This is a genomic window from Dehalobacter sp., assembly GCF_030063005.1.
Lineage (GTDB): Bacteria > Bacillota > Desulfitobacteriia > Desulfitobacteriales > Syntrophobotulaceae > Dehalobacter > Dehalobacter restrictus.
In genome coordinates this window covers 1-57671 of sequence record NZ_JAPDHR010000031.1, presented here as the reverse complement: position 1 = coordinate 57671, position 57671 = coordinate 1, and the positions used below count along the sequence as shown (strand labels likewise).

Genomic DNA, 57671 nt, shown 5'->3' with positions numbered 1-57671 from the left:
GACCTGGAATACCGGGCACTCATACATGCAGCCACCGCAGCGCAGGCAGTGCGAAGCTTGGCTGAAATGTTCCTCCGCCATCATTTTGCTCCGGCCGTTATCAACAAAAATAACATAAAATTCTTTCGGTCCATGAGCGCCGTAAGTCGTAACCTTCTCGATATCCCCGGTCTTGCTCGGGCCGCTGATAATATTGACATAGCTCGGTGCTCCGTACTGGGCGTATCTCCACGTTACCTCAGCTGTCATCATAGCCTCGAGGAAAGATGGTACAAGTTTTTCGATCCCCACAATGACAATATGTACCGGCGGCGCACCCGTACAAAGCCGGACATTTCCTTCATTTTCAATAATGACAACCTGACCGGTATCGGCAGCAACCACATTGGCGCCGCTGATTCCAATATCGGCAGTGAAATATTTCTCTCTTAAGAATTCCCGTACGACCCCAACTTCCTGAGCAATATCGGGAGGCACTTCTTTTTTAAAGAAGTCGGAAAATATCTCGGCAACCTGTTCTCTGGGTACGTGGATTGCCGGAGACAGAATATGCATTGGGCGGTCATCCTTCAGCTGAAGAATGAATTCCCCAAGATCGGTTTCCCAAACCTCGTTTCCGGCTTTCTCCAGCCCGTGTCTGAGTTTAAGCTCTTCGCCCAGCATACTCTTGCCTTTCACGATCACCTTGCCTGTACCGACAATCTCATCGAGAATACGGAAAACTTCGTCCTTGTCTTTGGCAAAGAAAGCCTTGCCATGATTTCTTTCAATTGCTTCCATGGCTTGCTCCCTGAGCTCTCTGTTATGCTGCATCGAATATGCTTTAATTTCCCGGACTTCCTCGGCAAGCTTTTCCGTATGCGGATAGCGATCCATGGTTGAAGATACCGTCTCCCTGTAGGATTTTACAGCTCTGGTTATCGCCCGGTTAATATTAGGATCTTTACTTGCTTTATTCAAATTCTTGGTGTAGGCGCCAATTTCTTTATTCAAGTCAGTCATTAATCCTTAAACCCCCTAAATAAGAATTCAACCATATCATCCATGATCATCGGATGATTCTTATCGACACCGCTTTCCAGTGAAGATAAGCAGTACGGGCAGGATATCAAAGCCCGCTTTGCTCCAGTATCCGCCAATTCAACGACTCTGCGTTTAGAAATTGTTTTGGATATCTCGGGAAACAGCATTTTACTCGGACCTCCGCAGCAGGTTGTCCACTCTCTGCAGCGCAGCGGCTCAATATATTTTACACCGACTGCATCCAGAACATCTCTGATCTCCTGGGATATGCCAAGTTCCCTGGCCATCCGGCAGGAATCATGGATAACCACCGGATCCTTTTCATCAACAGCAGGAAGCAAATGCCTTTTTTCCCAGACCAATTCGATAAAAGTCTTCACCTGAATATCCGGAAAGTCAACCAGTTTGGGATAAATAAGCTTGAACATTTCCGCTGCATGCGGCGAAGTACAGACGACGACTTTTGCTTCGGTCTCTCTAATTCGTTCAGACAAGATCGCAGCATAGGACTTTAATTCTTGCCAAAAACCAAGTTCATCCAGCAAGGCACCGGTATACATATCTGCCCGAGGGTCATAACAAAGATCATAACCAAGCTTTTGCAAAATGATTGCAGCTTTATAATTTACAGAATAAAATCTTTCTTTGTCTTTGGCCAAGACAGAAGCATAGATCTTCTCCGCATTAATACCGGTCTTATTCACAATCTTTCTTGCTCCCATCAGCCAGGAGAAGAGGTTGCTGGACGAATCGACATAGATCAGTGTCTTGACAAGTGAATCAATATACGGCAAAAGCTGATATTCACTGCCTGTGTAAAACAGGATCTCACCTTTTTGGGGCAGCTTTAAATCTTTTACCCAGGAAGCTATCTCCTTTGGCTTCAGAGCCAGCGGGTTCTGATATTCAACAATATTATCTCTGATTAACGCCAAAACAGGCGGCAGTTTTTTCTTCTTAGGCAAAATCTCACAGCCCTTCTAATGAAATGGGTACATCAATTATTTAATACAAAAAAAAGATAATAGTAAATGCCCAGTAAAAATGTATTATGTATTCATAATTCGGGTAATACAATGATCTCTAACTTTAAAACATGTGAAGAAATAATACCCTGCATATTCTGGCCTTCACTCCCTTCTTATGATATGATAAGATAAAATTAATTTCCAGGCAAAACCAGAAAGAGGAGAATTCTATGGAAGAAAACATCACTCCGGCCAAACCCAGAAGAGGATTCTGGATAAAAATTATTCCGATTGTAATAATTATTGCGCTCATTGCTGCCATGATCGGCTTCAAAGGCTACATAATCGTTGAACCTGGCCACCGGGGCGTTATCGTCCAGCTTGGTAAAGTTATGCCGTACGTTTTAGACGAAGGGTTCCACATCATTGTACCATTTATCCAAGATGTTATTCCAGTTGAAGTCCGGCTTCAGAAAGACCAATCTGACCAAACTACCTCTTCCAAGGACCTTCAGGTCGTAAATACAACGATCGCTGTAAATTACCGGCTTAATCCGGGAAATGTCAACAAGCTCTTCCAGGATGTCGGCCTGGAATACAAAGAAAAAGTTATCGACCCGGCCGTTAGTGAATCGCTCAAGGCTGTAACCGCTCAGTATACCGCTGAAGAACTGATCTCTAAACGTTCGGAAGTCAGCGCCAAAGTCAAAGAGACGCTTGGTAAGAAGCTTGCAGTCTATTATATGGAACTGGATGACATCAATATCACCGAATTTGACTTCAGCGACCAATTCAATCAGGCTATTGAGGAAAAGCAGATTGCTGAACAGCAAGCCTTAAAAGCAAATCTTGATCTTCAGAGAATCCAAGTCGAAGCCCAACAGCAGATTGAACAGGCTAAGGCTGAAGCAGAAGCCCTGAAGCTGCAGAAGGATGTCATTACCCCTGAACTGGTAGAACTGCGTAAAATTGAAGCTCAGCTTGAAGCGATCAAGAAATGGGACGGCAAACTTCCGACCGTGACAGGCAGCGGCGCTGTTCCGTTTATCGATATCAGCAATCTGAACAAATAATTGTGATCGAATATTTAACTCTGTATATTTTAGATATTTAGGGATCTTAATGTCATTGTGTAAGGATGAAACAGCCCGCATTCTTTCAAAGGAATACGAGCTGTTTTTCTATTGAAAATCCGTTTGATTCCATAAAATAATTTTTCTTTTATCTGTCTCCATCCAGAAGGTTCCCAAGTCCTCCAAGGATACTCCCCTCGCCTTTCTGGGCCCCACCAAGCCTCGGCGCAGAAGCAATGATTCTGTCCGCGAGACGGCTGAACGGCAGAGACTGCAGCCAAACTTTGCCGGGACCGGAAACAGTTGCAAAGAATAGTCCTTCCCCGCCAAAGAAAGCAGTTTTGATGCCTCCGACAAATTGAATATCATAGCAAACGCTGCCGGTCATTCCGACGAGACAGCCGGTATCGACCCTGAGGGTTTCTCCCGGCCGAAGTTCCTTCTCGACAATTGTTCCGCCGGCATGCAGGAAAGCCAGGCCATCTCCCTCGAGTTTCTGCATGATAAATCCTTCACCGCCAAAGAATCCGGTTCCGAGTCTTTTGTTGAATTCGATGCCGATCGCTACCCCTTTTGCGGCACATAAAAAGGCATCCTTTTGGCAGATTACTTTACCGTTATACGCAGTTAGATCAACCGGGATGATTTTCCCGGGATAAGGGGCCGCAAAAGAAGCATGCGCTTTGCCTGCCCCACTGTTGGTAAATAGGGTCATAAAAAGGCTTTCTCCTGTTAGCAGCCTTTTCCCTGCTCCAAATAGCTTCCCGGTAAGTCCCCTATTTTCTCCCTGTCCGGATCCGTCCCCGAAGATGGTTTCCATCTGAATGCCCGGTTCCATAAACATTAAGGCTCCTGCTTCCGCAATCACACTTTCAGCCGGGTCCAATTCAATCTCAACAAACTGCATGTCATCCCCGTAGATCTTATATTCGATTTCGTGAGCTTTTCCCATGTTATCTCCTCTCTTCCCTGCTTATCTATTACCAATTGTTTTCCATATAAATTATTTTCCATATAAATTGCTAAAATCCTGCTTACTTTTTCTTTTAACAGAAAATCTTGACGATTTACAGGGAAATCTCAATGACATGGTTTTTCCCGTCGTCGCTTAACGCAATTGGAAAATGATCCTGGACTTTATCATCGACTTTAATTTTGGTAAACGTCATACTTTCACCAGTTTCGGCACCTGCCGGCTGCCGGCAGTTTACTGTAATCTGATACGTTGAATTTTTATGCCGGTAGGTCAGGGAGTATGACTCCCAGTTAGACGGGACACACGGGGTTAACGACAGTTTATCCCCTGCAATCTGCAACCCGAGAATACCCTCCAGTGCCGCCTGATACATCCATCCGGCAGCGCCGGTGTACCAAGTCCATCCGCCTCTTCCGACATTCGGCTGAACCGCATAGACATCGGCAGCAATTACATAGGGCTCTGCCTTATATTGACTGACTTCAATACCGGTACGGGCATGGTTGACGGGATTCAGCATTTGAAACAGCTCCATCGCCTTATCCCTGCTACCAAGTTTACTGAACGCCAAAATTGCCCAGGCAGCCGCATGTGTATATTGTCCGCCATTCTCTCTGACTCCGGGAATATAGGCTTTAATATACCCGGGGTTTTTATCTGTTTTATCAAACGGCGGTGTCAACAGTTTTAACAAGGCTGCCTCCTTATCCCACAGATATCTTTCTACCGCCAGCATGGCATCTGCTGCTCTGCTCTTTAAGGCACTGCCGGACAGTATAGACCAGGACTGGGCAATCGCATCAATTTGACACTCGGAGTTTGTGATTGAACCTACCGGAGACCCGTCATCATAATAAGCGCGCCTGTACCAGGAGCCGTCCCAGCCATGTTTCTCCATATTAACCTGCAGCTCATCGAGGATTCCGGTATATTTTTCAACTCTTTCGTTATCATCCTTTCTGGCACAAATCGGGATGAACCTTTTAAGAACTGCCAGGATAAACCAGCCAAGCCAGACACTTTCTCCATTTCCTTCCCTGCCAATCGCGCTAAATCCGTCATTCCAGTCCCCGGTCCCAATCAGAGGCAAACCGTGCCCGCCAAATCGCAGGCTGCGGTCTATCGCCCGTACACAGTGTTCATATACTGAACCACTCTGCTCTGAGGTCTCTGGAACGGCATAACGTTCGTCTTCGTTTTCCCCAAGTGCTTCAAGTTTTAGAAAGCTTGTTTTCTCTTCTAAAATACTGAAATCTTCGGTATGTTCCAGATAGTCTGCTGTTACGTAAGGCAGCCACAATAGGTCATCTGAGAATTTTGTCCTGATTCCTTTGCCGGTCTCCGAATGCCACCAGTGCTGTACATCTCCCTCCGGAAACTGTCTGGAGCTGTGCAGGATAATCTGCTTGCGTGTTATTTCCGGTTTGATGACGGCCAGGGGCATGACATCCTGAAGCTGATCCCTATAGCCGTAAGCCCCCCCTGTTTGATAGAATCCTGATCTGGCCCAAATCCTGCAGACAATGGTCTGATAGAGCAGCCAACGGTTTACCAGTAGATCAAAGGACGGCTCCGGAGTTGAGATCTGAATACGTGACAAAACATCATCCCAATAGTGGCTCACATCCTGAAATGCCTCTTCGATTCTGTCCGGACTGCGAAAAGCTTGAACCAAGGAAAGTGCCTTTTCTCTATTTTGTTCATCCCCAAGCAGAAAATAGACCGTTTTTTCTTCTCCGGGATCCAAGGTTACTTGAAGCTGCAGGACTGCACAAGGATCAATATTCGTACCCATCTTGCCTGAAAGACAAGACAATATCCCTTTCGGTTTTGTCAGGCTGCCGCCTACACCAAGAAATTCAATACGGTCTGATGTTGACGATAGATAATCCGCACCGAAACCGGTAATAAAGGCTGCTCTTCCGGCAAACTCTTCCTGGTAGACATTCTGGCAGAAGATGGTTTTATCGTGCAGCTCGGTGAGCAAATAAGGCATGTTTTGTTCCCTGTTTACCCCCAGCACCCATTCCAAATAATAATAGAGTGAGAGACGTTTCGGCAGCGTATTTTTATTGGTCAGCCTCAACGCTGTAATTTTCAGATTCTGTCCTAGCGGGATAAAGACCCTCGTCTCCTGGTTAATTCTGAAGCTGGAATGTTCAAAGACCGTGTACCCCTGACCATGCCTGATAAGATAAGGCTGACTGTCCCTGACTGGCTGCGGCAGAGGTGACCAGTAGTCTTGGGAATCTTCATCCTTGATAAAGACAGCCTCCCCGCTGACATCGAGCAGCGGATCGTTTGACCACGGGGATAGTTTATACTCCCTGCTGTTTTGGGACCAGGTATAGCTCGCCCCTGCTTCAGAAATGATTGTCCCAAATTTTTCATTCGCGATAACATTGACCCAGGGCAACGGGGTTGGCTGATTTTCCTCATTGATGATTACATATTCTTTTCCGTTGTCCGTAAATCCGCCATAGCCGTTAAAGAACTTAAGGCCTTCTGTCTTTTTACTCTCCAAGACAGTGCGGTGCGTTTTACTTACATTCTGTACAGGCAGGCTGTCTTTTTCTAACCGCCCGTTGGTAATACGGTTGCCTGCGATTTGTTCTATTGTGATTCTTTCGCCAGAAGTTTGTTCACCGGCAGCCGGCTCGTCTATGATCTTTTCACCAGCTCGCAGACACTTCATGATCTGGTGGTTTAAAGATCCGTTTTCGCCGGAAAATATGACGCTGGCGACGGTATGAAGCAAAACGTCATCCTCCGCGGAAAGCTGATCTTTTTTCAGAAGAAATACGCCTCCGGGTTTATTGACAAGTTTCCGAACATGGCTGATGCTGATTTTTTCCATAATAACTTCCTGGATCGCCTGGAAGTATCCCGTTTCGTCCTCATTGAAAATAACCAAGTCGATGTAGAGGCCTTTGATTTTCCAATATTCATGAATGGTCAGGATTTGATCCACCAGCTTGAGCTGGCTGCTGTCCTGAATCTTCAGCATGACAACCGGCAGGTCTCCTGATATGCCATGAGACCAGAGAGAGGTTTGTCCAAGCTGATTAGATGCTGCGGGGCTTTTCTGGATTGGGCAGCCATAGATGACCTGCCCGGCCAGACTGGAAATCATATTGGCTTCTCCAAAAGACAGTTGAAGGTTCGTTAATTCCATCAGATTTTGCGACCATGCCAATTCCTTGGCTTGCGTGATCACATAGCCACTGCGGTATTTCTGGGCAAGCTGAAGGACAGATTCCAGCTTATTGCCGTATCCGGTCAGGAAATAGACAGATACCGTTCTTCCCGGATCAATTCTCACCCTGGCCCGCAAACTTAAGATTGGATCAAGAACCGCTCCTACCGAATTGGACAAAGGCTGGTTAATATCCATGACCCTAGGGTCGGCCAACGTTCGTCCGCGTCCAATAAATTTGACTCTGTCTGTCTCATACTCGGTTTCCCCAAACATATTTCCTTCACTGAACAAGGTATGCATCATATAATGTTCAGCATTGTGCAAATGCCGCGGCCGCCGAAAAGCGACAAGGGTATTATTTTCATACTTTGTCTGGATAAACAGCTTGCTGAAGGCGGGATGAGCCATATCCGCCGAGATTTCATCCAAAGCAACTTCCACATAACTTGTCAGCTGGAGATCCCTGGAATAACTGCTTTGATTGGTCAGCGTGATTTTCCTGATCTCTACAGGATCCTCAGGGGCGACGAATACATCTGTCTGCGTGATGATATTTCCGTCTTTGCGGATATACTTGACCGTATTCGGGAAACAGGTTACCTTGTATTCCTCAGGCTGCGTCTGTACCGGTTTGGCTGTAGCCGACCAAAGATTTCCCGAATTAAGATTTTGGACATAGAAAAATGTTCCGTACCTGTCCATGGCGGGATCTTTGCGCCAGCGGGTCAGAAAAAGATGATTATACTGACTGTAGCCTGTACCGGAAAGCGTAAGCATGACGGCATATTCCCGGTTCGAAATGAAACTGCAGCGCGGAACCCGGGTATTCGGACTCAGGTAGACCACAGGTTTCTCTCCGAGTTTGCAGGAAATAGCGCGGACTTCCTTTTCCCCGGTTTCTTCGATGATCGGATTAAACGTATATTCTTTCAACGGAACCTGCTCCTGCAGCAGCATTTCAATCGATTTAATGACCGGTTCCCGGTGGAAGCGCTCCTGCATCCTGTTTGCTTCAAGGACATTCCCTAAGGCGATCAGGCTCATCCCCTGATGGTGAGACATATAGCTCTTGACGATGCTGGATTCCTCATTATACGGAACTCTGCTTTTGGTATAGTCAATCGCTTCAAACAGTCCGAATACACCGTTATAACCTTTATTTTTCATCAAATGGAGGTTTTCCATACTTGCTTTAAAATCAATCGGCAGCGCCATAAAAGTCGAATACGGGGATATGACCATATCCTTGGACAATCCTCTTTTCAGGCCTAAGCCCGGAACGCCAAAAGCTTTATATTGGTAATTATTCTGGATATCAAAACAGAAAAATCCCGATTCGGATATCCCCCACGGCATTTTGGCCTTTTCCGCATGCGCCTGTTGAATCTTTACCACAGAGCGATAGGATTCATCAAGGAGCGTTCCACGATAGTTCTTAAACAGAATAGAAGGCATTAAAAACTCAAACATGGTTCCACTCCAGGATACCAGACAGCGCCTGCCGTTTATTCTGGTCAGCGGCCGGGCCATCTTAAACCAGTGGCTTTGAGGCACATCCCCTTTGGCGATCGCCAACAGACTGGTCTGCCGGGCTTCCGAGGCCAGCAAGTCATAATAAGATTTATCCCGTTTTCGCTCTGTTAAATTGTAGCCGATCGTAAACAGCTTGATCTGGTCGTCAAACAAGGGCTTGAAGTTCATTCTGTACACTAAATGATGAAGATCTTTCTGTAGCTTCCCAGCACGGAGCAAAGTTAAAACAGCTCGTTTAAGCCCGCGATAGAGATAAGGCTGTAATTCCTTACCGGTAGTTTCTGGATTGTTCAGCAAGCCCAGATATTCCCGAATAAGAGATTTGACCGGGTACTGTCCGAGCTTTCGCAAAGAATCAGGCAGGTTAGGCAGGGTCAGGAACGGGAAAAAATATTCCAGCGCATTTTTTTGGTCTTGAAGCATCCGAGCCAGAGCCTCCGGCCAAAAATCTTTGGTGATCAGCCTGAGGTCTGTTTCGGGTTTCTCAGCCGTATTTCCGTTTTGATCTGCGGAATTCCTGAAACGATTGCGCGTCAGTTTTGCCCATTTGTCTACGAATGCATAACAAGTTTGAAGGTCTGTTATTCCTGCGCAAGCTCCGACTTTTTCAGCTCGCTCGCTTGCCATGATAGCTTTCAATTCTGTGCCAAAAGATTCCCTGACGTCAGGATCAACCGTGCCGGCATTCTCCTGACTCAGCAGATAAGTATCCATGAACCCGTGCAGCATGTTTTGCCCGATCAGTGGTTTCCCTGAAATTTCGGCCAGGCCGTTTTTTAGCGCGATCATATAGCCTGCCATGTTTCCGCTGTCAACCGTTGAAATATAGATCGGGTGAAGCGGTTCCAGCGTCTGCGTATCGTACCAGTTATAGATATGCCCATTCCATTTTGGCATTCCTTGGATCGTCCGGAGCGTATTCCTGATCCGGCTCAGCATTCTTTCCGTGCTTACATAGCCGAGATCTCCGGCTGTAAGATTAGCCAACAGCGCCAGCCCGATGTTGGTAGGTGATGTCCTGCAGGCCTCTCCTTTATGCGGTTCCATCTGGATATTATCCGGAGGCAGATAATTGTTTTCCGCATTGACAAAAAGATCAAAATAAGCCCAGACCTGCCGAGAGAACATACGAAGCACCCGGCGGTCTTCGGAAGAAATCTCTGTGATAGAATCGGTATAGGGCAGACTCATTCGGTAGGCAAGCCATGGCGACGCCAGCCAGCTGATCAACAAGATTGTTAGGATTATCCCCGTAAGCAAGCTCACATAAAAATAACCGAATAGAAAGAAAAGGCTCATCACGATGCCGCGCACCATTCTATGATAAAAATTCCAGGGGTCTAACTGAAGATACGTTTCAGAATCTGCAGCCGTCTCCCATTCGAGTAAATTGCGTTTGGTGATGATTTGTCTCCCAAGACTCCTAAATACGGCATCCAGTTGATTATACGCTTGATACGGCAGCACCGTGATGCTGAACAGGATCTGGCTGATTCCTAGTTTTAGCTCAAACTTAAAGATCCTGAAGGTTATACTGCGGTCGATGAGGCGTCCGCCAATGTTCAGAAGCAGCGGTAAACTCAAACTCAGCAGGACTAAAATCGCCAGCTGGCTGAAGAACTGATGCAACACGGTAACGGCTAAAAAAAGAATAATTATCTGAAAAGGCGTTTCCAGGCTCCGTCTGAGATTGTCAAAAATCTTCCAGCGGGATACAGCGGAAAAGTCCTGCTGAAACATATAACGCGCAATTTGCCAGTCTCCCCTTATCCAACGATGCGCCCTTTTGGTATGCGACAGAAATTTGGTCGGATATCCGTCAAAAAACTCAATATCCGTCGCTAAGGCTGTACGCGCATAGAGACCTTCAATTAAGTCGTGACTCAGGATCCTATTATCCGGAAAGGCATTTTGGGTTACGGCGTGAAATACTTTCAGATCATAAATGCCTTTGCCTGTGAATATTCCTTCGCCAAAGAGATCCTGATAGATATCTGAAATCGCGCAGGTATAAGGATCAATGCCTGCTGTTCCGGTGAACACCCTGGCAAAAGGCGAAGCAAACGCGCTTGCCGCCGTGAGACCGATCCGTGGCTGAATAATACCATAGCCATAGGCGATACTTTTGCCGTTGTCAGCCAGTCTTGCTTCATTCATCGGATGCGCAATTGTACCAATCAGCTTGCGTGCAGAATCTCTGGGCAATATTGTATCGGCATCCAGTGTGATAACATAGCGGATTCCTTGCATGGCTTCCGGCTTTCCTGTCCGGATAAAGTAACTCGTCTCTCCTTCGTTCAGAAGCAGCCGGTTGAATTCAATCAGCTTTCCCCTTTTTCTTTCCCATCCCATCCAGACCTTATCTTTTTCGTTCCATTTTCTTTCTCTGTGAAAATAGAAAAAACGCTCCTCCCCATATTTGTCATTCAGTCTTGCCGCCGCTTTGACACCCGCCTGAATGATTTCATCATCCCCGGTCTGTTTGGCCGCAGGGGCATCTGCAAAATCACCGAGAACGGCAAAACACAGGTTCTGATCCCGGTTGCTTAAATAGTGTGTCTCCAGTTGTTTCATTTGCTGCCGGACTTTGGACGGATGATTGAAAATTGCCGGGATCACAACAATTGTTTTGTATTGTTCCGGTATCCCGTTATCCAGGTACAATTTCGGCAGAAAGTTCGGAGACAGCATCCTGCAGAACAGACGATTAATGAGACAGACAGCCATGCCATTGATCAGGATCAGCGCTCCAATCAGGCCCAGAAGCATACTGCCTGATAATACATTGCCAGAATTGTTTTTTGTCAGATCGAGAAAAATAAGAAAAGGTATCACTGTCGCCAGAAATATTAACCCAAGGTAGGACAAGGCAGGTTTTAATTTTAGATAACAGTATATGCCATGAAAGGACTTTTTTACCCTGCCCCAACTGTCGGCCAGCTCCTTTTCCAGGCGCACCTTGCCGGAACCAAACAAGTAATAACCAACGTGGCTAAAAGGCGCAGACTGGTTCTGGGCAGCTAATTTTTCCAATGTTCTGGCCACAATAATTTCTGTAACTTTATATTTTCCTGCCAGACCTTCTATTTCATGCCTGTATTTGTCCCGGGAATCAAAATCCATCTTGTCAAATATTTTGGCCGGATCCTTTTGAAGGGTTTGCTGTACCAGACTGACATTTTCGAAAAAAGCAGACCAGTTCTCAGCGTTAATCTGTTTGATATCCGTGACAAGTTTGCCCATGGCCGCTCCCTGGGCTGTCAGAAAATGATGTTCTGAATTTACGGCCTTCTCCACCGTTGTATTTTGTCTGCTGGCCGCATTATCAAGCCAGTTGTATAGTATTTTAGCTTCTAGGCCATGTTCCTTAAGCTTTCTGGCGATTCTTTCCATAAAAATTGCCGTGAGCACGTCTTCCGGATCCTGCCCCGATGCAGGAGGCATCTCAGACGCAGGCATTTCAGCGTCCGTGTATCCCTCAAATACAGTCTTTAACCAATCATCAGCTTTTCTTCTTTCGGCCTGGATATAAAGAATACGCTCAACCTGATAGTAGACTTTTTCCAGCAGCAGTACTTTTAGCATCATTGGAACAGCCCATATCTCAGCAGATGAAAGTGGCGCCTCTTCCTGATACCCGGCAATAAACGCCTTTAACTGATCAAAATTCAATTCATGTTCGCACTGTTTTAGAAATTCAGCTATAATCAGATAAATTCTGGGGTAACCGGCGTTATCCCCTCCTTTTAAATACTGCAGCTTGCTTTCATATTCTTTGGAGATATCCTTGGTCAGTCCTGTGATTAATTCGCTGATAATGTAGTAGTTGTCCAGGTACCATTCTGCTGCGGGAATGACGTCTTCCGTTTCATAGTAATATTCATTGATTGGAGAATAAGCTTCACGGATATAGGCACTTTGTCTTTTAATAACCGGCAGCAGGCTCCGACCTTTAGGGGTAAGCCCCAGCCAGTTATGGAATTGAGCAAGTTCCGAGATCTTCATATTTCAACCCCAACATATTTTTTTCTTTACTCATTATGTCCATTTCTGCGGGCATAATTCGTAATTTGCAGCCTGCTGGGGCAAATCGCCGCTCTTCGCCATCCGTGGTACCACGACATTAGGCCATCCATGGCCGTCAACCATTGGAATGTCTTAACGCTTAGGCTTTCTGTTTATTGAACGCTGCTGTCACTAAAAGTTCGCTTGTGTATTTTGTGCAAGTCCGCAATATTTTGAGAAATAAGTAGAAATAATTACATCTTATAACAGAGACAGGGGTGTATCGAAACTAAAGTTTCGATACACCCCCTTGCTGAATTAAGCTTTGGCCTTTTTAAATTTACAGCGTTTGTTGTATTAGGCGAAAATAGTTATCTTAAGAAAAATAACCTTGAAAATCTTCGAGGGACATCAGTATCTCCCGTGGTTTATTGCCCTCACTGCGGCCAACGACGCCGGCGTCCTCCAGCATATCCATAAGGCGGGCTGCCCGGGAATACCCAACTCTCAGCCGCCTTTGCAGATAAGATACCGAAGCAATCCCGGATGTAATCACCAGCTCGCCGGCTTCAGCAAAACGCTCGTCAAGATCTTCATCTGGCTTTTCAGAGGTTGTGGTTTCTTCAAGCAGATTTTCATCGAGCTCATAAGCCGATCTGCCCTGTTTTTTCCAATGTTCAATGACATTTTTTGTTTCTTGCTCGTCGATAAAGCAGCCGTGAACTCTTTGGGGTTTATTTAGGCCAATCGGGGAATACAGCATGTCCCCTTTGCCCAATAATTTCTCGGCACCGCCCCCATCAAGGATCGTTCTGGAATCAATTTGCGAGGAAACGGCAAAAGAAATCCGGCTTGGGATATTCGCTTTAATAAGTCCTGTAATAACATTCACCGACGGACGCTGCGTGGCGATGACCAGATGAATCCCTGCCGCTCTCGCCATTTGAGCAAGTCGGCAAATAGCCTCTTCGATTTCATTGGCAGCTACCATCATAAGATCGGCCAGCTCGTCAATCACGACGACAATGTAAGGTAACGGTTTATCCATATTCCTATTGAAGTGATCAATGTCACGAACGCCACTGGAGGCAAACAGTTCATAGCGGTCTTCCATTTCCCTGACAATGAATTTAAGGTATTTGGATGCTTTCTTCGGATCGGTAACGACCGGTGAAAGCAGATGGGGGATGCCGTTATACTGGTTAAGTTCAACCATTTTGGGGTCGATCAAAAGCAGTTTGACCTGATCCGGTGTATAGGAAAACAGCAGCGAATTCAAAAGACAATTGATAAAAATACTTTTCCCGGAGCCGGTAGCGCCGGCAACAAGCAAATGCGGCATTTTTGCGAGCTCACCAATAACAGGCTGGTCCGCAATATCTTTGCCAAGCGCTATTTTCAGCTTACCGCCAGAACCCATAAATGATTCAGATCCAATCACTTCTCTAAAGTAGACGGTCCTGGACTTTTGACGCGGCACTTCAATCCCTACAGCCGCTTTGCCCGGGATCGGTGCTTCAATTCGGATATCTCTCGAAGCCATGGCCAAAGCAATATCATCTGCCAGATTGACAATTTTACTGATTTTCGTTCCCGGAGCAGGTGAGAGCTCATAACGTGTGATAACCGGGCCGACGGTAATATTGGTAACTTTTGCGGTCACTCCGAATGTGCTTAAGACATCCTCCAGAAGCTCCGGGTTTGTGCGTTCTGCCGCCGCGGTACTGTTTTCCCTGCGCCGCAATAATTCGATCCTCGGCAGTATCCAGGCTTTCGTTTTGATGTCGTCGTAGTCGTATTCCGCAGGGATATCTGCAGATACATTTACTGATGGTTTTGATTCATACGCCTTATAAAAATTTCCGTAAATTTTTTCTTCAGTCACAGGAGCCGCTGCCGTCACTTGCGTTACGGGAGCTACTTGCTGCCTTTCCTGAAAATAGTTGTTTCTCTGAAACAGAGTATCCTGTTTTTTCTCTTTATCTGCGCTTTCCAACGGAAATGTATTGTTTTTCCTGACATCTTTCTTACTCTCTTTGAAATAGTCTTTAAATCCATTCATACTGACCGTATTTTCTGAAATATAGAAACTTTTATTTCCTTCGCCAAAATACGAAGAGAAATTTGCTCCCAAATGTCCCAGGTGATCCTTAGTTGCGACCGGTTCGTCATTCACAAACAATCGCTCGGCAAAATAGGATGAAAAGCCATTTTCGCGCGCCAAGCTCACCGGTATGCCTGTCTCAGGTTCAGAAGCTGCCTTATTCCCCAACCGATTGGCCTGAACTTCTCTGGACCTGGCGGTACTGATCCTTTTCGACAGTTCATCTGATCTAGCTTGTTCAGTTGATCTGGCCTTGTCAACTGGCCGGTCCTTCATTATATTCTTTTTCCGCTTATATTCATCATATCTGTTATCATATTCATCATCTTCATCTTCATCATCGTCGTCATCATCGTCAAATTCCTGTTCACGCTTTGTTCCGGACATAAGCCAACAAACAACCGCAAAAATCAAACAAATTACCGGCAGACCAAGCGCGTAATTTCCGAGAAGTTCTTTAAAGAAACTAAAAACGTTGGTCGAAAACTCCTGGATCTCGAAATATCCCAGGATCCCAATCAGAAACATAAAAAAATACAGCAGCGAAAGTGCTTTTATAAGTATTCTTCCAACCAGCCTCAAGGTTTACCACTCCTAACATTTATCGATATCATTGATCTCAGTCGATCTGCAGATATTCCATAAGATTAAGCACGCATTTTTCCGGAACCGAGACCTCTCCAATTTCGACCTGACTGAAAAAGCCATGATAGTCGCTGCCACCTGTTGCGAGAGTCCTGTATTTTCGTGACAGTTCTTCAAAATAGGTAATCTTCTCTTCGCGTTGAGCCCAGTAACCGTAATAGACTTCAATTCCAATCGGCTTGTAACTCAAAAGATCCTCAGTCAGGGACTGGTCGATTAGTCCCGGATGAGCCAGGACAGGAAGCCCGCCTGTTTCGAGAATCAGATCAACCGCATCAGGAAAGGGGTTGCCTTCATAGGGTATATAGGCCGTTCCGCCGGGTCTGAGACAGGACGCAAGATTATCCCAATTAATAGTGAGATTTTGATCACGTTCAGTTTTATTCCAGATCGCGTAAATAATATGAGACTTGCTGACGACGCCTTCGAAACTTGCTGTATTTTCAATCTCCTGCCATTCGAGCACCAGTCCCAAATCTTTTAACTTTCCGAGCATTAATTTTGTAACAGCAGTTCTCTCTTTACGGATTTGCTGAAGCTTTTCCTGAAGATAGTCATTATTAATGTCTCGGTAATAGCCCAGCAGGTGAATCTCCTGGTTCTTGTAATAGGTATTCAACTCAAGTCCGGGTATAATCCGAATTCCGTAATCCGGCGCAATGTTTTGCGCCTTGGTGACACCGGATGTTGTCTCATGATCGGTAATGGCGACAATATCCATCCCTTTTAAAGAAGAAATTTGCAAAATCTCTTCAACCTTGAGACTTCCGTCAGACTGATTGGTGTGAATATGAAGGTCAGTTTTCAATCGTAACGATCCTCTCGCCAAGATTTGCTATAATGTTTTCTTTTATACTATTTTATTCGTTTTTTACGGCAAAAATCCTTCAAAATAATTTGAATGATTGTTATATGTATGATCTGCCATCAATTTAAATGCAGACTGAAATGTTAACTGAAATGTTATCGTTGACACAATCAAGTAATTCCGATATAATAGCTTTCGTCGTCAACTGTAGGAAACACCTAGGGGATTAGTTTAATGGTAGAACAGCGGTCTCCAAAACCGTCAGTGAGGGTTCAACTCCTTCATCCCCTGCCAAGTAAATTTGAGGCTCAGAGGCCTTTTTTTATTTTTTGTATTTATGCTTTGGGGCAGACTTTTGGATAGATTTTTTTAACCGAAGAAAAAAATAAGGGAATCGGAATTATCCGACTCCCTTATTTTTATTTCTGTTTTTTTAGGTTATGATCTTTTTGATTTCAGATCATTTTGAAAGATATGTATCACTTGATTTATTGTTTTTCTTTAAGCCTTTACTATTAAGTCTAAGATGAAATAGCACTAAAACAACTAATAAGAAACCTGGAATAACATGGACGCTTTCAAAGATTTCCTTGGGAATCATTTCATTTGTTAACGCAGTAATCACCAAGATCAGAAGATCAATACAAAGCAATACATTAACAATTTTATTTCCTTTATCCGTATCCAATTCTATCACTCCTTTCATTAAATGTAGGTAATATGTTAACAATTGATTATGTCATTTATGTGAAATAATGGTGACAGTTATGTGAAATTTGAATGGACAAAGTACATTCAAATTTTATATCGTCCTGTTTCTTTTAATTTGCAATTTTTCTGTGTTTTTGATTACTTGGGAACATCTACAAGATTGAAACGGTATAAAAAGATTTTGTAATCCCATACTAAAATTAAAGGAGGGTTAATATGAGCTGGAGAGAATCGCGATTTATGCAAGTTGTGTGGACCGTCATTCGCGTATATATTGGCTGGGAGTGGCTGAGTGCCGGTATCAGCAAAACTTTTGGAGCAAGTGCTGCAGCCTGGGTAGGCCCGAACGCGGGAGCGGCCGTTACAGGTTTTTTACAAGGAGCTCTGACCAAAACCGGTGGCCAACATCCTGATGTATCCTGGTGGTATGCATCATTTATTCAAAATATTGCTCTTCCGAATGCCAAAGTGTTTGGTTATGTGATTGCCTGGGGAGAACTTCTGGTTGGCTTGGGATTGATCCTCGGTTGCTTCACGACCATCGCTTTACTTGCGGCAGTCTTTCTGAACATGAGTTATCTACTGGCTGGTGCTGTCAGCACCAATCCAATGTTATTATTCTGGGAAGCTTTACTGCTTTGGGCCGGGGCAGCTGCCTACTACTGGGGAGTGGACAGGATACTTATACCCCAGTGGAAAAAACGACGACTCAAGCAGGGTATTGCGTAACAAAGTTTAATATCATGCTGCTTCATAATGTTAAAGACACGGGGAAAGCCCATGTCTTTAACATTTTTTTCGTTATATTTTTTCGTAATATGTTTCCCTCTATAACAAAAACAAAGATTTTTCAAATTCTTTAACAAAATACTTCTTCCCTTTGGGGATCACTGTATGTCCCTCAGACTCCAGCAAAAACTTCTGATGATCCAGACCACCGGGAAACTTATCATTCAATTCTCCGCCTTTCTTAAGCGTCCGCCAGTACGGGGTAATATCCGGATTACCGGCATCCTCTCTTTCTTGCGAAGCATTGGCGGCGGTATTAATAAAAATCCCTGCCGTCAGCTGACAGGTGAAATCGGCTTGATGTTTTTTGGCCAGATAAGCTCTGATCTCATCGGAAGTAATCAGTTTGCCCGGAGGTATCCTTTTCATGACTTCATCATACTCCAGCGGAGCGGCAATCAACATATTTCCAGCACCAAACCGCTTGGCCATCTTCTCGTCATAGCCAATAAATTCTATTCTGGGCATATCTTTTGCCTGATGCAGCTTTTCATCAAACGTTTTTCTAGCCATTTTTTTCCTCATAAAAACCATTGACTCCTCAAGAGATCAATGGTATATTTAAGTTTAATTAGATTTTATTTATATTTTAATATAACTTCTCTACATTACTATATCACACATCTTTCTGATTGTCAATATCCTCTTGCATCATCCTCTAATCAAATCAATGCAACAGTGAAAGGATGTCGGAAATGGAACCATTTATGCTGCTCCCTCCTGCCATGATCAACAAGATGTCCGTGCATGAGATCCTGGAATGCAACGACCAGACGGCCCGCTTTGGTTTACAGCTTTCAGCATCAGAAGCCTTAGAGCTTGTAGAAACACGCGCTCATTCTCTTCGCAGCTTCGGACGGGTTGAATTTGCAGGCGGCATGATTAATAAGCTCATTCTCCGCTTTTGTGATTCCCCTTTTCTCTCCTGTCATAATTATGCCGCTGCCCTAAATGACCTGATCGAGGCATTTTATTATTTTAAGAATGAGACGCTTGATGAAATAAGCGACGACGAGTTGATCGGACTGATGAAGGTTTATTTTGACGGGAACTGTCAGGGCTCGCTTGAGTTGCTGCAAAACCGCGAACTGGAAACGCTTGCCCGTAATATCCGCTATGGCCTGACGGATTATTGGAATGTACACCCCAACGAAGATGATCCGGACAATGAGGAGGTGGACGTATGGTGAATTTACTCAGAAAACACGCGGTATTGAATATGTCTCTTCCTGAAAGCGCTGTTCTTCAGTCACTTTTGGAACAGGCTTTTCAGCATGGACTGCTGACTGACGTTGAACTTCAGCATATGCAAACACAAATCGTTAAACTCCTGACAAAACAACTGAAACGGTTTACACATGGCGACAGCTGCTCCGTAAAGTCGGAAACAGCGCAAAGTATCATGCTGTCCATCCTGTATACGATCGGTATCTATCTGAAGAGCCTTTCTAATCCCAGTCTCTGTCTGGATTGTCTCAAACAAGACCAAATCAATGATCTGTTTCAGGAAGGCAGAAACATTATTAATCTTCGCATCAGTGAAGCCAAAACACTTCTGTCTGTAATTAATCATGACGGTTTGACCTTTGCTAACCAGGCCTATAGCGATACGCTCGAAAATGGCATTCCGGCATTTTTTACAGCTTATGATCCGGAATTCGCCGCGCACGAAACACCCGGTTCAATCGATTACCCGCTTAGCAATGATCAGATGGATTTAACAGGGATTGTCTATATTCATCATTACTTGCAGCAATTATACCATGAGGATACGTTCTGCCTGAATTTCCCCGATGAAGACATCCAATGTTTGCTGCGTGGGTATCACGATCATTCCGAGGACTTGCTGCTGAATATTTTTGAGCTGGTATTAGCCCAATCACTTGGCTCAGTACTGGCCGGCAAGTCTGCGCGTCAATTGAATATCAGTCAACAGGATCGGGAATACCTTCAGCAGAAATTATCAAAGCTCCCCGACCAGGAATTTGATGTTATGCTGCAGAATGCTTTGACCCAAGTCAGCGATGAGCTCGCGTTTAATGACAGGAGTCAGGTTCAGCTGCTTCAAGAAAGTATGGCTTCTTTTGCTGTCAGGCTCAAAAATGCTTTGCATAATGGGCGGTTGGAAGCAGTCTTTATTACTTTAAAAGCGCAACCGGAGCGCCCTGCGATCATTTTTGAAGACGGACCGGGCTTAGCAGATGACATATTCCGAGACATTGCCGAAGAAATCCGACAATGCCGCTATATTGAAGATAAGCTTGCAATCATCCGGAGGGAAATTCACAGCGCTGCCGACCTGGCAGATATTCTCGAAGCATCCTGCCTTTTGGAAGATGAATATGACAGTATTTATCATTCCTTAACCACGCTGGAACTTGCGCTGCTGATCAAATCACTCCCGGCGCCCGATCCATCATTTTTTATCCATTCCGGGTACGCGGCCTCTGAAGAAATGAAAGAGTGGCAAATCCGGCTGATTTCCTTTGTTGACCAGCTTGTGCCGTCTGAACGAGCTAACCTGCTTCATCTTGTCAAAGGTCTGACGATTATATAAAAAATGTACCTCTGAGATACCGTCCACTTCCTAAAAAATATTTTAAGCCTTTTATTCATAAAACTAGGCCCATACTTATCTATGGAAAGGAACCTTTATAGAAAATAGCAAAAAAAAATATATAGAATGACTCAGCAAAAAAACAGAGTCGTTGCTCTGCTTTTTCGTTTTATTCTTCATCATTCTTTTTCTGCTATGTATTTTAGTCTGAAAAGAGCACGCAATGATCTACCTTGCACCACCATAGATGGTTGATTACCTAGCCATGATCTTTCGACCATAACCAAGCAGGTCGCCACCTATGATCATGGTTTGTTCGACCATGCAAGATATCTTAACAGCTGACAGCAACCTCACGGCTGCAGCCAACCATTAATTCTATAACTTTGTAACGAACTTACAAACTCATAGAATATACGACACCCGGCATAATCTTAGCTCGACCCTTAACGATAGGTTGGAACCCTAAAACAATAAAAATTAATCGACTGCCTCAAAGCTTTTCCCAACCGTTAAAAATCTTCCCTCCGACTATTTGAAAGCCTTTGACCTTCAGATAATCTTTGGCCGACCCGGTTACACCCCCGAAAGAGCATAACAGAGTCTTGGCTCAACCATTACGTACCCTTTTACAATCTTAGAATTTGCATTTTTGCTGTTTTTTATCCCAGGCAATAAATTCCTCACTTTTTCGTTGAGGCATGGATCAGTCACCGCCAAAATCGAATAGATCACTTAAAAAAGATCCCCTGCGTTGCTTCGAATTTTTGCCGTAATGGTCCCGATCATACGCATGCTCATGTTCACGATCATGATGTTTGTTTTCATGCTCATAATTTCCGTATTCATTCACATATCCAGGTCTGCGTTCCTGAGTACTGCTCTCGGATTGAGATTTTTCGATAATTTTGTCCAATTCGCCGCGATCGAGCCAGATCCCGCGGCACTGTGGGCAGTAATCAATTTCTACTCCTTTGCGTTCCGTCATCTGCAATTTCACATGACACACCGGACAATCCATGAACAACACCTCCACAAGAATTTATTTATAGGATAAGCTTATATGCTTAATATTTGTTTAGAAATTCTGTTCCGTATTGATTGACAAATATATTTTGATACTGCAAATCTTGCTCCGTCCTGCGTAATTTTTGTTCAGCAGGATATCCAAGCCCAATCATACATTCCACTTTTAAGCCTTGAGGTATATTCAGCACTTCCTGGATATATTCTTCCGTGGTCTTTCCCTCGGACTGATTTCTGTTTCTGACCTGAACCCAGCAGGAGCCTAGTCCCATCGATTTTGCGGCCAATTGAATAATGATCGCAGCTATGGATGCATCTTCGGTCCAGACATCGGTTAGACTGCTGTCCGCCAGAACCACAATGCACAAAGGGGCTCCGCTTAAGAAAGCTGAGCCGTGCTCTCTGGCCAAGGAAAGTTTCTGAAGCAGGTCATGATCTTCCACAATGATGAAACGCTGCGGCTGAATCCCTCTACCAGAAGGGGCCAACAAAGCAGCCTTGACCAGATTTTGGATTTTATCTTTTTCTATTGCGGCCGGACTATATTTACGGATACTTCTTCTATCATATAACAAATCAAGCATTTTTATCCCTCTTTCCTGTATATTCATTGGCTTCTAATACACAAACTACGATCTATCAACTCTAGCTAAAAACTTTACCCGTCTCAAACGCTCACCTTATTTTTTTGAATATTGCTTTCCAAATAACAAGTCATATTCCAGCAGCCAGTAATCTTTTTCTGCTTCCTGAAATGATGAAGGAAGCTCGTCGTACGTCTGCCCATATTGGTCAACGAAGACCGATTTGCCATAAACGGGCAGTACATCTGCCATCCGACCGGTATACTCAAAAATAGTATTCCCTGGATAATTCAGCTGTTTCAACAAATAGGCCCCTAGAAACGACGGACTGATAAGTCCCAAATCTGTGGCACTTCGTATCGTTTTGGCTGCGTCCGCAGAACTTGTATCTGTATCTGTATCTGTATCTGTATCTGCATTTGCATTTGTTTCAACAGTGTCCTGCTGATCGTTTGACCAGATGATCAGCGGGACCGATTTCATTTTTAAGGTGTCCCCCGTTGACCATTCGTTTTCATTCCCGGTAATATAGCCGGTTTCTTTATAGACCTGATAATCCTTGCCCAAAAAAGGCAGGTGGTCCCCAAAATAAACGACGATTGTTGGCCTGTCCGATTTCCGCAAATAGTCAGTCAGATAAGCCAGCGACGCATCTGCATCCCGTACGCCTTCCGCATAGGTGTCTAAAATCCCTTTTCCTTCGGATGTAAGACTGCCGGATGTACTGACCGTATGATCACTGTAACGGTCCGCCGGATAAGGACCGTGATTTTGCATCGTTACAGCAAAAATGAATTCCGGCTGATCGGCTGTTTGAAGCTCTTGAATAATTCTTTTACTGACTTCGATATCTGCAATATATTCACCGTCAATTTTGGCCCCGTTGAAATCTTCCAGACTATAAAAGTGCTGAAAACCCAGCAGCGGGTAAATCTTGTCCCTGTCATAGAACCAGCCGTGGTAGGGATGAATGGCCGTCGTCTCGTAGCCGTAACGCTGAAGCAAGTTCGGCAAAGCAGGCAGGGATTTTGTGACATACTGCTGGTAAGCAATCGCTCCCTGTGGCAGGAAATTGGTCGATAATCCTGTCAAAAACTCAAATTCCACATTAGCCGTACTTCCTCCAAACACCGGGGATAATATCTCGCCAGAAGTGCCCTCGTTGCTTAATTCTCGAAAATTCGGCAGCGGATCTTCAGAAAAAGCAACCTTCGGAAGCCTGGTAGGATCCCAGAAAGATTCATCCAGAATGACAACAATATCCGGCTTCATTCCGCTGTCCTGAACACCAGCAGCCGCCGCTGACGAACCGGCTTTGTCCTCGGCTGTGATCTTGCTGATGGTTTCTTCACTATAGCCAGCTGGCTTCAAAACCATGATATATTCCGTGTTCATCATGAAACCCAGAAGAAAACCGTTCTGTAAGCTGTTTTGGGTTTGGACCCAGTAGATATGTTCGATTTCTGCCATTTTAAACAACGTCTGTAGCGGCGTATGCCGGTAAAAAACCAGCAATGGTATCAGAATAGCGACGCCCGCAAGAACACCCATCCTGGTCCTTAAGCGTAGGCGATATTTCGGAACAAAGAATACCCCGGCCAGAATAAGGACGATAATCATCACGCCAAGAAAAAAAAGGACCGGCAGCACTTCTCCAGAAATCTTAGGCAACAGATTATAAACCTGATCGAATCTCCCAAAATCCCAGGGAAATAAAGGATCCCCTAAAAACTGTTTCTTTACCATATTTGTTAACGAAAGTAAAATCAGCAGGACGGATGAAGAAATGACCGTAAGCCGCAGATTCCCTGTAAGAAAAAGAAAAAAACACAGAAGTACAATTGCCAAAAAATCGTTCATTAAAAATACCAGGAGATTGGAATAGATCCATACAAGAGCTGATTTAAAATCTCCCCGTTGGATCATTTCAGCAATAATGACCTGGACGAATGCTGTAGCTGCAATCCAGATCAGGAAGCCCTTAGCTGACAGCTTCCTGGTTCTTAAAGGGCTTCTAACAAATCCTTGGAAGGCCTTCACCATATAAGACATCGATAACCCTTTTCCCTCCGAGTCTTGTTTTCACTGTTACGAGAGGTTTTCCGGTCTCTGTGACGCTGCCAATCAGCCTCGCCTTGGTGCCAAGAGGATTTTGCTTTAGAATATTCAGAGCCCGTTCCGCATGTTCCTGAGCAGTGATACAGAGAAACTTTCCTTCATTGGCCATATAGAGCGGATCCAGGCCTAAGATATCACAGAAGGATTTGACTTCCGGATCCACAGGAATGCTTTTCTCCTCGATTTCTACGGCATGGTTTGAAGCTTCGGCAATCTCATTCAGAACCGTGCCTAAGCCCCCCCGGGTAATATCCCTCATCGCGCGGACCTCAATGCCTGCCTGAAGCAAATCTTCAACCATTGGTCCAAGATTTGCACAGTCACTTTGGATTGAATTGACAATCTCCATGCGCTGAGACATGATGCAGGCGTGATGGTTGCCCAAATCACCGCTAACGATGAGCGCATCTCCCTCACGGATCACATCTGTGCCAATGTGCCTGCCGCTTTTTCTGAAACCAAGACCGGCTGTGTTGATATACAAACCGCCATTTCCCTGAACGACTTTGGTATCTCCGGCAACAATTTTGATGCCTGCTTCCTTAGCCGTTCTGCTCAGTGAAGCGACGACGCGGTCAAGCAAATCCAGATCGAGGCCTTCTTCGAGAATAAATCCCGCTGTCAGATACTGAGGCTCGGCTCCTGCCATCCAGAGATCGTTTACCGTTCCACAGACAGCAAGCTTGCCGATATCCCCGCCCGGGAATTCCAGAGGCGTGACCACAAAAGAATCGGTGGTCATCGCCAGAGGGTATTCGGAAACAGGCAGGATTGCCGAATCTTCCATTTTATCAAGGTAATCGTTGGCTAAATATTTATGAAAAAGATCTTTGATAAGCTCCCTGGTAGCATTGCCGCCGCTCCCATGCGCCATTACAATCTTCATTTACTCACCTACTCATTTTTCATTACAGGCTGCTTAGCCTGCCTGAGTCCATCTGTAAACTATCTTACTGTATCTATCTTATCTATCTTATCTATCTTCTTAGTATATTTTCCCGACTTATTTTCTCATAGGCAACATTTAAACGTTGATTACAAATTTATGAATGGATTACTTTCTGGTAAACCGAAACCAAATGCCGCAGGTGCCCTCAGACGATACCATACAGGGTCCCTGCGCTTTAGCCGGTGTACAGACCTTCCCAAACATCGGACACTCATCAGGGTTGATCTTACCAAGGATAACCTCGCCGCAGCGGCAGTTCGTCGTTTTTTGAGCAGTATCACCGGCAAGGTCGGCCGAACCGGCATCGTATTTCCGGTATTTTTGATTCAGATATAAACCGGAATCCTCAATAACGCCGATCCCACGCCAAAAAGCCTGTCCAGACTCAAAATAATTGTTGATATAGGCTAAAGCAACCGCGTTCCCCTCGGGCTTAACCACGGAAGGATAAAGATTATGCACTTCGTGTTTATGATTTTCGACTTGTTTAACCAAATCGTAAATGGCGATCAGGATATGTTCCCCTTCAAAGCCGGCTACGGCAAAAGGCTTCATATACTGCTCCGTCAAACCTGCATAGGCCTGCGAACCAAGAATCGTGCTGACATGCCCCGGCGCAATAAACGCTGATATTTCATTATCCGTGGCGCAGATAAAATCAAGAGCCGGCATAACCCTGCGCAGTGCAGTCAAAAACTTAATATTCGTCAGACCGGAACGCTCCGTTTGCTCAATAACCAGTGCATAAGACGGAATCGTGGTTTCAAAGCCGACGCAGGCAATCACATACGTAAGTTCCGGGTTAGCTGCGGCCTTCTTAAGCGCTTCCTGCGGTGAGTACATGATCTCGACCCTTGCCCCGTCCGCCTTGGCCTCACTTAAAGATTTCTCCGAGCCCGGCACTTTCATCATATCGCCAAAGGTAAGCAGCACGTAGTTCGGGGTCATGGCCCATTCAATGGCTTTATCAATATAGGAAGCCGGAGTTACGCACACCGGACAGCCCGGGCCGGATATAAGCCTGATCTTTGGCGAAAGCAGACTGCGTATACCGTTCTTAAAGATTGAGGAAGTATGAGTTCCGCATACTTCCATGATTTTAAGCTCTTGATGATCTCCCGCAAGCTCTTTCAGTATATGATCAAGATTCATATTTCAGTGACTCCAATTCTGCAAATAGCTCCAAAATTTCATCGGCAGTGTCCTTCTGAATAACTTCAATGGCGCATCCTGCATGAACCAGTACGTAATCACCTGCTTGGGCATCCACCAGGGCCATATTAACATCAATAATATTCCCCTGGAAATCAACCTTACCGGTAAAATCATTTACTTCCACTACTTTCCCGGGAACAGCCACACACATTTCGTTCACCACCCTGTTCAAATGCCGCTAGTATCTATTAGTACCTTGTCAGCTCAAAATTGTGATATACAGGATTTAGGGTTGACATCATACTAAAATTATTTTATTACGGTTGACCTAAAAAAGCAAAGAATGACCTTTTAGCTTTTTCTTTGCAGCAGCCATCCCGCAACATCTTCAAAACCTTGTCCGGTTTTGGCGTTGACTTCGAACACCGGTGCAGTTTTATTCAGTGCTCTAACACCTTTAAGGAAAAATTCATCGTTAAAATCAACATACGTTTTTAAATCACATTTCGTAAGCAGAATCACATCAGCTTTTTCAAAAGCCAGAGGATATTTGTACGGCTTATCGCTGCCCTCGGCTGCTGAACAAATCAGCATTTTGATATGCTCACCAATTTGGAATTCTGCCGGGCAGACTAAATTACCAATATTTTCAATGAACAACAGGCCGGGCTTGTCGAAAGACAATCCGTCCAAGGAACTCTGGATCGTAGGCGCATCCAGATGACATGCTCCATTCGTGTTGATCTGGATCGCTTCAATACCTAACTCTTTGAGCTTGACCGTGTCAATATCCGATTCGATATCTCCTTCGATCACATATACTTTATTTTCAGAAAGCTGCTGAATTAGATTAATAATGCTCGATGTCTTTCCCGCTCCGGGCGCCCCCATGATATTAACAACAAAGACTCCCATTTTGCCCAGTTTTTCCTGCGTCGCAAAGGCTATCCTGTCATTTTCATCAAAAATGTTCTGGACAACCTGAATTTCTTTTTCAGCCACTTAAGGCCCCCCTTTTTATTCTGTTTCTATTTCTATATCTTTAACATAGAATTCTTTTCCAATGTTTGTTGGCATGCCATCATTGCCGCAGTCAGGGCAGGCAAAAGAAAACGGCTGACGCGCATAATGAATATTGCAGTCCGGGCAGTACCACTTGGCTTTAATATTCTCCATTTCGAGAACAGCCCCCTCGCAGAGCGTGTCTTTCGAAATAATGTCAAAATACATCTGAATGGATTCGCCAATAAAGCCGGACTGTTCTCCGACAACCAAGGTAATGCGCGTAATACTACGCGCATTATTCTCTTTGGCTTTTTCAGAAGCAATTTTTATGATTTGTTCAGTAATCGGAAATTCATGCATCTTCTTCTACTGTTTCCACCTGTGTAGGATTATCCTGAGCTGCTGTCCCGGAAGCAACTTCCTGGACGACAGGCCCATATGCAGTAAACAACTTACTCGATTTATCTCTCATTGGTGCAGTATAACTTCTTTGGGTATTCAGGCAGTTTTTCGGGCATACCTGAACACAGAAATTGCAAACAATACAGCGGGTACGATCGATTTCCCACTTTTTATCGGATTTACCGACCGCAATAGCTGTGGCCGGACATCTTTTAGAACAAATGCCGCAGAACGAGCAATTTTCTATCTTAGCCATCTCAATGCTGCCGCGCGTATTGGGATAAAACTCATTTTTGATGACCGGATACATCGCTGTAGCAGGTTTGCTGAATAAACTTTTCATAATCGTTTTGTTAATTACATTAAAAGCCATGCGTCTCTCCCTACCTTTCCGTACAGCTGATACAAGGATCGATGGTCAATGCCAGCACCGGAACATCTGCAAGGTCTGCGCCTGGCAGTATTTTCAACAGCGTCGGGATATTCGCAAACGTTGGTGTTCTGACTCTGAACCTCTCCAAGTATTTTGTACCGTTGCCTTTAGCGTAGTAGAAAGTCTGACCGCGGGGCTGCTCCATACGTGAAATATATTCTCCGCTCGGATTGCCTTTTATCTTCATATCCACCTCGCCGTCAGGTATTTTCTCAATACACTGGCGAATGAGATCCAGAGACTGGTATACTTCACGCACCCGAACCACGGTGCGGGCGTAGCAGTCGCCGTCTTTTTCGACGATTGGCTCAAAATTCAGATCACCGTAAGCGGCATAGCCTAAGGTACGCATATCCTGAACAACACCACTGCCTCTCAGGGTTGGACCAGCGGCACCCAGATCGATCGCTTCCTGATAAGTCACGACGCCTATGCCTCTGGTTCTCTTCTGAACGGAATAGTCCCGTACAAATACATCCGTCACCGTTTTGGCTTCCTCCGCGATGTCTTTGACAATAACCTTTATTCTATTCAATGTGTCGTTGTCAATATCCTTCCAGACCCCGCCAATTTTACATACACTAAATATAACCCTGCCACCGGTGGTCTCTTCAAAAATATCGAGTACTTTCTCCCGGATCCGCCAGCAATGCATAAACAGGCTTTCAAAGCCATAAGCATCGGCCATGAGACCGAGCCAGAGCAAGTGGCTGTGTACCCTGGAAAGTTCCGCCCAGATGGTACGCAGATATTTGGCACGGGGCGGAATGTCCACGCCCATCATGCCTTCCAGCGTCTGGGCATAGGACTGTCCGTGAATAAAACTGCAGATCCCGCAAATACGTTCAATGACATAAATCATTTCATTAAAATCTCTTTTTTCAACCAGCTTTTCCAAGCCCCTGTGCACAAACCCGATCGAAGGAACTGCGCCAACTACTTTCTCATCTTCCATAATAAGATCGAGATGGAGCGGTTCAGGCAGTACCGGATGCTGAGGGCCAAATGGAATTATTGTTCGCTCACCCATATTACCATCCCTCTCCTATTCTTTTATATCTGCGGCAGCTATATTGAAAGGCTGTTTAACTGCCGTCTCGTAAAATGTCCCCTGAAAATCAACCGCCATTCCACTGACATTAATACCATAGAGATCATGAATCTCGTTTTCATAAAGAAACGCGGCAAAATACACATCACTGATACTCGGAATAGTATCGCCAGACTGGACATCCAATCTCAGATTTTCCAAAGTCAAGTCCAGCTTTTCAAACGAATAAAGCAAATACATTTCCGATGGCGTTTTTGTACAGCAGATTTGGATCAGGCGATACCCATTCTGCAGATACTGCTTCGCACGATCAACAAGCTCTTCAGCTGTAACCGGATTAATGATACGTTCCGTCATCTATTTCGCCACCTTCCTCAAGTTCTGATATTTTTCCTCAAGAACTCCCAAAGCCTGAACAACACCGTCAATGATTGCTTCAGGTCTGGCAGCACACCCAGGGACATACACGTCTACCGGAATGACGTTATCGATTCCGCCCTGGACATTGTAGCATTCACGGAAGATTCCTCCGGAAGTGGCACAGGCTCCGATCGCCACAACAACTTTCGGATCCGCCATCTGGTTATAAATATTTTTAATGACCTCTTTATTTTGTTCATTGACAGATCCTGTCACGACGAAAATATCGGCATGCTTTGGATTGCCAATATTGAGAACGCCAAAACGCTCGACATCATATAAAGGCGTCAGACAAGCCAGTACTTCGATGTCACAGCCATTGCAGCTGGAGGCGTCGTAATGGACCAACCAAGGAGACTTCGGCAAGTATGACAAATCATTTCACTCCAATCAGTATAAGGTTTTTCATCTGAGTGCCAGATAGGCGATGTTGCCTACGCCGAGCACAAGTGCAACGATCCAGGCGCTTCCGAGTACGGACTGCCATTTAAGACGGGAATAGTTGTTATCGATCCAGATCTCCAGGAAATAGACGACGATCGCCAGGATTAAGGCAATGATCGGGCTCGACGCGAAGAACAGACAGACAATACCCAGCAGGAAGACATTTTCATACCAGTGGGCAATCTCAATCAGCGCCAGATCCGTCCCGGAAAATTCCGTGATAATCCCACGGACAATCTCCTGATGCGCATGATGAGACATCGATATATCAAAAGGTGATTTACGGAATTTAATGGTTAGGATAAACAGGAATCCAAGAAAAATACCTGGCAGACTGTAAAGCAGCGGTTGGTCATACATTGCGATGTCCCAAACATTAAAACTTTTCGTCACCATGTACATTCCTACAGTCGTTAAAATGACCATCGGCTCATAGGCCATGATCTGCAGCATTTCTCTCTCTGCACCGATATAGGCGTACGGCGAAAAAGTAGAGTAGGCCGCAATGATCAGGAAGATACTGGCCAGCGTCAAAGCGAAAATCGCCAGCAGCAAGTCTCCGCCGCCAAAGAATATCGCTCCCGAGATAATTACAAAAACGATAAAACAGATGATGTACAGCCTCTGCTGCGGATTTACCGCAATACTGCTTTTGTTCATCAATTTAAAAATATCATAGAAAGGCTGCAGAATCGGCGGACCGTATCTGCTCTGCATCCTGGCAGATATTCTGCGGTCCACCCCGGCAATCAAACCACCGATGAACGGGGCCAGAATGATATAGAGAATGACCATTAACCATGCATAATTTCCACTCATATGATCCCCACCCCAAACATTATGATGATTAGAACAATACTGATCACAACACCAAGTTTAAACAGTTTGCTCTCACCGAAAATATTTTCCAGATAGAAACTCCTCATCGTTATTTCTCTTGTAAGACCCAGAGAACCATAAAACTTCTCTTTTTCGGGAGTATTGAGTCCCGCCAGGTACTGCGGTTTATACTGATAATTCTTGTGCGTGAACGACAGACCCACAGGCAGAACGACCATCAGACCGACCATAATCAGCAGAATAATGACATTTCCCTGATCCAGTAGGTATGTCTGATTATAGATGGACGCAATAAACGGCTCCAGAGAATATTTCGAGATGAGCGGGAACAGCAGACAAATCCCAACTGTCAAAACAGCAAGCGTAGTCAGCGTAAAGCGTTCTGTCCCTGGGACCTTTGACTGGAATTCCAGCGGTCTTTCTTTCACCATCAAAAGCTTACCGAGCCACTTTGTCCAGAAGAATAAAGTTGCGGCACTTCCAAAGGCCACAAATACCGTGAGTACCGGATTTGCTGTAACCAGCCCTTCGAGCGCTGCCCACTTACTGATCAGCATACCGAATGGAGCAAGAAACATTCCCGCAATCCCGATGACCATACCAATTGCAATCTTCGGCATTTTGGTAATCAGTCCGTCCATGGACTCGATGATACGGTCACCGATGTTATGCTCGACTGTACCAACAGACAGGAAGAGCAAAGACTTGGCAATCGCATGGAAGATCATAAGCATGATCGCAGCCCACATCAATTGATAGGTTCCAATGCCGGCGCAAACAATAATCAGGCCAAGATTGGAAATCGTTGAATATGCGAGTACACGTTTGGCATCCGACTGGGAGATGGCCATAAAGGCTGTCAGGACAAATGTCACCGCCCCAACCATCGCGACAAACAGTCCGACCATTGAACCGCCGTCAACAAAAGCAAAAACCGGTGAAAGTCTGATGATTAAGTACACACCAGCTTTAATCATGGTACTGGAATGGAGCAGTGCGGAAACAGGGGTCGGCGCAACCATCGCTCCAAGCAGCCAGGAAGAAAACGGCATCTGGGCAGCTTTTGTTAACCCGGCAAACGCAAGTAACGCTGTCGGCAGAAGCACTACGGTAGACGCAAGCTCCGGCAGCATGTTCAGCTCAATCGTATGCGCATTGATAAATAGGTAGACAATGGCGATGGAAAAACCAAGTCCACCAAGCAGGTTCATGTTTAAAGCCCTGAACGCATTCTTAATCGCAATTTCTTCGCGGCTGTAGCCGATCAGGAAGAATGAACTGAATGTGGTGATTTCCCAAAAGAAATAAAGCCACATCAGATTGTTGGCAAAAACAACCCCATACATCGCTCCTAAAAAGACGAAGATAACAAAAAAGAAAAACGGGGTCCTGTCTTTAACTTCCTTGTGATGATGATGATAATCCTTCATATAGCCAACAGCAAATATCGCTATCAAACTACTGATGATACCAATGATCAGTGTCATGATCAGAGAGAGATTATCAACAAATAAATTATACGATGTCTGGATCTCTTCCCCATAAGAACCTTCAAACCATATCATAATTGCAGCACTGGTTAGCATCAAAAGCCCGGCCAGATACTGTTTGTATTTCAGCGAAATCCCAATGACAATGACTGCTAGAATGACCTCAATTGCAAATATTCCAAGATCAATATATTGATTATCCAGATTAAAGAATACTGCCCCTGTGTTAAAATACTGAACAGCCAGATTGACTGATGCTACAGTCAGAATGATTGTTGACAGCACCACAATGCCTTTCCGGACAGCCGGCTGCGGCAAGATAAGCAAAAGCAGTGCAACAACAATTGGAAACAAAATAAGAAATAGCACTGTGTTCATAGTGTCCTCTTTCCCCTCAATTATTAAATCGTTTATTAACCTCAATCATGAACTTGATAGCAAAATAAGGTGCCCAGTTCTTATTCTGCTTTCTGAGAATTATTATGTCCCCCTTTCCAAATAATATAAAATATGGTTTCATACTCATTTCAAACCAAGTTTAGTATTTAGTATAAGGACTTGCTTCGATAATTTCAACAATATTGCAACAATTTTCTAAACTTTTTTGAGAATATATTAAATTATTCAGAATTTTCCGCCTTTTCACGTTCCGATATATCCCTTGGAATCTCGCTGCTATCTTCTGGATCCTTCCGTATGCTTTACTATGCTATTTCATGCTCTTCTCTTCAGTTACCCGAAATACAGGGTGAACCAAACTAACGGTGCAGCCTCATACTGCACCGTTGATTGTTTTTAAATATCTATTATAACTTTTTCAGAGCAATATCAATTTGGCTTACGGCTTTTTCAAGATTTTCCAAGGAATTCGCATAGGAAATCCTCAGATATCCTTCGCCGTATTCCCCGAACGAACTGCCCCAGAGGGTCGCAACACCTGCTTCGTTTAACAGGTACTCGGCCATCTCCTTGCTAGTTTTTCCAAAAGCTTTGATATTCGGAAACACGTAAAAGGCACCGCGTGGTTTCAGACAGGTAACCCCACTGATGGCATTCAGTCCGTCAACGATCCGATCCCTTCTGATTCTGAACTGCTCTGCTCTTCTCAAAACTTCATCCTGCGGTCCTGTCAGAGCCTCAATACAAGCCATCTGTGTAAAACCTGCCAGACAGGAAGTACTGTTCACAACGAGCTTGCCAATTTGCTGGGCGGCTTCCTTCGGCATAATGCCATACCCGGCGCGCCAGCCGGTCATCGCATAGGTCTTCGAGAATCCGTTCAGTATGATTGTCTTTTCTCTCATATGCGGCAGCGAAGAGATCGAAAATGACGGCTCTTCATAGACGACATTTTCATAAATCTCATCCGAGAGAATCACAATATTACGGTCGGCCAGAAAATCAGCGATTTCCTGATAGTCTTCTTTCGTCAGCATCCCGCCGGTTGGGTTTTGCGGCGAGTTGATAATCACCATTTTGGTTTTGTCTGTCACGAGGGATTTGAATTCCTGGATATCCATTCTGAACTCATTCTCTTCACGCAGCGGGATCGGTACCGGTACCCCGCCAACGAACTTAATGACGGATTCATAAATCGGGAAACCCGGATTCGGATAAATGACCTCATCTCCGGGGTTAACCGTAGCCAAAATGGCGTAAAACATGATCGGCTTTCCACCCGCCGTCATGACCACTTCCTGAGGGTCGATTTCATAGCCTCTTTTTTTGCCCGCATAATCCGCAACGGCCTGTCTTGCCTCCAGCAGGCCTGAAGAAGGTGTGTATTTTGTCATGCCGGCCCGCAGGCATTCCATTCCTTTTTCTATGATATTGGGCAACGTCGGAAAATCCGGTTCACCAATCTCAAGGTGAATAATTTCCCTTCCCTGCGCTTCCAAAACATTGGCCTTAGCCAGCATTTCAAAAGCCGTCTCACTGCCCAGTCTATTCATCCGGTCTGCAAATATCATACGCATAATACTATATCTCCATCCTCAAGTTGATCATTTCATTATATTTTACCTGAAAAAGCGGGATGAAATCAACCTAAAAAAGTATGCTCATCATACAAATACTATTCCGCTTCCCTCAGCCGCTCCACGATACTTTGCTTGTCCGTCATGGCATACGATACCAAAGGAATCATCATACCAAGCATAAACAGGAAAGGAAGTACGATCAAAAGCGGCCACAAGATAAAATGATAACTAAAGAACCACAGCAGACCACAAAAAGATTTGACAATTAAAAGTGAAAATAACGTGCTAAATACGAGCGACAGTGCGCAAGTGCCAAGCGTATAATAAAATCCTTCAAACATTAATATACGGCGCAGCTGCCTTCGTGTCATGCCTATGCTTTGCAGCATGGCAAATTCTTTGCGTCGGGTCAAAATGCTGGTGAGAATGGCATTGACAAAATTGAGAATGCCAATCAACCCGATGATAAAGCTGAGTGCGCCGCCAATCATCACAACGGTGCTCTGCATACCGGAAAACTCCTTGAGAGAGGTGAACTTCGAGACGTAATTCATGACTGGTTCCACTGAATCCGTGTAGCTTTGCAAAAAACGCTCCATTGCCGCCTCTTGATCTTCGGAGACATTGAAGGCATAGCTCATTACGGCGGGCTGTACTACCATTGTTTTATAGACATCCGCGGGGAGATAGAAGTTATAGTCCCATCCGGTACGGTCGGAATTGGAATAATGTTTGATGGCCACATGACCCAGCATGATAAACTCCTGCGTCGTGTACTCCCTGCCAGCAAATGTTTCCGACGTTCCTTTATAGTTGTGAAGTATTACCGCGTCACCAATCTCATAATGCTTGTTCTCCATTTCCGGTATACTGTTATCGTCCAGCGGGACTCCCTCCAGAATGTACTTACCAGTAGCCAGCTTTGCATCATCAAGCTCACCGTCGATAAGCTCCAGTCGCTGAAGAGGCATACCCTCAAGACCATAGACCGCAGCCATCAAATCGCCGTAGGGATTCCTGTTATATTCCTGGGTGGTGTTCTTTTCGTCCTCTGCCGCAAATCCTTCCGCTCTGCCGCCATACAGTCGCCCACCCGCCTCAAAGCCGGGCTGTGTTTCCACCGCCTGAATAAAGCTCTCGCTGGTCTGGTTTTCGGGACCGGAGTAGTCATTTTGAAAGTAATCGGCATGGGCAATCAGAAAATCGGTATCCACGAATTTAGAAAGGAACTTATTCATATCAATGCTCTGAGATAGCGTAAACACCGTGTTCAGCAAAACAAGGCTCAGGGACAAGCTAATGACTACTAAAACGGTACGTCTTTTGTTCCGCCCTAAATTAGCCAGGGCCATACGGGGCATTTTTCCGCCATCAGTGGATTTTTTCGGTTTGCAGTTCTGCTTTGTATTTCCATCCGTATACCGCACTGCCTCCACCGGTGAAACAGAGGCGGCTATCCTACCCGGTTTGAAGGTACTGATGAGCACGGTGACCAAAGCAAACAGCGCCGAACCAATAAAAATCCATGGGCTTGGCGATACAGACACCGCACTTCCGGCATAGGTGGAATTGTTTATGAGGAGAGGAACAAGGGATTTACCAATAGAGAAACCTAAAATCAATCCGATTGGAATTCCTATGGTGGAAAGGATCAGTGCCTGTCTGCGGATAATCCGGCGTATCTGTCTCCCTGTTGTTCCAATGGTTTTCAAGAGTCCATAAAAACGAATATCCCGAATGACGGAAATCTGAAAAATGTTGTAGATAATAAGATAGCCGGTGAATACGATCAATAGCAAGCCCGAAAGCAGTGCAATCAGCGTACCTGCGTCCATACCAAAATTCGTGGAGAGATATGCCCAACTCACATTATGCTCCAAGTAATTCGGCGCTTTTTCATCCAGAGAATAGCCACTGTCGGTAATGACCTTTGCCAGCTTCCCCTCCAAATCGATGCTGTTTTTGAACATAATAGACGCGTTGATAACCCCGGTGAGAGAATTGTCCACCTTATAGCTGTTTTGCAGTTCGGCCGGATGAGCATCTACATAGGCACGGGAGGCCAAGATCTGGCCCACGTTAAAAACGGGGTCGCTCTCCCACCAGCCTGCAAGGACAAAATCCCGCTGTACTTCTTCGCCCCGGATGTCAAGTGTGAGCGTAAGCGGCGCGCCAACCTCAAGGGGAACGCCCATCAGCTGCAAGGTCTTGGTATCTGCAATGACTTCGTTTTCAGCTACAGGTTTGTGTCCGCTTGTTGGTTCGCAAAATCCGAGCTTCATCCCGCCATCATCATCATACCAAAACTCGGCACGCCGTTTGAGAAATTCCTTGTTTTCCACCCCGTCGCATAGCATTCGGTTATAGGAAATTTCTTTAATAAGTACATGATCTTTGATGTTGTTGAATTCCTCGTCAGTGATATATTTAAGCACAGCATGGCCGTCGCCGCCCGCCTGCCTCATCGTGGCCTGCTGAAGACCCTCCACCGTACCGATCCCCATGGTGAAAAGCGTGGTGAAAAGCACCGCTGTCAAGGCAATGGCGATGATCGCAATCAAGTTGCGGACTTTATTTGCCCGATAGCTCTTGTCGGCCAGATTGCGAATCGCTTTTTTGTTTTTTACTTTGATCATTTACTTCCACCACCCACAATTTTTCCATCTTCAATTCGGATGATGCGGTCTGCCAACTGGGCAATTTCCTCGTTGTGGGTAATCATGACAATGGTCTGACTGAACCTTTCGCTTGTAACCTTGAGCAGTCCCAGGACATCTTGGCTGGTTTTACTGTCGAGGTTTCCTGTCGGCTCATCCGCGAGAACGATAGCAGGCTTAGCAGCTAAGGCTCTGGCAATTGCCACCCGTTGCTGCTGACCGCCGGAAAGATTGTTGGGCAGATTGTTCAGTTTGCTTTCAAGCCCCAATGTGCCGATGATTCTGTCCACATAGCGTTTATCCGGCTCGTTCCCGTCGAGCTGAATAGGCAGGACAGTATTCTCGTACACATTCAATACAGGAACAAGATTATAATTTTGAAAGACAAAGCCTATTTTTCTTCGGCGGAAAATCGTCAGTTCTTCGTCTTTCAGTGCAAAGATCTCCTTTCCATCGACAGTGACCGTGCCACTTGTGGGGCGGTCAAGCCCGCCCAGCATATGTAGAAGCGTAGACTTGCCGCTGCCGGATGTGCCTACGATGGCTACAAACTCCCCACTCTCCACGGTGAGGTCGATGCCGTCTAACGCTTTAACCGTTGTATCTTCGCTGCCGTAATATTTTTTTAATTTTGTTGTTTCAAGTATCGTCATTTTGTTTTCCTCCCCAAAGAAAATAGTCAGTATCGCAGTTGCCTGCAATATTGACTATATCACAACAATCTTTCCACAATCTTTCTAGAATCTAACAGTCTTGAAAGATTTACTTTTCTATTGGCAAAAATACTGAAAAGGTAGAACCACTGTCCGGCTGTGATGACACCTTGATATAACCTCCCTCGGCTGAGATGATCTCTCTGGTCAAAAACAGCCCAAGACCAACACCTTCTTGATTACCAGCGGTTCCCGAGCGGTAGAACCGGGTGAATATTTTGCTTTGCTCATCCTCGGAAATACCCATCCCATTATCGGTTATATCAATACGGCAGAACAACTCATAGGGTATGGCTTTTATGGTAATACACCCGCCGCTTGTGGTATATTTTACGGCGTTATCCATGATATTATATACGGCTTCTGTCGTCCATTTCAGATCAAAATGGGCACAACTCTCCGTATCTTCCATGGCAACAGAAATGCCCTTGGCCTCCGCCTTTGGCCTGATCTGTATCCGAACTTCATCCAGCAACCTTTGGAGGGCTTCCTGTTTCGGTGAAACAGTAATAATACCCGTTTCCAGCCGTGATATTTTCACCAAAGCATTGATGAGGAAATTCAGCTTTTCCGCCTGTGCAGACAAGGCTTGCACACAAACTTTACAGTCTTCCGGCAATTCGTGTTCACTGAGCAGCTGTGAATAAAGCAGGATATTGGCAACGGGTGTTTTGGTCTGATGGGAAATATCAGAAATCAGCTCTTTTATTTTATCCTTTTCCGCAAGCAAATTCTTGGAGGATACCGCACATTTGGAAAGATACCGTGCAAGCTTAGCTTCCACCGCGGATAAAGCAGATTCATCAAAAACATCTTGGGCAAAGCTACCGTTTATGGCTGTGTCCAACATATCTTCAATTTTTTCAAACGTTTTCTTTGTTCTTTGACGGTTAACGACAATCACCATCACGGCCGCGCATACCGCAGCAATGGCAATCCCGATACAGGTGTAATCAAGTGTATTCATCTCACTGCACCGCCCAGGTGTAGCCAATCCCATAGACCGTTTTGATATATTGCGGTGCAGACGGAAGTTCTTCCAATTTATCACGCAGTCTTTTTATCGTAACCGACAAGGCATTCTCGTCAACATACTCGGCTCCATCTGTCCAAATCCTGTCCACCAAATCTGTACGAGAAATGGTTTTTCCCTTGTTTTCTATTAAGACCCGAAGCAGTTTCTGCTCGGTTTTGCTGAGTTCAATGGGTTTGCCGCCTCTCTTGAACTCCATCCTTGCAAAGGAAAAGGAAAACCCATCAATCTTTACGGTATCGCGAACCTGATACCTGCCCTTCCGCAGTTGGACGCCCACTCTGGCCCGCAGTACCATCAGACTGAAAGGTTTTGTGATATAGTCATCCGCCCCAAGCTCAAACCCGGTTACAATATCAGTTTCCAAATCATTGGCAGTCAGGACAATTACAGGCAAAGCCAATTTCTTACGGATCTCAGCTAGAAGGTCAAGACCGTTTCCATCCGGTAAATTGACATCGAGTATCACCAAATGAAAGAAGTTGGTTTTTAGCTGTTTCTTGGCCGCGGCAATGTCATACGCCTGCACAAAGGTGCAATGATCTTCTTTAAGGGCCAGAACAATACCATTGCTCAGGGCCGTATCATCCTCGACAATTAAAATGTGATTCATCATGCACCTCCTGTCTGTCGACTTGCATCTTCGAAGGGTTAATGGGTTCTACCTTTTGATCAATACTTTCGGTCTAAAATTAATTGATTGGTCTTGTATGAAATCTGCAACGCATCGTAGTACCTGTTCCGCCATCGGACTCAGAAGGCTCAAATGACCACCTTCATGAAAATATTTAATCGTTTTCTTATCCGAAGACACGTATTTATTGATATAATCCACGCTCTTTTTTCTTAGATGTGATTAAATTTATTCGGCAAACATACGATGATCGCCTCCAAATGCTTCAGCAGATCAAAAAATTATTTTTCTTTCAGTATATTACTGAACCTATCTTAGATTGGTTCTTACAAATGGGATTACAGGCATACTTTAAGGCAAACTTTAACTTTAACTACTTTAGACACATATTACGATAGCTCAACAGACAAGTATACTTATTATTTTGACAAGTATACTTTACATCACCGTTTGAATATGTTACTATGTATTCGTGGAGGTGATAGTTTGAATGAGAATATTCAGCTAAAAAACCGATTAAAAGTTGCCAGAGCGGAAAAAAATCTTTCACAGGAACAGCTTGCAATTCTTGCAGGCGTAACCAGACAAACAATTAGTTCTATTGAAACAGGTCAATATTGTCCAACAGCAAAATTAGCATTAATTTTATCAAAGGTTCTAAATAAACAGTTTGAGGATTTATTCTATTTTGAGGAGGCTATAGATAATGATTAGTAAAATGGTCGAGAGAGATGAAAGAACGACATTTATCGAAAATATTAGTTATAAATTTGGATATGTCTTCATTACTTTTGCATTACTTCTTGATACTGCATATAGATCGTTATATTCCAATGAAGCACCATGGGATCTACTTGCAATTATTATTATAAGTGGTGTTGTTATGTCAATATATCAATACAAACAAAGAATTTTAGGAAACACTTGGCTAAGAACATTTATTTTTACATTTATCATTGCCTTTATTATTGCAATTATAATGGTATTCGTTAGAAAATTATTCTAAACTTTTCCGGCGTATGGAGGCGCGGCCGATACGTACGGTCTCGCATAACGTCTCGTAGGTTCCCACCGCGTCTCAACCGCATCCATATTTTCTAAGTGGCGGACGAAAGCATACCAATAAAAATCTCCGTCCGCGCCATGAATGACGGCCCCTTAAATTACTTCCTATCTTTATTGGATCCCCTTTTCTACCCTTAAGGATGCAGCATAATTAGGGTTTTGCCTTTTTATATTTTGCATAATGGCAATCAATAATTCTTGAAGCAGCGTTTTGGAAATAAACTCATATCCAGGCAGCTTGGCATTCCAGGTGTGCACTAATTTCTCAAACAGTTCCTCAACCGCGTAGAAATCCGTTAAATTTTGTACAGGCTGCAGAGGGAGGGTTTCAACAGCCTCCGTTATCTCATGTTTTCCATCATTTAAAACCACATAAGCTAATTGATCTCTTTGACAGCTCTAAAACTCATATAATCTTGTCGATCGATCTTCCTTTTATCAAATATACCTCCATGATAGACAATGATATATGCCTGTTGTTCATCCTTTACTGATGTATCTGAAGTCCAGTAATAGATTACCTTGGAATGTACATCCCATAAAGGTGTTTCTTTATCTGGTGTTCTATCATAGACGTCCTTCTCTTCTTCCGGATACCAGACTCCACCTGCATTTTCGTCGTGGAGCATCATAGAACGAACTGCTTCATCCACTGTTGGCAAGCGCCAAATATTTTGCTCTTCCTTCATAGTGGTTGTACCATCCTCTGATAAATACTTGCATATATCTTGTGCCTCTTTCCAGGAGGTCCCTTTGTCCGGCCAGCCAGGCCCTCTTGGTGCCCAAGCCAGAGTTACACCATTCCCTTCTACTATTCTCATACCAAAATCATTATCATTAATTCTTTGGGAAACTTTAATACCTTGAGGAATTGAAATAGCTAAAGTAATAACTAAAGGAACAATTATGATTAACCTATATGCCCATTTCTTAGGCTCAGGCTCCCCAAAATAATAAAGTAGCCCAAGAACAGCAAAAGGTATAATAATCAATAATCCTAGCACATTAAAACTGGCACCGGAAAAAAAATAAATACAAAAGCCACCAAAAATTAGATGTAGTAGAAAACCCATCCTTTTCCATCTTAATATAACTAATGCTAATAATACAAAAATGATAGCAAATACCATATATTGGAGTAAAAACATACAGAGGTTGTCTCCGATGGAAGTAGCGTACCAGCCTTCATGGAAATTTTCAAAAGCTCCCCAATAAGCCCATACACTTGACAATATAACAGTTATGGACACACCTATCCATCCGATAATTACCTTCTTGTTTTTTTCCATCCTCAATCTCCTCAATTAAATCACCGCTATAATCTATGTGGATACTCAAACAAAATGTTTCAATGTTATTTCTTTCAGAGTCACGGTAGAGATGCCGGTGTACGGAACTACCGCACCGGGCTCCTCATGAGTATTCGCTTTCGTAATTGACAGATACCTGTCTTAGCTTTTCCCTTCAGTGAGGTTTGCATCTGTTTTCCGGTCCTACACGTCCGGCAGATGAGTTTCCTGTGTAGGCTGTAGCCGAAAACATATGCAATATTCAAATACAAACAAAGACCTTAATGTTAGCCGTTGGGGCTTCTCTCATCAAGCCCATCAAATAAATCGCTTGGTTTTTAACGTCTAATATCAGACTTAGAGTTTGTTATAAAGCCAATTTGGCATGATTTTTAACAACCACGCTATACTCCGCCAACGCTTACTGATATAAGCATGCTTTTTCTTCACCACAATCTTCTTATATATTTGCAATGCAGCCTTCGCTGGTGAGGCTACCCAAAAGAGACCCTCACCCTGAGCCATAGCCGTATCAACAAAACCAGGTTGTATGTCTGTAATAATTATAGGTATTCCTAATTTATATGCCTTTTGACGTAACCCTTCTAGATAGTTGGATACAAAAGATTTTGAAGCATTATATGCTGGGGCACTTCCATTACCTCTAAGAGAAGCAATTGATGATATACCTACAATATGACCTACGCCTCGCTTAACAAAGTATTTAAAAGCCACATTAACCATCGCTACGAAACCGGACACATTGACATCAATTGTTTTTTTCTCTTTATCAAAATCAAGATCAGGATTTATAAATCCACAGCCTGCGCTGATGATAATTATTTCTACTTCGTTCATTTCCTGAATTAAGTCTTCTAATAATTTCATGGCTTCTGTAGAAGAAACATCAAAGTTTTTAATATATGACTCAGTAATAATTTCTTTCTGGAGCTCATGTAGAAGCTCCATTCTTCTACCAGTAAGCCCGACTATATAATTATTTTCAGCTAATATCTTTGCCAATTCTCTTCCTATCCCAGATGTAGCTCCAATTACAATAGCTTTCTTCATAGCCAGGCACCATTCCTTAATTTATTAAAACTAATAAATAACCGCACCTAAAAACACAAAAAAGAAAACCCCGAAACAACTTTATATAATTCAACATAATTAAATATATTCCTTGTTTTTCCATAACATCCTTATGGGAAATTGAAAACTGCTGCCAAAATAATTTGTCAGCGGTCCATGGAATAATGCATCATCGTGCTTTGTCTTACAGTTTCTTTTTCTTGAACACCAGGAGTGAGAGAATCAAGCATAACACAATCAGCAGCAGCGCCGTCCAAGCTGTTACGGACATGTCGCCAATTGTTTCCGCATTTGTAAGTAGCGTGATGTTATCCGAGGCAAGCGCGACGGGATTCCATTTTTGAAACACCGGAAACACATTGGCAATCAGCAGGAGCATCATGATTGCGGCTGTCAGAAGAAGTCCTCCGTAATTCCCCGATGCAAGTGTGCTGGCCAGCAGAAGGACTGCCAGGAGAAAAGCACCGAACAGCCATAGGCAAAACAACGAGAAAAACAGATGAGGCAAGGAGAAGCTCCCGAACAGATAAACAGTGTATCCGTAATCGGTGATCGCGGCAAGGACATAGCTCACCGTCCACAAAATCAAAGCCGCCAAATATTTTGACATGATGACCGCAGATCGGGACAACCCCTTGGCAAGAAGGATGACCAGCGTACCGCGTGTCACTTCCTGGGAGAGTATAACGTTGAAGACAAGCAGCAGGATGATCAAACCCATTTGGCTCATGTTCTTGAAGAATTGGCCATAGGCATCCAGGACTGTCGGCTCCGGCATGCTGATGGATATTCCCTGAACGGTCAGCTGGGCAAAAATATCGGGCATCATCTTGGCCAGTAAGGGGCTCATCATGCCGAATAAGAACAGTACCGAAACCATGATAACGGCTTTATAGCTGCGGATTTGCTCCAGAAATTCTTTTTTAGTAAAAGCGATTAAACCGTTCATTGAATAACCTCCAAAAATACATCTTCCAGCGAAGGTTCAAGCACTTCATATTTCAGAACGAAAACTTGTTCCCTGAGCAGCAGTTCCAGAATTTTTAGCCCTTCCGTAGCCATGTCCTCAAGGCGGACGGTCAGGGAATTTTCTTTAGCCTCCACTGCAGATACGAAGGGGAGATTTGCAAGCTTCCCGGCAAGAACAGCAGCGCTGTCTTGATCCGCCAATGCTATCCGGAGGGAACTATGGCGATAGCTATTTTTGATATCGGAGAGTTTCCCTTGTAAAACAAGCTTGCCATCGTCCAGAATCCCAATATGATCACAGAGCCGTTCCACATCGGATAAAATATGGGTGGAAATTAAAATGGCGGTCTGCTTCCCGGCAATGGACAAAATGTCCAATATTTCTTTTCTGCCAACGGGGTCAAGCGCCGAGGTCGGTTCATCGCAGATCAGGAGCCGTGGCTCGTTCATCAAAGCCTGCGCAATCCCCAGCCGCTGTTTCATTCCTCGGGAAAAACCGCTTATTTTTCGGTTACTGTTCTCCAGCCCTACAAGGGCCAGCAGTTCTTCCGTCTTTTTCCGGATTGGGCGGGGCTTCTGCCCGGAGATTTCCCCGCACAGTCTTAAATATTCGACGGGTGTCATGTAACTGTAAAACTCCGGCACATCCGGAAGATAACCCACATGCCTGTTGGTTTTTGTGTCTCCGTAAGCGACTTTTTCCCCGCACACTTTGATTTCTCCGGCGTCAGACTTTAAAAACCCCAAAAGCATTTTCATGGTGGTTGTCTTCCCTGCTCCGTTTTTTCCTATCAAGCCAAAAACGGAGCTTTCGGAGACTGAGAAGCTCAAATCCTGTATGACCGGAAGACCCCCGAAGTTTTTCTTGACATGTTCCAGCTTCAGAATTTCCATTAGTCGTCACCTTTGCCTAAGGTAAAATACAAGATAGGGCCGATAATCTGGAACAGGACGACGACAATTACCCAAAGCACCTGATTGCCGATGCGGTAAGTCCTGTGCCGGAAAATATGAACGAGCGCAGCTGCTGCCAGGGCAACTTCAATCACCATGATCGGAATTAGAAAAGGTAAATAAGACATTAGATCTTCCATCAGACTTCCTCCTCCATCGATTCAAGTCGTCGCCAAAGTTTCTGATAACGCTCCTCCGATTTAAGACTTTGAAACGCAGGATTATCTACAACAACGCTCTTTAAATCTTTACGGATGAGTTTATCGCTGCGCGGAGCATCTCCTCCCAAATTGAGAGATTCAAAATACGGCTGCAGCATGTCAAAAAACGAATTTCCTTTTAGTTTTAACGGGAATGTATTCTTTTGAAAAATGATATCCGCGTATGCTTCCAACATATCCAGCGCTTTTTCATTACGGTTCTGCGCTGAGTAAAGCGCAGCTGCCGTGAGATACACCGTGAAATAATGGGACGGCTGCATCTCTTTGAGCTGAAATACCTCTCCAAGACTCAGCACTTTTTGCAGACAGGCATCCGTTTTTTCCGGAGCATCTGCATAAAGTGCCATGAGGTCGGGAAAAGCCCCGAAAAGACTGGCTACATTCGTATAAATAAATTGCTGGAGATAACGCTTGGCGCGGTCGCTGTCACCTTTTATTGCATAGGCTTTGGCCAGCAGTATTCCCGTTGATACCGGTCCTTCCTCGGTCCCTTCGAGCAGGTCGATAGCTTGGGCAGGCTCCTGCAGGGCCAGGCAACAGTAGGCTCGCAAGGAAAGTGCCTCTCTGGCCAGTGCCGCGTCACCGCTGTTCTTTTCCACACACTCAAAATATCCCGAGGCTTCCCGCAGAACCTCGTTCATCCGGTCTGGTCCGCCAGCAAGCGGTGCGTGGTTAACCAGCAGCTGCGCGATGGAATATACCAGATTCCAGCACGAATGATACTTCTTGATAATCGCCAGGCACTCGGCATAGGTTTGGTCAAAGGACTCAGCAGCAAAAGCATTTGCCAATCTGCGGTACAGTTTTCTTATATCCTCCTTTGTCATTTGAGCTTCATACCCCAGAAGCTCATCAACGCTTACGTTGAAGAAGGCTGCCAATACAGGCAACAGCATAATATCCGGATAGCTTTGTCCTGACTCCCACTTGGAAACCGCCGGTTTGGATACCCCAAGATATTCGGCCAGTTCTTCCTGGGTGAGCCTTCTTTCTTTTCTCCGGGCTGCAATTATTTTTCCAATGTTGATTTTGGTCATAGATCCCACCTCATTTTTAATTCTTAAGTTTTGATTTTCAAGTTCATTATAGTCTGCTTATTTTTTTTACTCAACGGAATCGTCGTTAACAATTGTAAAAAGAGTTAACTATGAGTTAACTTTCTGCAGATCTTATCATTGGCGGAAATGTTGGCGCGGCAAACGACAAAAAACCGCTGACAAAATCATTCGTCAGCGGCTTTAGCTTACCTACAATCATTCAGCTTTATTCGTGCATTCAGCGTTACTCGTGATGCTGGTGCTCTTTCTTGAGCCGGGCGACCAGCGCGTCGGATAATCTTGCCGGAACTTCCTCGTACCCGATGAACTGGGTCGTGAACGTGCCTCTCCCCTGGGTCATAGCTTTGAGGTCAATGGAATAGCGCATCATTTCGGATTGGGGCACATGGGCTTTGATCACCTGGCATTTGCCGTTGGGTTCCATGCCAAGGACCTTGCCGCGTTTGGAGTTCAAATCTCCGATGACATCACCCATGAATGCTTCAGGAACCTTGACCTCGGCCTCAACGACTGGTTCCATCAATACCGCGTTGGCCATTTCAGCACCTTTCTTGAAAGCAAGATGTGCCGCAAGTTTAAATGCCATTTCTGACGAGTCTACGCTGTGATAGGAACCGTCATACAACGTGAATTTCACATTCGTCATCGGATATCCGGCTAGAAAACCATCAGCAACTGCTTCACGCAGACCTTTTTCAACAGCAGGGAAATAGTTTCTCGGAACCGCTCCGCCGAAAACTTCTTCGTTAAATTCAAAGTCTTTTTCCGGGTTTGGCTGCATCTTAATCCAGACGTGTCCGTATTGGCCATGGCCGCCGCTTTGTTTCTTGTGTTTGCCTTCAACTTGCACCAATTTTTTGATGGTTTCTCTGTAAGGAACTTTCGGTACTTCGGTCTCGACGGCAACACCGAATTTTCTAGCCAGTTTTTCGCCGACAATATCGAGTTGCATTTCACCGAGCCCGCTTAAGATCGTTTGTTTGGTTTCTGTATTTTTGCCGACGCTGATGGTCGGATCTTCATCGACTAACCTAGCAAGTGCGGATCCGAGCTTATCTTCATCGCCCTTGCTCTTCGGTTTGACGGAAAGCGGCAGCGCAGGTTTTGGGAATTCAATTCCGTCCAGCTGAATACCTTTCTCTTTCGTTGTAAAAGTATCTCCTGTTTTTGTCTCCTGCAGTTTCGCAACGACGGCAATATCACCGGCCTGGACGCTGGCCGTATTATCCTGGTTCTTCCCTCTCAGATAGAACAGCTGACCCAGTTTCTCCTCGACTTCCCGGTTTGCATTGTAGACAACTGTCTCACTGGTAAACGTTCCGCCATAAACTTTGAAGAAAGTCATTTTGCCGAGATAGGGATCAGCAAGCGTTTTAAAGACCAACGCAGCCTTTTTGTCCATAGGTGTAGGGGCAGGCACATAGTCAGCCAAGAATTGTGCGAATTCCTTTACGCCCAGATTTTTTTCTACCGAACCAAATAAAACCGGAACGATCATATTCTGAGCGAGCCCTTTGGCTGTGATCGTTTTTAATTCTTCATCGTTTAGGGACTCTCCATCCAGATATTTCATCAGGAGTTCATCATCAGCTTCTGCCGCAGCTTCAGCAAGTGCTTCTTTCAATACGGCAATATCATCTATATATTGATCAGGTATGTCGGGTTGGAACAGACCAACCACACCTTCGAATGCTGCCTCTTTGCCAACCGGAATCTGCATTTGAACGAAACGGGTATTCGGGTAAGTTGATTTCAACCGATCCAGTACCTTTTCTGCATTGGAATTTTCTCTGTCCAGTTTATTGATAAAAATAACTTTAGGGAGTTGCTTTTCTTCGACCAGATCCCAGATGATCTCAGCCTGAACTTCTAAACCATCAACCCCGCTGATCACAAAAACACTTGTTTCCACGACGCGCAAAGTACTGATGACTTCACCGATAAAATCGGAATAACCAGGTGTATCGAGAACATTAACTTTAACATCCTTATGCTCGATCGGAATTAATGAAGTGCTAATTGAGATGTGACGTTGTACTTCCTCTTGAAGGTAATCTGATACGGTGTTTCCATCGTTTACTTTCCCGATGCGGTTCGTTACTCCGGCATTAAAAAGCATGGTCTCAGCCAGCGATGTTTTACCTGAACCTCCGTGCCCCACAAGACAGATATTACGAATACTCTTGGTGTCATAGCTTTTCAAGAATAATCTCCCCTTTGTCTATTCTTTTTAATAACTTGACTTAAACAAGACTATAGCAATAACATCACTAATATTAAATTATAACATGTTTAATTCTCTGTGGTTTCCACAATTCCTCTAAAAAAAACTGTATCCCTAAAAAAACTTGGAGCATGACCTTCTTTCCCGGTGCATAAGTTGAATAGAAATCAACTATATGTACTCTGACAGAGTATCGGCCAGGGAGGAAGAAATGCCCAGAAATAACCTCATTTTCGGTGCAGTCATTCTTTTTGGGGCGAATCTGGTCAACCGTCTGCTCGGGTTTGTCTACCAATACCTGATTATGCACTATATCGGCAGTGAAGCGTACGGATTGTTCTATATGGTATTTCCTGTCTATATGACTGCACTGGTCTTAACCACAGCGGGAATACCACTGGCTGTCTCCAAAATGGTTGCCGAAAGAGTCTCTATTGGCCGCTATGCTGAAGCCCGGAGAGTATTCCGGACAGCTTTCCTGACTTTATTTATTTCCGGTCTGCTGGTTACCATCACGTTGTACCTGAACAGATCCCTGATCGTTCACAGTTTCTTTGCGGATGAGCGCGTTGGAATTGTTTTTCAGATCTGTATCCCGTCGATTTTTATCGTATCTGTGGCTTCTGCGTTCCGGGGATATTTCCAGGGACTGCAGAATATGGTCCCTTCAGCGGTCAGCCAGGTTTGTGAACAAATCTTCCGGATTGGGATCGGCTTTTCTCTTTCCGTATATTTATTAAAGAAAGGCATTGAATGGGCAGCAGCCGGTCTTGCAGCAGGAATGCTCTGTGGGGAGATCGTTGGTTTGCTTGTGATCCTGATTCAATATCTGATGCAGCGCAAGCACCTGCCTTATGGAAATCAAAACGGCGGGCAATCCAAACCCGTCATGCCGGAGCTGATCAGTTTGTCCTTGCCCGTAACCGGAAGCAGGCTGATGGCTACAGGGCTGTCTTCTTTGGATACCGTCATTATTCCCAAACAGCTTCAGCTTGCCGGCTATTCGGCCAGGAACGCCACCTCTCTCTTTGGAGAGTTCAGCGGGACTGCACTTACGCTGCTCTCGTTTCCAAGTGTCTTTACATTTGCGCTGGCGACATCGCTTGTCCCGGCTATTTCCGAAGCAATGGTCCGAAATGATGTCCGGGCTGCCAGGAATAAAAGCATAGATGCGATCCGCTATACCATTATGCTTGGATTGCCGTGTGTCATTGCACTTTATTTTTTTGCTGAACCGCTTACGCACCTATTCAAAAGTGACCATGTATCTGCAGTGTTGAAGGTCTTAGCCTTGGGCGGGCTGTTTGCCTATATTCAACAGACGACCACAGGAATTCTGCAAGGACTCGGCAAAACCTTTTTACCGCTGGCCCATTCGGTCATCACGGCAGTATTCCGGATCCCGCTTCTTTTCTACCTGACTGGAATTCCGAAATTTGGTCTCGTGGGTACCGCTTTAACTTATGTATTTGGTTTTGCCATGATGGCTTTCTTAAACCTTTATGCCATAAACAAGCACATCGGACTACAAGCTGATCTGAAATCCATGATCCTGCAGCCGGTCCTGGCCGGACTTGGTATGACAGCTGTGCTCAAAAGCATCTTATGGCTGATCCCGGGCCAAACAACGCTGCTTACGAGTCTTACTGTCCTTCTTGCCGCAATCGTGATTTATTTTGGGATCCTGATTTCTCAGGGAGGCATTTCAATAAAAGAAATAAAGAAGACCTGGCGGGCTTTGAGGTTTTGGCCTAAAAATAAATAGTGCCCCATTTACAGCATACCTAGCGTTATGCTTTCACCGCCAAAAATTTCGGATCTTGCTTCCCCACTGCCAATACGTCAGCAGGGCTACCACCAAAACAATCACAATAAGCAAGATCTTATAAATAAAATAAATTTTCACCACGGACAGCAGCGTAATAATGACAGCAAGAACAATCGGAATGATAAATAATTTTTTAAGATTATTCTTTCCACCTTTTTCTCGACTCAGCCAGAAAATAATAATAAACACAGCAAAATAAAAGAAAAAAATCCAAAAGCCCATACATTTCTCCTCCCTATAGTAAATTTCCCATGGTCTTTAACCGTTCATAATCGGTCAGGTCACAGTGTAAAGGCGTAACCGAAACATACCCTTCCTGAATTGCCCTGAGGTCGGTATCCTGTTCTTCTTCAAAAACGAGCGTTCCGGTGATCCAATAATACTCTCTGCCATAAGGAGATTTTCTGTTTTCGAACGCATTGTCGTAAACAGACCTGCCTAGTCTGGTGACTCTTTTTCCCTTCCATTCCTCCCTGTCGCAGGGCGGCACATTGATATTGAGCAGGCCACTCTGATACTGAAGCAAGGGGCTGTTCGTATCAATCAAGCGTTTGATGAGCAAAGCGCTTGGCATATAGTCTTCGTAATCATAATTGGCAAGTGATACCGCAATGGAACGTATCCCTAACAGGGCACCCTCCATTGCGGCTGCCACAGTACCTGAGTAGAATACATCCGAACCGAGATTCGGTCCGTGATTAATTCCGGATATGATCAAATCCGGCTTGGCAGGAAGAATATCCCCCTGTATTGCCAGTTTGACACAGTCTGTCGGTGTTCCGTTGACAGATACACCGATATGATTATCTGGCAAGGAATGATGGGTCACGAAGATTGGTTGAAACAGGGTGATAGACCGTCCAACAGCTGATCGCTGCCCTTCCGGAGCCACAACGTAGATCTCATGCTGATGGTCCGCTGCCAAAGCATCATACATGGTCCTGAGACCGGCAGCAAAATAACCATCATCATTTGTCAGCAGGATTTTCATGCAAAACTAGCCTCCGTCATTCTGCCGCTCATTATTGGATTAGTGTCTGCCCATAATTAATGAGAACGCCTCTGCCCTGGTGGCAGCGCTGGTTTCAAACATTCCTCTGACTGCTGATGTAACGGTCTGCGCGCCGGGTTTTTTAATTCCGCGTACGGTCATGCACATATGCTCAGCTTCAATGACGACAATAACGCCGCGCGGATTAAGCATATCATTCACAGTATTCGCAATCTGGCTCGTCAATCTTTCCTGTAGCTGTGGCCTTCTGGCGTAGTCTTCGGCAACTCTGGCCAGCTTTGACAATCCTGTCACCTTGCCGTGTCTCGGTATATACGCAATGTGGGCCTGTCCAACAAAAGGAAGCAGGTGATGCTCACACATTGAATAAATCGGAATATCTCTAACCAGTACCATTTCCTCGTGGTTTTCCGAAAACAATACAGACAGGTTCTTGCTCGGATCTTCATGAAGTCCGGCAAAAGCTTCCTCATAAAATCTGGCAACTCTTTTGGGAGTATCCTTAAGTCCTTCTCTTTCCGGATCCTCTCCAATTGCTTCTAAAATATCCCTTACAGCTCGTTCTATTTTTGCATGATCTATAGCCATCATGATCGCCTCCTGTTATGGTGTAAATTAGCGGAATATTTTATTAATTAGGTCAACTTGAATTGTATCATTTATTTTCGATTTGACCAAATTTTTTTTACTTTTTCTGCAGATACGCAATTCTCTCGACAATTTTATCATCATAATTTTACTTCTTTAAAGTTTTAACCTGCGTTTCTCAGGCAGCTCCGGCCATTTAAGGATCGGCCCAATTAACTTATACACCAGACTGGATTCCTTGGTCAGTATGGGGCCCAATATGGCGAGAATAAGCACATACAAGGCAGAAAACGGCTGCAGGACTCCCAGCAAGCCTCCTGATAGGGCCAGTGTGGCGAGTATAATCGAAAATTCACCACGTGACAGGATCGTTAAGCCAATCCTGAGTGAAGCGCGATGAGACAGCTGAGCTCTCCTTCCGGCTATAAACCCAGCAATCGTATTACCAAGAAGCGTCAGCAGTACTGCGCCAAGGACCGGCCAAACAGCGCCACCCAGCGTAAAAGGATCGATGCTTAGACCGAAACTGAAGAAGAATAATGCGCCGAAAAAATCACGAAAGGGAACAATAATGTGTTCAATCCGCTCGCGATGCTCCGTCTCCGCCATTACGAGGCCGAGTAGCATTGCTCCGATGGCCTCGGCAATATTCAGGGTTTCGGAAATCCCCGCAACCAACGTCACCGCCGCAAAAGTCACCAGTAAAAACGTCTCGTCCGAAGGAATATCCAGCCGGCGGTTCAGCCACGGAACGAGCTTATGGCCCAAAAACAGAAATGCCCCGATAAATCCAAGTGCAACAGCTGCTGTAAGCAGGACTGTAACGGTCGAAGTCGAACCTGAAAGAACCAAGCCGGAGACAACGGATAAATAAATTGCCACAAACACATCCTGAAACATCATCAGCCCTAAGATAATTTCTGTCTCATCGTTCGCAGCTCGTTTTAACTCGACGATGACTTTAGCTACAATAGCGCTTGACGAAATTGTCATCATCCCTGCTACGACCAGGATTTCTTTGACGGGCCAACCTAAAAGCAATGGGTACAGCAGCGCAACAGAAAAGTTGATGAGCATATAGATGAGGCCGCTGCGGAGAATCGACGGTCCCGATGCCATCAGCTGTTTGATTGAGAATTCTAATCCAAGAGAGAATAGTAAAAATAAAACACCCATCTTTCCCATAAAGTCGATGAGCGCGGCTGACTGAATAAACCTGAAATCAAATACCCCGATATGAGGAGCATGAGGTCCAACAACCATCCCCGCAATAATCAGAATAGGCACAATGGAAATCCGCAATTTACCGGCTATCATCCCCGCCACGGCCGATAAAGCCAGAGCGAGACCAACTTCCAGTAGCAAATGCTCCATTAATGAACACTCCCGTGAAACAGGAGTCCTTTAGCAGCTTTCACCTGTTCTTTTTCTCCCAGAATAACAATCGTTGCACCTTCCTGAAGAACGATGTCGGGATTGGGATTGATCGTTTTATTTTGGTCTTTTTTCACCATCGCAATAATCGTCCCGCCGGTCCGCTTCCGGACCTGCATCTCACCGATTGATTTACCAATCGCATAAGCCCCCGTTTCAATCCTGTACCATTCGAGTACCATATCCCCGATGGCTACCTCAACAGTATCCAGATCTTTGGGGCGATAGGCCATTCCGCCCAGAATTGAGGCAATACAACGCGATTCTTCATCATCAAGTGTTACCATCGAGATCGATTCATTCGGATCCTCGAGGTAATAGTGATACATTTCCCGGCGCCCGTCATCATGGACGATCACGACCAGCTTATCTCCAGACCGGGTGTCCAGCTGATACTTTTTCCCGATTCCCGGCAAGTCTTTTTCCTTGACTAACTTCATGCCAAAAAGCCTCCTTTTCCTTTAAATTTACTTTAACAAATCTACGGATATAAGTAAAGAAACGACAGCATTGGATAAAATAAGAATTCCCCATTCAGACTATGCCTGGTCAGCTAATTACGACACAAAAAAAGACATAACGAAACTTTAGTTCCGATACGTCCTTCTAACTTCTTTTATGTGGTGAAATCTTCATTTTGCCATATCGACGTCAATGTAAATCAAATCACCGCGTTGCTGTAAAGAATACGCGGTCGAAAGTAAATAAAATTTTACCGTCTTTCGAGCCGGCATAATACTTCATAATTTCCAGCATCAGATCACTCTCAAATTCTTTTTGCTTTTTGTCTTCATGAAGACAATCCAAGTAGGGTCTCAGCCCGGTGCTTCGATACAGATCCAGGATATCGTCATAACTGTTCATCAAATGATAATACCTGGTTTCCCATAATTCGATTTCCGGTGTTAATTCACAGAGAATATCATAATAATATTCAGGAGTATGAACCTTATAAGGAATCGCAATGTGATTAAAATAGCCGGACCACTTCGCTGAGGATACCAGGTCTAGAAGCAGCTGATGAATCAGCATTTCATTGACAAACGGAACTTGGACAGCTAATATGCCGCGGGGTTTCAGCATGGCAAACAGTCTGGAGATAAGAAGATCATTATCAGGAATCCATTGGAAGACCGCATTGGAAAATATGAGGTCGAACTGGCCCAGATCGGAAATGTCCCGTCCGGCATCTCGTAATAACCAACATACTGACGGATTTGTTGCTTTGGCAATTTCGAGCATGGCATGTGAATTATCAATGGCTGTGATAGCCGCATTCTTCCATCTCTCCGCTAAAATGCGGGTGCTATTACCCGGGCCGCAGCCTACATCCAGAATGTTTTCAGGCTGTTCAAGCTTAATACGGCTGACTAAATCACGTGACGGTTTGGATCTTTCTTTCTCAAATTTTAAATATGCCTCTGGATTCCAGTCTGCCATGGTAATGCCCCCCAAAAACGTTTCTTTGGTATATCAAACACTCTAAGCACTTTCTGATATATCTAAGTGCAGCTAAGGCTGCCGCCTTCACCAATGGCTTAGCGCCAGCCAAGTTTTCTATAATTGTACCAGAAAATAAATGATAATGAAACCTCTTTGGGAAGTCTGACCTTAAATGGCTTTTTTAACCGTTAAGCCGAAAGATTTATTGTAACAATCAACTGCCACCTTTGTGTTGGACATTTCTTCATACGTATTCCCAAGCAGGATCCAGGCCGCGCTGTTTTTGTTGTCCATGGAGACCAGTCGTTCCAGGATAATTTTAGCGTCGTCCCACAGCCCTTTTTCGGTCATGCAGACACTTAAATTATAGAGCACCGTTTTATCTTCCGGATCAATTTTCAGGGCATTCTGATAATACTCAATTGCTTTGCGCGTTCTTCCGAGCTGAAAACAGATAAAGCCTAAATTATTCAGCAGCAATGTGTCGTTATTCTTCAGCGTATAGGCTTTTCTAAGTAATCGGTAAGCCTGGTCGTCCTGCTGAAACTCGTGGTAAATGCCGGCCAGATTGCATAGGGCATCAAGATCATCCGGGTCATGTTTTAATACTTTCTGGAACAGCTTCCGGGCTTTGCCCTGCTGACCGGTCTGCGCATAGCAGTAGGCCAGCCTGGACATCAGGCTGAAATGCCCCCCGCATTTAATCGCTTTATGGAAAGATTCGACCGCATCCTCGGTCTGATTCATTTTTAGCTGCATCTCAGCTTTCATTTCCCAGTATTCCGGCTGATACGGCTTCACTTTACAGCAGCCGCTGAAACAGTTTAAAGCTTCCCTGTATTGCCCCTGGAACTGATAGATGCTGCCAAGTCGAAAAAGGATATCGGCATCTCCAGGTGAGGAACGCAGAGACTTATCCAGACAATTAATAGCTTCCTGCCATTCCCCAAGTTCGAGGTAACAATCCGTCTGCAGATTCCAGTAAGTACTGTTCGCTTCCAGCTGAAGCGCATTTTCGAGATGAATCAAAGCATCATTGACAAATCCCTGTCCATGACAGCAGCGGGCCAGTAAAAAATGTACTTCAGCCAGCTGTCCGGGCTCTTCGCTATAGATGATTGCTGCTTCCAAATAGGCCTGAGCTTCTTTGAAAACCTTATGATCAATCAGTGTTTTCACCTCTGCCAAATACAGGGCGTCGGAGATATTTTCTGTGTTTAAGATTCCAAACAGGATTTCCAGGGCCTGCTGTTCTTCACCCATGAAAAGCAGCCAATTAATTTGCAGTTTTGTCTTGAGATGTAAGCGGTTTCCCATATCAACACCCCTAAATATAAAATTATCGTCAAAGACGAGTGCCTTGTTAACCTTAAAATTATCATATTACAAAAACTATGACGCCCGGCTAGCTAAGATTTTGGTTAACATGGTACTGGATAGTTATTCTTCTTCCTTCCATTATTTACCTCTTATTTTACTGAAAAACCGCTCCTCAAATAACATCTCAATTAGATATTTTTCCAATTGGAACTATTTTTTTCGTTATTTATTTCTAAAAATATGTATAATAAGAGAAGAGTTGCCAAAGCTCAATTTATTGATAAAGAGGCTGATATTTTGTCCAAAGCAAAAGTACCCTTCTTGATCATCATGATGATCATCATGATAGCAATACCGATAATGTCCGGATGCAGCAAAATATTCTCGTTTTCCGCTGATGAAGAATCCAATCCAGTATCAAACTTGCCACCTGGTGCGCTTTACATAGACGGAGCTGCTATCCGTCCGCTAACTCTGAATGTAATTAATCAGGCCAAACAATCCATTTATATCGAGCTGTCCAGTCTGAATGATCAGGAAATCATTAATTTGCTGATTACAAAAGCGCATTCGGGCATCGAAGTGAGACTGCTGCTCGATCAATGGCAGAGAGATAATACCTCAACCATCAAAGCACTAAAAAATGAAAACATATCGGTCCAGTACTATCCTGCTGAAAAAGGACAGTACCAGACAGTACGCTATATGGTTGTTGATCACAAAACGGCTGTTTTTTATGAAAAGGACTGGACCGCCAAAGGCTTCGATGCGCACAGCATGGCTGTAAAGCTATCCGGAGACTCTGTCGGTGTCATGGACAAATCCTTCGGCAAAGACTGGACCTATACGACAACACTGTCGCTCGATTTACCGGATACTTCCAAATTGCCAGAAGACAATATTACCTTTGCCGTTACTGTCAATGTTAAACAGCAGCTTCTTAATTTAATCAACGCTGCTACGTCTGAGATCTTAATAGAAACCGAACAACTAAGTAAAGACGATATAATTGATGCCCTGATGGAGGCAAAAAAAAGAGGCTGTAACGTGAAAGTGATCGTCAGCCTTTCCAGTGCGATTACCTCGCCCGATGCCATTCAGGAATTAAAGGATGCCCAGATCGAATTACGCTATTACAATCATCCTGACAAAAAAGCGATGGGCGCAAATTTCGGTATTTTTGATCAGACAACGCTGTTTTTTTCCAATTCTGCCTGGACATATCCTTCTTTTGTTATTAATCACGAGAGTTCCTTGACTATCCCTTCCCCTGCTGCCGCCAAAAAAGTTACAGCGCTGTTTGATGAAGAATGGGCTAACAGTACACCTTAATCAGTATTTCTCGTTCCTATCCTTATATAAAACCATATGTAGGGCAAGTCTGTGGGCCACTATACCGCTTTTCGGCAGATTGCGCCCTCCATGGCGAGTCGCCTCCTTGCCATCCATGGCATCGCCGACATTAGGCCATCCGTGGCCGTCAAAAAGCCGCGCTACGCTATCCTGCTCCGCTCGCAGCGGAACTGTGTCCCACAGACTGATCTTAGGGTTATTCAAGCAGGTCTGCATACTAAAATACAGAGCATTTTGCGTAGTTATTATCTGGCATACTGAACTTACTTAAACAACTTTTGACCAGTCTGCGTGCCATAGTTCCAGCGTCAAGCGGAGCAAGGAGGCGAAGTGGCCCCAAATACTTTAGTCTGACTATTATTTACTTATTTACTCAACTTTCCCACCCTGTCGGGTAGGTTGAAACCTTGAAAGTCTTTGAAAGTATGGTTAAATACAACAAGGAAACCACCAAATCTGGTATAATGAGAATAACCACAAACCCAATAATACCAGTA

The 57671-nt window shown here is 44.6% G+C and carries 50 protein-coding genes and 1 tRNA gene (1 of these 51 running past the window's edge); 9 read left to right on the top strand and 42 right to left on the bottom strand.

The window, feature by feature from the left end; all coding sequences use genetic code 11:
* Both OKX56_RS09795 and OKX56_RS09790 read right to left on the bottom strand, forming a co-directional pair.
* On the bottom strand, positions 1-1002 hold the 5' portion of the coding sequence (locus tag OKX56_RS09795; RefSeq protein WP_287896310.1) for an LUD domain-containing protein. Its footprint begins 204 nt before the window's first position; the window shows 1002 of its 1206 coding nt (coding positions 1-1002); it begins with the start codon at positions 1000-1002; its stop codon lies beyond the left edge, outside the window.
* Complete coding sequence (locus OKX56_RS09790) at positions 1002-1988, bottom strand: (Fe-S)-binding protein (protein ID WP_019226306.1); 987 nt, start codon at positions 1986-1988, stop codon at positions 1002-1004. The genes OKX56_RS09795 and OKX56_RS09790 overlap by 1 nt, the downstream gene beginning before the upstream one ends.
* Positions 1989-2221: 233 nt before the next feature.
* On the opposite strand from OKX56_RS09790, the gene OKX56_RS09785 reads away from it, so the two are divergent.
* The gene (locus OKX56_RS09785; RefSeq protein WP_019226305.1) at positions 2222-3064 is read left to right on the top strand and encodes a prohibitin family protein; all 843 of its coding nucleotides are present in this window, start codon (positions 2222-2224) and stop codon (positions 3062-3064) included.
* A 148-nt stretch (positions 3065-3212) separates the two neighbouring features.
* Here OKX56_RS09785 and OKX56_RS09780 read toward each other — a convergent pair whose 3' ends face one another.
* The 4 genes from OKX56_RS09780 to OKX56_RS09765 all read right to left on the bottom strand — a co-directional run bounded on the left by OKX56_RS09780 (position 3213) and on the right by OKX56_RS09765 (position 16334).
* The gene (locus OKX56_RS09780) at positions 3213-4016 is read right to left on the bottom strand and encodes a TIGR00266 family protein (RefSeq protein WP_019226304.1); all 804 of its coding nucleotides are present in this window, start codon (positions 4014-4016) and stop codon (positions 3213-3215) included.
* Positions 4017-4131: 115 nt separating this feature from the next.
* Positions 4132-12777: a glycoside hydrolase family 94 protein gene (locus OKX56_RS09775; RefSeq protein WP_287896306.1), complete on the bottom strand. Its 8646-nt coding sequence runs from the start codon at positions 12775-12777 to the stop codon at positions 4132-4134.
* Between the two features lie 376 nt (positions 12778-13153).
* Positions 13154-15463, bottom strand: a complete 2310-nt coding sequence (locus tag OKX56_RS09770) for a DNA translocase FtsK (RefSeq protein ID WP_019226302.1) — start codon at positions 15461-15463, stop codon at positions 13154-13156.
* A gap of 37 nt (positions 15464-15500) precedes the next feature.
* Positions 15501-16334: a PHP domain-containing protein gene (locus tag OKX56_RS09765; RefSeq protein ID WP_025205777.1), complete on the bottom strand. Its 834-nt coding sequence runs from the start codon at positions 16332-16334 to the stop codon at positions 15501-15503.
* 220 nt (positions 16335-16554) lie between these two features.
* Here OKX56_RS09765 and OKX56_RS09760 point away from each other — a divergent pair.
* Positions 16555-16628, top strand: a tRNA-Trp gene (locus tag OKX56_RS09760).
* Positions 16629-16794: 166 nt separating this feature from the next.
* Here the strand turns inward: OKX56_RS09760 and OKX56_RS09755 are convergent.
* Positions 16795-17031 (bottom strand): hypothetical protein, encoded by a 237-nt coding sequence (locus OKX56_RS09755; protein WP_502851140.1) that lies wholly within the window; start codon positions 17029-17031, stop codon positions 16795-16797.
* A 230-nt stretch (positions 17032-17261) separates the two neighbouring features.
* Between OKX56_RS09755 and OKX56_RS09750 the strand changes: the two genes are divergently transcribed.
* Positions 17262-17774: a DoxX family membrane protein gene (locus tag OKX56_RS09750; RefSeq protein WP_025205778.1), complete on the top strand. Its 513-nt coding sequence runs from the start codon at positions 17262-17264 to the stop codon at positions 17772-17774.
* Between the two features lie 99 nt (positions 17775-17873).
* On the opposite strand, the gene OKX56_RS09745 is transcribed toward OKX56_RS09750, so the two are convergent.
* On the bottom strand, positions 17874-18347 hold the full coding sequence (locus OKX56_RS09745; RefSeq protein WP_025205779.1) for an MGMT family protein: 474 nt from the start codon (positions 18345-18347) through the stop codon (positions 17874-17876).
* Positions 18348-18529: 182 nt separating this feature from the next.
* On the opposite strand from OKX56_RS09745, the gene OKX56_RS09740 reads away from it, so the two are divergent.
* The gene (locus tag OKX56_RS09740) at positions 18530-19024 is read left to right on the top strand and encodes a DUF6323 family protein (RefSeq protein ID WP_025205780.1); all 495 of its coding nucleotides are present in this window, start codon (positions 18530-18532) and stop codon (positions 19022-19024) included.
* A complete protein-coding gene (locus OKX56_RS09735) occupies positions 19018-20391 on the top strand; it encodes a DUF6179 domain-containing protein (RefSeq protein WP_068883556.1) in 1374 nt (457 codons plus the stop codon). The genes OKX56_RS09740 and OKX56_RS09735 overlap by 7 nt, the downstream gene beginning before the upstream one ends.
* Positions 20392-21097: 706 nt before the next feature.
* Here the strand turns inward: OKX56_RS09735 and OKX56_RS09730 are convergent.
* The 19 genes from OKX56_RS09730 to OKX56_RS09640 form a co-directional block, all read right to left on the bottom strand.
* Positions 21098-21412, bottom strand: a complete 315-nt coding sequence (locus OKX56_RS09730) for a TFIIB-type zinc ribbon-containing protein (protein WP_019226295.1) — start codon at positions 21410-21412, stop codon at positions 21098-21100.
* A gap of 46 nt (positions 21413-21458) precedes the next feature.
* A complete protein-coding gene (locus OKX56_RS09725; RefSeq protein ID WP_025205783.1) occupies positions 21459-22001 on the bottom strand; it encodes a nitroreductase family protein in 543 nt (180 codons plus the stop codon).
* A gap of 96 nt (positions 22002-22097) precedes the next feature.
* Positions 22098-24053, bottom strand: a complete 1956-nt coding sequence (locus tag OKX56_RS09720) for an LTA synthase family protein (RefSeq protein ID WP_019226293.1) — start codon at positions 24051-24053, stop codon at positions 22098-22100.
* Positions 24016-25005: a hydrogenase expression/formation protein HypE gene (gene hypE, locus OKX56_RS09715; RefSeq protein WP_019226292.1), complete on the bottom strand. Its 990-nt coding sequence runs from the start codon at positions 25003-25005 to the stop codon at positions 24016-24018. The genes OKX56_RS09720 and hypE overlap by 38 nt, the downstream gene beginning before the upstream one ends.
* Positions 25006-25173: 168 nt before the next feature.
* On the bottom strand, positions 25174-26220 hold the full coding sequence (gene hypD, locus OKX56_RS09710; RefSeq protein WP_019226291.1) for a hydrogenase formation protein HypD: 1047 nt from the start codon (positions 26218-26220) through the stop codon (positions 25174-25176).
* Positions 26210-26434, bottom strand: coding sequence for a HypC/HybG/HupF family hydrogenase formation chaperone (locus OKX56_RS09705; protein WP_015042845.1), 225 nt, complete (start codon positions 26432-26434; stop codon positions 26210-26212). Before OKX56_RS09705 ends, hypD begins: the two co-directional genes overlap by 11 nt.
* 140 nt (positions 26435-26574) lie before the next feature.
* On the bottom strand, positions 26575-27225 hold the full coding sequence (gene hypB / locus OKX56_RS09700; protein ID WP_019226290.1) for a hydrogenase nickel incorporation protein HypB: 651 nt from the start codon (positions 27223-27225) through the stop codon (positions 26575-26577).
* 15 nt (positions 27226-27240) lie between these two features.
* Positions 27241-27588 carry a hydrogenase maturation nickel metallochaperone HypA gene (gene hypA / locus OKX56_RS09695; RefSeq protein WP_019226289.1) on the bottom strand — a complete coding sequence of 116 codons (348 nt, stop codon included), beginning with the start codon at positions 27586-27588 and terminating at the stop codon, positions 27241-27243.
* The gene (locus OKX56_RS09690) at positions 27581-28003 is read right to left on the bottom strand and encodes a 4Fe-4S binding protein (RefSeq protein ID WP_019226288.1); all 423 of its coding nucleotides are present in this window, start codon (positions 28001-28003) and stop codon (positions 27581-27583) included. Before OKX56_RS09690 ends, hypA begins: the two co-directional genes overlap by 8 nt.
* A gap of 10 nt (positions 28004-28013) precedes the next feature.
* On the bottom strand, positions 28014-29093 hold the full coding sequence (locus tag OKX56_RS09685; RefSeq protein WP_019226287.1) for a hydrogenase large subunit: 1080 nt from the start codon (positions 29091-29093) through the stop codon (positions 28014-28016).
* Between the two features lie 15 nt (positions 29094-29108).
* Positions 29109-29471 (bottom strand): NADH-quinone oxidoreductase subunit C, encoded by a 363-nt coding sequence (locus OKX56_RS09680; RefSeq protein ID WP_019226286.1) that lies wholly within the window; start codon positions 29469-29471, stop codon positions 29109-29111.
* Positions 29472-29909 carry an NADH-quinone oxidoreductase subunit B family protein gene (locus OKX56_RS09675; protein WP_019226285.1) on the bottom strand — a complete coding sequence of 146 codons (438 nt, stop codon included), beginning with the start codon at positions 29907-29909 and terminating at the stop codon, positions 29472-29474. It abuts the gene before it with no gap.
* 30 nt (positions 29910-29939) lie between these two features.
* Positions 29940-30797, bottom strand: coding sequence for a respiratory chain complex I subunit 1 family protein (locus OKX56_RS09670; RefSeq protein ID WP_025205785.1), 858 nt, complete (start codon positions 30795-30797; stop codon positions 29940-29942).
* Positions 30794-32686 (bottom strand): NADH-quinone oxidoreductase subunit 5 family protein, encoded by a 1893-nt coding sequence (locus OKX56_RS09665; protein ID WP_019226284.1) that lies wholly within the window; start codon positions 32684-32686, stop codon positions 30794-30796. Before OKX56_RS09665 ends, OKX56_RS09670 begins: the two co-directional genes overlap by 4 nt.
* A 428-nt stretch (positions 32687-33114) precedes the next feature.
* Entirely contained in the window at positions 33115-34284 is a 1170-nt protein-coding gene (locus OKX56_RS09660; RefSeq protein WP_019226283.1) for a pyridoxal phosphate-dependent aminotransferase, read from the bottom strand.
* Between the two features lie 98 nt (positions 34285-34382).
* Positions 34383-36923, bottom strand: coding sequence for an ABC transporter permease (locus OKX56_RS09655; protein ID WP_019226282.1), 2541 nt, complete (start codon positions 36921-36923; stop codon positions 34383-34385).
* Complete coding sequence (locus OKX56_RS09650; RefSeq protein ID WP_015042856.1) at positions 36920-37597, bottom strand: ABC transporter ATP-binding protein; 678 nt, start codon at positions 37595-37597, stop codon at positions 36920-36922. Before OKX56_RS09650 ends, OKX56_RS09655 begins: the two co-directional genes overlap by 4 nt.
* 109 nt (positions 37598-37706) lie before the next feature.
* On the bottom strand, positions 37707-38624 hold the full coding sequence (locus tag OKX56_RS09645; protein ID WP_019226281.1) for a sensor histidine kinase: 918 nt from the start codon (positions 38622-38624) through the stop codon (positions 37707-37709).
* A gap of 1 nt (position 38625) precedes the next feature.
* Positions 38626-39303: a response regulator transcription factor gene (locus OKX56_RS09640; RefSeq protein WP_287896290.1), complete on the bottom strand. Its 678-nt coding sequence runs from the start codon at positions 39301-39303 to the stop codon at positions 38626-38628.
* Between the two features lie 507 nt (positions 39304-39810).
* On the opposite strand from OKX56_RS09640, the gene OKX56_RS09635 reads away from it, so the two are divergent.
* Together OKX56_RS09635 and OKX56_RS09630 are read left to right on the top strand one after the other, a co-directional pair.
* Positions 39811-40038, top strand: coding sequence for a helix-turn-helix transcriptional regulator (locus OKX56_RS09635; RefSeq protein ID WP_019226278.1), 228 nt, complete (start codon positions 39811-39813; stop codon positions 40036-40038).
* Positions 40031-40330: a hypothetical protein gene (locus OKX56_RS09630; RefSeq protein ID WP_019226277.1), complete on the top strand. Its 300-nt coding sequence runs from the start codon at positions 40031-40033 to the stop codon at positions 40328-40330. Before OKX56_RS09635 ends, OKX56_RS09630 begins: the two co-directional genes overlap by 8 nt.
* A 170-nt stretch (positions 40331-40500) precedes the next feature.
* Here OKX56_RS09630 and OKX56_RS09625 read toward each other — a convergent pair whose 3' ends face one another.
* From OKX56_RS09625 to OKX56_RS09590, 8 genes are all read right to left on the bottom strand, one after another.
* On the bottom strand, positions 40501-40761 hold the full coding sequence (locus OKX56_RS09625; protein ID WP_019226276.1) for a hypothetical protein: 261 nt from the start codon (positions 40759-40761) through the stop codon (positions 40501-40503).
* A 5-nt stretch (positions 40762-40766) separates the two neighbouring features.
* A complete protein-coding gene (locus OKX56_RS09620; RefSeq protein ID WP_019226275.1) occupies positions 40767-41678 on the bottom strand; it encodes an Lcl domain-containing protein in 912 nt (303 codons plus the stop codon).
* A gap of 357 nt (positions 41679-42035) precedes the next feature.
* Positions 42036-42749, bottom strand: coding sequence for an SDR family NAD(P)-dependent oxidoreductase (locus OKX56_RS09615; protein WP_019226274.1), 714 nt, complete (start codon positions 42747-42749; stop codon positions 42036-42038).
* 205 nt (positions 42750-42954) lie between these two features.
* Positions 42955-43719 (bottom strand): ABC transporter permease, encoded by a 765-nt coding sequence (locus OKX56_RS09610; RefSeq protein WP_019226273.1) that lies wholly within the window; start codon positions 43717-43719, stop codon positions 42955-42957.
* Positions 43716-44633 carry an ABC transporter ATP-binding protein gene (locus OKX56_RS09605; protein ID WP_019226272.1) on the bottom strand — a complete coding sequence of 306 codons (918 nt, stop codon included), beginning with the start codon at positions 44631-44633 and terminating at the stop codon, positions 43716-43718. Before OKX56_RS09605 ends, OKX56_RS09610 begins: the two co-directional genes overlap by 4 nt.
* Positions 44633-44833: a PLDc N-terminal domain-containing protein gene (locus OKX56_RS09600; protein ID WP_019226271.1), complete on the bottom strand. Its 201-nt coding sequence runs from the start codon at positions 44831-44833 to the stop codon at positions 44633-44635. The genes OKX56_RS09605 and OKX56_RS09600 overlap by 1 nt, the downstream gene beginning before the upstream one ends.
* Positions 44833-45951 (bottom strand): helix-turn-helix domain-containing protein, encoded by a 1119-nt coding sequence (locus OKX56_RS09595; protein WP_019226270.1) that lies wholly within the window; start codon positions 45949-45951, stop codon positions 44833-44835. Before OKX56_RS09595 ends, OKX56_RS09600 begins: the two co-directional genes overlap by 1 nt.
* A gap of 244 nt (positions 45952-46195) precedes the next feature.
* Entirely contained in the window at positions 46196-48175 is a 1980-nt protein-coding gene (locus OKX56_RS09590; RefSeq protein ID WP_287896284.1) for an elongation factor G, read from the bottom strand.
* A gap of 232 nt (positions 48176-48407) precedes the next feature.
* Between OKX56_RS09590 and spoVB the strand changes: the two genes are divergently transcribed.
* A complete protein-coding gene (gene spoVB / locus OKX56_RS09585) occupies positions 48408-49961 on the top strand; it encodes a stage V sporulation protein B (RefSeq protein ID WP_019226268.1) in 1554 nt (517 codons plus the stop codon).
* A 33-nt stretch (positions 49962-49994) separates the two neighbouring features.
* Here spoVB and OKX56_RS09580 read toward each other — a convergent pair whose 3' ends face one another.
* The 7 genes from OKX56_RS09580 to OKX56_RS09550 all read right to left on the bottom strand — a co-directional run bounded on the left by OKX56_RS09580 (position 49995) and on the right by OKX56_RS09550 (position 55818).
* Positions 49995-50246: a hypothetical protein gene (locus OKX56_RS09580; protein WP_015042869.1), complete on the bottom strand. Its 252-nt coding sequence runs from the start codon at positions 50244-50246 to the stop codon at positions 49995-49997.
* A 13-nt stretch (positions 50247-50259) separates the two neighbouring features.
* Positions 50260-51015 (bottom strand): 5'/3'-nucleotidase SurE, encoded by a 756-nt coding sequence (surE, locus tag OKX56_RS09575; RefSeq protein WP_019226267.1) that lies wholly within the window; start codon positions 51013-51015, stop codon positions 50260-50262.
* A gap of 39 nt (positions 51016-51054) precedes the next feature.
* Positions 51055-51627 (bottom strand): GTP cyclohydrolase I FolE, encoded by a 573-nt coding sequence (folE, locus tag OKX56_RS09570; protein ID WP_019226266.1) that lies wholly within the window; start codon positions 51625-51627, stop codon positions 51055-51057.
* A gap of 153 nt (positions 51628-51780) precedes the next feature.
* Positions 51781-52998, bottom strand: a complete 1218-nt coding sequence (locus OKX56_RS09565) for a cation:proton antiporter (protein ID WP_019226265.1) — start codon at positions 52996-52998, stop codon at positions 51781-51783.
* Positions 52998-53498 (bottom strand): cation:proton antiporter regulatory subunit, encoded by a 501-nt coding sequence (locus tag OKX56_RS09560; RefSeq protein ID WP_015042873.1) that lies wholly within the window; start codon positions 53496-53498, stop codon positions 52998-53000. The genes OKX56_RS09565 and OKX56_RS09560 overlap by 1 nt, the downstream gene beginning before the upstream one ends.
* Before the next feature lie 226 nt (positions 53499-53724).
* A complete protein-coding gene (locus tag OKX56_RS09555; protein ID WP_019226264.1) occupies positions 53725-54498 on the bottom strand; it encodes a methyltransferase domain-containing protein in 774 nt (257 codons plus the stop codon).
* 171 nt (positions 54499-54669) lie between these two features.
* Positions 54670-55818 carry a tetratricopeptide repeat protein gene (locus tag OKX56_RS09550; protein ID WP_019226263.1) on the bottom strand — a complete coding sequence of 383 codons (1149 nt, stop codon included), beginning with the start codon at positions 55816-55818 and terminating at the stop codon, positions 54670-54672.
* A 300-nt stretch (positions 55819-56118) separates the two neighbouring features.
* Between OKX56_RS09550 and OKX56_RS09545 the strand changes: the two genes are divergently transcribed.
* A complete protein-coding gene (locus tag OKX56_RS09545; RefSeq protein ID WP_242871512.1) occupies positions 56119-57153 on the top strand; it encodes a phospholipase D-like domain-containing protein in 1035 nt (344 codons plus the stop codon).
* Positions 57154-57671: the final 518 nt, after the last annotated feature.

Coding starts and splice junctions, on each gene's coding strand:
- OKX56_RS09785 (WP_019226305.1), top strand. CDS start 2,222: ATGGAAGAAAACATCACTCCGGCCAAACCCAGAAGAGGATTCTGGATA.
- OKX56_RS09780 (WP_019226304.1), bottom strand. CDS start 4,016: ATGGGAAAAGCTCACGAAATCGAATATAAGATCTACGGGGATGACATG.
- OKX56_RS09775 (WP_287896306.1), bottom strand. CDS start 12,777: ATGAAGATCTCGGAACTTGCTCAATTCCATAACTGGCTGGGGCTTACC.
- OKX56_RS09750 (WP_025205778.1), top strand. CDS start 17,262: ATGAGCTGGAGAGAATCGCGATTTATGCAAGTTGTGTGGACCGTCATT.
- OKX56_RS09745 (WP_025205779.1), bottom strand. CDS start 18,347: ATGGCTAGAAAAACGTTTGATGAAAAGCTGCATCAGGCAAAAGATATG.
- OKX56_RS09740 (WP_025205780.1), top strand. CDS start 18,530: ATGGAACCATTTATGCTGCTCCCTCCTGCCATGATCAACAAGATGTCC.
- OKX56_RS09735 (WP_068883556.1), top strand. CDS start 19,018: ATGGTGAATTTACTCAGAAAACACGCGGTATTGAATATGTCTCTTCCT.
- OKX56_RS09730 (WP_019226295.1), bottom strand. CDS start 21,412: ATGGATTGTCCGGTGTGTCATGTGAAATTGCAGATGACGGAACGCAAA.
- OKX56_RS09725 (WP_025205783.1), bottom strand. CDS start 22,001: ATGCTTGATTTGTTATATGATAGAAGAAGTATCCGTAAATATAGTCCG.
- OKX56_RS09720 (WP_019226293.1), bottom strand. CDS start 24,053: ATGTCTTATATGGTGAAGGCCTTCCAAGGATTTGTTAGAAGCCCTTTA.
- hypE (WP_019226292.1), bottom strand. CDS start 25,005: ATGAAGATTGTAATGGCGCATGGGAGCGGCGGCAATGCTACCAGGGAG.
- hypD (WP_019226291.1), bottom strand. CDS start 26,220: ATGAATCTTGATCATATACTGAAAGAGCTTGCGGGAGATCATCAAGAG.
- OKX56_RS09705 (WP_015042845.1), bottom strand. CDS start 26,434: ATGTGTGTGGCTGTTCCCGGGAAAGTAGTGGAAGTAAATGATTTTACC.
- hypA (WP_019226289.1), bottom strand. CDS start 27,588: ATGCATGAATTTCCGATTACTGAACAAATCATAAAAATTGCTTCTGAA.
- OKX56_RS09690 (WP_019226288.1), bottom strand. CDS start 28,003: ATGGCTTTTAATGTAATTAACAAAACGATTATGAAAAGTTTATTCAGC.
- OKX56_RS09685 (WP_019226287.1), bottom strand. CDS start 29,093: ATGGGTGAGCGAACAATAATTCCATTTGGCCCTCAGCATCCGGTACTG.
- OKX56_RS09680 (WP_019226286.1), bottom strand. CDS start 29,471: ATGACGGAACGTATCATTAATCCGGTTACAGCTGAAGAGCTTGTTGAT.
- OKX56_RS09670 (WP_025205785.1), bottom strand. CDS start 30,797: ATGAGTGGAAATTATGCATGGTTAATGGTCATTCTCTATATCATTCTG.
- OKX56_RS09665 (WP_019226284.1), bottom strand. CDS start 32,686: ATGAACACAGTGCTATTTCTTATTTTGTTTCCAATTGTTGTTGCACTG.
- OKX56_RS09660 (WP_019226283.1), bottom strand. CDS start 34,284: ATGCGTATGATATTTGCAGACCGGATGAATAGACTGGGCAGTGAGACG.
- OKX56_RS09655 (WP_019226282.1), bottom strand. CDS start 36,923: ATGATCAAAGTAAAAAACAAAAAAGCGATTCGCAATCTGGCCGACAAG.
- OKX56_RS09650 (WP_015042856.1), bottom strand. CDS start 37,597: ATGACGATACTTGAAACAACAAAATTAAAAAAATATTACGGCAGCGAA.
- OKX56_RS09645 (WP_019226281.1), bottom strand. CDS start 38,624: ATGAATACACTTGATTACACCTGTATCGGGATTGCCATTGCTGCGGTA.
- OKX56_RS09640 (WP_287896290.1), bottom strand. CDS start 39,303: ATGAATCACATTTTAATTGTCGAGGATGATACGGCCCTGAGCAATGGT.
- OKX56_RS09630 (WP_019226277.1), top strand. CDS start 40,031: ATGATTAGTAAAATGGTCGAGAGAGATGAAAGAACGACATTTATCGAA.
- OKX56_RS09620 (WP_019226275.1), bottom strand. CDS start 41,678: ATGGAAAAAAACAAGAAGGTAATTATCGGATGGATAGGTGTGTCCATA.
- OKX56_RS09615 (WP_019226274.1), bottom strand. CDS start 42,749: ATGAAGAAAGCTATTGTAATTGGAGCTACATCTGGGATAGGAAGAGAA.
- OKX56_RS09610 (WP_019226273.1), bottom strand. CDS start 43,719: ATGAACGGTTTAATCGCTTTTACTAAAAAAGAATTTCTGGAGCAAATC.
- OKX56_RS09605 (WP_019226272.1), bottom strand. CDS start 44,633: ATGGAAATTCTGAAGCTGGAACATGTCAAGAAAAACTTCGGGGGTCTT.
- OKX56_RS09600 (WP_019226271.1), bottom strand. CDS start 44,833: ATGGAAGATCTAATGTCTTATTTACCTTTTCTAATTCCGATCATGGTG.
- OKX56_RS09595 (WP_019226270.1), bottom strand. CDS start 45,951: ATGACCAAAATCAACATTGGAAAAATAATTGCAGCCCGGAGAAAAGAA.
- spoVB (WP_019226268.1), top strand. CDS start 48,408: ATGCCCAGAAATAACCTCATTTTCGGTGCAGTCATTCTTTTTGGGGCG.
- OKX56_RS09580 (WP_015042869.1), bottom strand. CDS start 50,246: ATGGGCTTTTGGATTTTTTTCTTTTATTTTGCTGTGTTTATTATTATT.
- surE (WP_019226267.1), bottom strand. CDS start 51,015: ATGAAAATCCTGCTGACAAATGATGATGGTTATTTTGCTGCCGGTCTC.
- folE (WP_019226266.1), bottom strand. CDS start 51,627: ATGATGGCTATAGATCATGCAAAAATAGAACGAGCTGTAAGGGATATT.
- OKX56_RS09565 (WP_019226265.1), bottom strand. CDS start 52,998: ATGGAGCATTTGCTACTGGAAGTTGGTCTCGCTCTGGCTTTATCGGCC.
- OKX56_RS09560 (WP_015042873.1), bottom strand. CDS start 53,498: ATGAAGTTAGTCAAGGAAAAAGACTTGCCGGGAATCGGGAAAAAGTAT.
- OKX56_RS09555 (WP_019226264.1), bottom strand. CDS start 54,498: ATGGCAGACTGGAATCCAGAGGCATATTTAAAATTTGAGAAAGAAAGA.
- OKX56_RS09550 (WP_019226263.1), bottom strand. CDS start 55,818: ATGGGAAACCGCTTACATCTCAAGACAAAACTGCAAATTAATTGGCTG.